Below are 45,802 nucleotides of genomic sequence, written 5' to 3'. Positions count from 1 at the left end.
CGCCTACGGCGCAGCACCCCCGTTCGTCGCCCGCCACCACCCTCAACGGACGCCTACGGCGCAGCACCCCCGTTCGTCGCCCGCCACCACCCTCAACGGACGCCTACGGCGCAGCACCCCCGCCCGTCGCCCGCCACCACCCTCAACGGACGCCTACGGCGCAGCACCTTCTCGACGGGCAGCATCCACTGAACCTAGTGGTGAGGCGGGATAATCGGGCGCATGGATGCCATCAGGGTCAGTGACCCCGCAGACCCGCGCCTCGCCGACTACACCCGGCTCCGCGACGTCAACCTGCGCCGCCACTTGGAAGCCGAGCACGGACTGTTCATGGCCGAAGGCGACAAGGTGATCCGCAGGGCCGCCACCGCCGGGTTCGTCCCGCGCAGCTTCCTGCTCACCGAACGGCGAGCAGAGGCCCTGGACGACGTGGTCGCCGCCACCGAAGCACCCCTGTACGTGGTCAGTGAAGAGACCGCGCAGCAGCTCGTCGGGTTCGACCTGCACCGGGGCGCGCTCGCCGCCTACCTCCGCAAGCCGCTGCCGGAACCCGACGAGGTCCTGGCCAAGGCCCGCAGCATCGTCGTGTTGGAGGACCTGGTCGACCACACCAACGTCGGCGCGATCTTCCGCAGCGCCGCCGGGCTGGGTGTGGACGCCGTCGTCCTGGCGCCGCGCTGCGCCGACCCTCTCTACCGCAGGTCGGTGAAGGTGTCGATGGGCGCGGTCTTCACCCTCCCCTACACCCGCCTGGACGACTGGTACGGCGGCCTGGACAGCCTGCGCGACGCGGGGTTCGACCTCATGGCACTCACCCCCGGCGAGGGTTCGCTGCCGCTGCGCGAGGCCATGGACCGCCTCGCCCCCGACACCAAGGTGGGGCTGCTGCTCGGCACAGAGGGCGACGGCCTGTCCGCCCGCTGGCTGGAACGGGCCACCTCCCGCGTGCACATCCCGATGGCCGACCGCGACGTCGATTCCCTCAACGTGACCGCCGCCGCAGCCGTCGCCTGCTACGAGCTCTCCCGGTTCGGTGCCGGTACGGGTGCCGAGCCCCGGAGAGGCACGGCCTGAACCCGCACGTCACCCCGTGTGCACGGGTGTGCCGATCGGCCTGAACCGGCACGCCGCCCCGGCCGACCCGCGGGTCACCCGGGCCGCGCCGAGACCGTAGTGTGGCGCATGACACGGACAGAGCAGAAGGAGGACGCACGACATGGGCGGCCGAGCACTGGTGCAGTGGGAGCAGAACAGGGACAACGCGCCCGATTCACTCCACGTCGACCTCTACGCCGGGGGACGGGCGCCGAGCGAGGGACTGGAGGACGTCACCTTCTACCAAGTGCCCTACGCGCCCTCCACCCAGAGCGTGGACGAGCGGTTGGACATCATCGGCCGGATGCCCGCACTCCAAGTGCTCCAGCTGGTCTCGGCCGGGTACGAACAGGTCCTCGGACTCCTCCCGGACCACGTCACCCTGTGCAACGGCCGCGGGCTGCACGACGCCAGCACCGCCGAACACGCACTCGCGCTCATGCTCGCCTCGCAGCGCGACCTGCCCCGGTGGGCAATCGACCAGCGCGACCACCGCTGGGGTTCGGTACCGCAGCGCTCACTGGCCGACTCCCGGGTGATGATCATCGGGTACGGGAGCATCGGCGCGGCCATCGAGCGGCGCCTGCTGCCCTTCGAGACCGAGGTGGTCCGGGTGGCCAGCCGCGCCCGCCCGGAGGAGGACGTACACGGCGTCAACGAACTGCACGTCCTGCTGCCCGACGTGGACATCGTCGTCCTGGTCACCCCGCTCACCGAGGACACCCGGGGCCTGTTCGGCGCGCACGAGCTCGCGCTGCTGCGTGACGACGCCCTCGTGGTGAACATCGGCCGCGGCGCGGTCCTGGACACCCGGGCCCTGCTCGCCCAGAACGGCCGCGTCCGCGCCGCCCTGGACGTCACCGACCCCGAACCGCTGCCCGTCGACCACCCGCTGTGGGAGGCGCCCGGCGTCTACCTCACCCCGCACGTGGCGGGCGGTTCGGCGGCCTTCTACCCGCGCGCCCGCGCCTTCATGGACACCCAGCTCTCCCGCTGGGCCGCCGGGGAGCCGCTGGCCAACGTGGTCCGGCCCGGGAACGCCGGAACCTGATCACGGCTGTTCAGGGGATGGCGGGACGCCCGTTTGTCCCCTCCGCAGGACACACTGGTGGCATGCGGATCGCGGTGGTCGCCGACGGAGACGGCGGGGGGTGGCTCAGGGAACTCGACGGAGATTCCCCCACCGCCCCTGCCCGCGGCGTGGACGACCTCGCCGCGTCGGTACGCGAGGTCGAGCGCTCCCGCGGGGAACCCGTCCGCTGGGTCTGGGCGGCCACCGAGGACATCTACCCCGACCTCGTCCGGGCCGGGGTCCGGGTGGCGCGGTGCCACGACACCGCACTGACCGAGGCGCTCCTGCTCGGGTACGGGGCCCGGCACTCCGAACCCCACTCCCTCGGCGCCGCCTGGGCCAGGCTCCACCACCTGCCGGTCCCCGCCGACCCCGTGCGGCCCCTCGGCGAGGGCACCGCGGCGCAGCCCGCCCTGTTCGAGGCCGACCGCTCCACCCTGCCGCCCGGAACGGACCGGCTCGCCGCCCTGGTGGAGGTCCACACCGACCAGCGCAAACGCATCGCCGAGCTGCCCGAACCGGGCCGGATGGCGCTCCTCGCGGCCGTGGAGTCGGCCGGGGCCCTGGCCGCGGTGGAGATGAGCCACGATGGGCTGCCCTGGCGACCGGACATCCACGACCGGGTCCTCACCGACATCCTCGGTGCGCGACCGCGCGCGGGGGAACGGCCCCCGGTCCTGGCCGACCTGGCGGCGAGGATCGGAGAGGTGGTCGGCCACGAGGTCAACCCGGATTCGCCCGCCCAGGTCCTCAAGGCGATGGCGTGGGTCGGCCACCCGGTGGAGTCCACGCGCTCCTGGGTGCTGGAGGCCGTCGACCATCCGCTGGTGCCGCTCCTGCTGCGCTACAAGGAACTCGCCCGGCTCCACTCCGCCAACGGCTGGGCCTGGCTGGAGACCTGGGTGCGGGAACTGCCCGGGGAGAGCGGCCAGGGGCCGAGGCTGGGCCGGTTCCAGCCCGACTACGTGGTGGGCGGCGTGGTCTCGGGCCGGTGGGCGACCCGTGGCGGCGGCGCCCTCCAAATCCCCAAGTCGGTCCGCAGCGCAGTACGGGCCGACCCCGGCTGGACCCTGGTGCGCGCCGACGCTGGCCAGCTCGAACCCCGCGTGCTCGCCGCCGTGTCGGGCGACAGCGCCCTCGCCGCGGCCGCCGCGGAAGAGGACCTGTACGCCCGGCTGGCCGTCCACGTGGGTGACGACCGCGAGCGCGCCAAGATCGGCCTGCTCGCCGCCATGTACGGCCAGACCTCCGGCGACGCCGCACCCCTGCTGGCCACCATGCGCCGCCTGTATCCCCGCGCGCTGGAACACGTGGACGCCGCGGCCCGAGCAGGGGAGGGCGGCGGCATCGTCCGCTCCTGGCTGGGGCGGACCTCGCCCGCCCCGGAAAGCTGGGCGGACACCGCCGACACTCCGGACGGTGACCGGAGGCGCCGCGCGCACGGCCGGTTCACCCGCAACTTCGTCGTGCAGGGCACCGCGGCGGAATGGGCGCTCGTCCTCCTCGCGGCCCTCCGCCAGGAACTGCCCGCGGTACCCGAGGGCGGCGGCATCGTCTTCTTCGTGCACGACGAAGTGGTCCTTCACGTCCCCGAAGAGCTCGCCGACGAGACCGTGCGCGCGATCGCGCGGGCCGAAAGACGGGCCCGGGAGATCCTTTTCGGTGACACCCCGGTGCGCTTCCCCCTTTCGGTTTCCGTCACCGACTGTTACGCCGAACTGTGAAACCGGGCGTAGCCGCCACAACACCGCGATAGACGGGATAGTGACCGAAAGGTGGACGTCCGGTATCGGACGGCGCGGGCTTCTTGCAAAGTCGTCCAGGTGCGCCCATTCTTGGACCGGAACATGTTCTAACGAAGGCCGTGCGCCGCAGTGGTTACCCCGACCGCCGCGGTCACAGAAAGGGTGATTGTCCCCCGTGCGGAACCGTCTCACCACTTGTGCGGGCACAACGGCCGCCTTCGCGGTCGCCTTCACGGCCTTCGGGGCAGCCCCCGCCCTGGCCGACCCGGTCGTCGAGGACCGCCCGCCCCTGTCCGAACAGCACTCCCCGGAGGGGGCCGCCCCGAGCGGGTCCGAGCCCAGGGCCCTGGCGAACGGCACCGCACCCGGTGCGGCGGCCGGGAACGGCGCCGACGGTGACGACGTCGCCACCCCCGCCGTCGCCGACGCGGACCAACTCAACGAGGACACCTACGTCGCCCCCTTCAAGGAGGCGAGGTCGGTCGAGTACTTCGCCGTGGCGGACGAGGAACTGCCGCGCGAGACCGTCGACGCGGTGCGCGAGATCGCCGGGGTCGAGAACGTCCTGACCGTGGACGCTGCCCGGGTCGAGGTCGACGGAGAGTCCACCTCCCTGCTCGGCGTCAACCCGTCGAGCTTCCGCAACCACGCCCCCGAGCCCTCCGCCGAGTCCGACGACATCTGGCAGGGTGTGGCCGAGGGCCAGATCGCCCTGTCCCAGGACGTGGGCACCGAACGCGAACTGGACGTCGGTGAGGAAGTCACCGTCGCGGGCGGTGACGGCGAAGTGCCCCTGGAGGTGTGGACCCACGCCACCTCCGGCATCGCCGGGATCGACGCCCTCGTGTCCCGCGACCTCTCCCGCGACCTCGGCATGCCCGAGGGCAACGGGCTCGTCGTCTCCGCGCCCGACGCCGACCTGTGGGACCTGCACGACGAGCTCGAGGAGATCCTGGGCGAGGACACCTCGCTCCAGCTCGTCACCGACGCCCCCGAACCGCAGACCAGCGGCGACGCCGTGGACTCCACGGTGATCGAGCAGGTCATCGCCAACGCCGAGACCCAGCTGGGCGTGCCCTATGTCTGGGGCGGTACCACCCCCAACGTCGGTTTCGACTGCTCGGGGCTGCTCCAGTGGGCCTTCAGCGAGGCCGGGGTGTCCATCCCGCGCGTCACACACGACCAGTGGAACGCGGGCGAGCGCATCGAATACGACGACCTCCAGCGCGGCGACCTACTGTTCTGGCGCTCGGACCCGACCGCCCCCGACTACATCTCGCACGTGGCCATCTACCTGGGCGGGGGAGAGATGCTGGAGGCGCCGCGGACCGGACTGGATGTGCGCGTCACCTCGGTGCGGACCGACAACTACGCGGGTGCGGTGCGCGTCAGCACCTGATCGAGCGTCAGTGCCTGAGCAAGCGGCAGCGCTTGGTCCCACAGCAATGAGGATGGGCCGTGGCGTCACCGGGGAGGTGACGACACGGCCCATCTTTCTCCTTGTCCGAAAAACCGCCGGGAGGGGAAGGCAGGCCTCGGTTAGGAGGGGGAACAGGGTCGCCGCTGAGGGAGGGGGAGACAGCGGTGGCCGACCCTGTATCAGTGGTATGGAGTTGTGACAGGGTGTATCCGCCCCCAAGCGGGCGTGTCCCCTCGCACAGGTCTACATAAGCAGCGACCGGACGATTTGGCAAGAGGCCCGGTCAAGTCATGCGGGACACCCCGATGCGCCCTGGCCTCGGTGCCCGAAGCTCCGGGGCCTGTGTGCGCTTCTCTCCCTGTCCGCGTCGCCTCGTTCGCGTTCGCCCCGTGCGGGTCAGCGTCCGGCGGCATACCCCTGGGCTCCGCGCGCGTCCGCGGCGGCACGCAGCTCGCCGCTCTCCGGATCGCGGGCCACCGCGGCCAGGCGGCCGAGCGACCACTCCGGGGAGATCCGGACGCGGTGGCCGCGCCGCTCCAGCTCCCGGATGACCTCCTCGCCCACACTCGCCTCGACGACCAGGTCGCCCGGGATGGTCTCCCGAGGGTGGAAGGAGCTGGGGAAGGCGTTGGTGTGGAACATCGGGGAGTCCAGGGCCGCCTGCAGGTCGTCTACCCCGTTGAGGATCCGCAGCAGCGCCGTCGTCGTCCACTGGTCCTGCTGGTCGCCGCCGGGTGTGCCGATCGCCAGGACCGCCTGGCCGTCCTCCCGGGTCACGAGGGTGGGGGAGAGGGTGGTCCGGGGGCGCCGGCGCGGGGCGAGGGCGTTCGGGGACGCGGGGTCGAGCCAGAACATCTGGGCGCGGGTGCCCAGCGGGAAGCCGAGTTCGGGTATGACGGGCGAGCTGCTGAGCCAGCCGCCGCTGGGGGTGGCCGACACCATGTTGCCTTCGGCGTCCACCACGTCCACGTGGCAGGTGTCGCCGCGCCGGTCCGCGGGATTGCCGCCGGAGGCGCCTGAGACACCTGAGGGGTTCTGGACGGTGGGTTCTCCGGTGGTGCGGTCGCCGGGGACGTCGCCGGGCACGTACAGCGGCGGCGTGAAGGGGGCGAGACCGCTGGGGGAGCCGGGGCGCTGGTCCATGGAGGCCCTGGCGTCGTCGACCAGGCGGGCACGGTCGGCGGCGTAGCCGGAGCTGAGGAGCTCCTTGAGCGGGACGTCGGTGAAGTCGGGGTCGCCGTACCAGGCCTCGCGGTCGGCGAAGGCGAGTTTGCCGGCTTCGGTGAGCCGGTGCACGAAGTCCGCGCTCACCCGGTCGTCGGCTCCGGAGCGCAGATCGCCGCCGAGGCCGAGCGCCTCGGCCATCCGCAGCTTCTGGAGCATGACGGGGCCCTGCCCCCAGGGGCCGGTCTTGTGGACGGTGTGGGCGCCGTAGGCGACGCTGGCGGGGGTCTCGTAGGCGGCGCTCCAGTCGGCCATGTCCTGGGCGGTGAGGAGGGCCTGCTGCGGTTCGCCCTGGCCGCTGGGGACGGGGGAGGCGAGGAAGGCCCCGACCGCCTCGGCGACGAAGCCCTGGGACCAGGATCGGCGGGCCGCCTCGATCTGGGCCTCGCGGTCGCTGCCCGCGGCCTCGGCCTCGGAGACGATGCGGCGGTAGGTGGCGGCGAGGGCGGGATTGCGCAGCCGCGATCCGGCGGCGGGCGCGGTGCCGTGCGGGAGGTAGAGGGCGGCCGAACCGGTCCAGTGCTGGGAGAAGACCGGGCTGAGGGAGTCGATGGCGGCGGCGATCCGGTCCAGGACCGGGTAGCCGCGCTCGGCGAGGCCGATGGCGTGGTCGAGGACCTCGCGGACGGTCATGGTGCCGTGGTCGCGCAGCAGCAGCATCCAGGCGTCGAAGGAGCCGGGCACGGTCGCGGCGAGGACCCCGCTGCCGGGGATGCGGTCCATGCCGTCGAAGGCGCCGATGGTCGCGGAGGCGGGGGAGACCCCTTGGCCGCAGAGGACCCGCGGGTCCTGGGCGCCGTCCCGCCCCTTGGCCTGGAAGACGATGGGGACCTCACCGCCGGGGCCGTTGAGGTGGGGTTCGACGACCTGGAGGGTGAAGCCCGCGGCGACGGCCGCGTCGAAGGCGTTGCCGCCGCGCTCCAGCAGGGACATGCCGGTCGCGCTGGCCAGCCAGTGGGTGGAGGCGACCATTCCGAAGTCGCCGCGGAGCTGGGGTCGTGTGGTGAAGCCGGGGAAGCCGGGGTAACCGGGCATGGGCTCTGGTCCTCCTGCGGGTGGGGGCTGGCGGGGTCGCCACCGGTCCGGGGGTGTATCGCCGAGGTGTGGGGGCCGTGTACCGAGTGTCCTGACGAGGCATGGGAGGGCGCCACGCCAGGGTCCGCACGGGTGACGTGCCAAGGCGCGGACAGGTGCCGGCGGCCGCTGCCGGTGGGCACCGGCCGGACGAGGGTGACGGTACAGCATGGGTTGGATCGGTGAGGTAGGCGATAGGGGTTTCAGGACCTTGGCCGCCGGTTCGGTACCCGAGGCGGTACGGGTCCGGGCGGGCCTGAGCACCCGAGGCGGTGCGCTGCGGCGGAGTTGTCCACAGAAGAGAACCCGGGGCTGGTGCGTGTGCACCAACCCCGGGTTGACTGGTTGTACCGGGGGCCCTCAGGACTCGCCCGCCCCGTGCTGCCCGGAACCCGCTTGCCCGGACCCGGCCCCAGTTCCGGCACCGGACCCAGTTTCACCAGCCCCGGCTCCGGCACCTCCGGCCCCAACACGGGTCTTGGCCCCGGTCCCGGCCGAATTTCCGTGCGGGGAGCGCGCTTCAGGGCCTGGCCCCGGCAACCAACCGCAAGGAGCAACCGGAAGATCGTCTACTGGGTCTCGGCCGGGAGGCTCCACGGCAGGGACTCCCACAGCTCTTCCCATTCTTCGGCGTCCACCGGGTCCTCGATCTCGACTGTGGCGTCCTCGGGCACGTCGGCCGCGCCGATCGCCTGCTGGGCCTCGTCCATCGAGTTGGCGACGGTCTCGTTGGCTTCCTGGACCAGCTCACCGATCAGGTGGGCGACCTCGGCGAGCACGTCCTCGACCTCGCTGCGCTCCAGCCCGAGACTCCGGGCGCAGTCGTTGGTGGCGGCGACCTTGTCGTTCTCGTTGCCGTAGTACCAAACGGTGGCCAGCAGGCGGTCGCGGTCGCTGTCGCCCAGGCCGTCCCGGTCCAGTGCCCTCTCGACGAACTTCGCGCTGGTCGGCGTCATCTGCTCGTGGTTCAGGTCGGTCTGCCCGGAACCGAAGTCGACGAAGTGCTCGGTCAGGCAGGTCTTGACCTCGCGGGAGGAGAGACCGTCGGGCAGGTCGGCCTCGACCGGCGGCTCGACCTCCTCGGGAGCGTCCTCAGCCGGTGTCTCCTCCTCGGGGGCGTCCTCCACGGGAGCCTCGTCGGTCGGTGTCTCCTCCTCCGGAGCGTCCTCGGCCGGAGCGCCGTCACCGGGGGCCTCTTCGTCGACGCCCTCGCTGTCGACGACGTCCTCGTCCACCACGTCCTCGTCCGGAGCCTCGTCGGTGGCCTCCTCATCGACGGGAGCCTCGTCCACGGGCGTTTCCTCGACCAGGTCGGCGGGGTCCTCCACGCTGCCCTCGTCAGCCCCCTCATCAACGCCTTCGTCCTCGGTACCGTCCTCGACCGCGTCGGCGCCGTCCTCTTCGGTAGCCGGGTCGTCCGTCTCCTCAGCGTCTTCGGAGCCTTCGGTTACTTCGGAGCCCTCAGCCTCGTCGCCCTCGGCTTCCTCCTCACCCTCCGGGCCGTCAGCCTCCGCGCCTTCGGAGTCCGCTTCGGCCTCGTCGGTGCCCTCGGCCTCCCCGGCCCCGTCTGTCTCCTCGGCTTCGGCTTCCTCGGCTTCAGGGTCCTCGTCAGCCGAGACCTCCGCGGAGACGGACTCGGCCATCTTCAGCAGCTCACTGTCCTCCCAACGATCCGGTTGGAGGTGGGTGGCTACCGCTACGCCCGGTCTCTCCAGCCAGAAGAGATCGCCGGTCTCCGCGGACAGGTAGGCCCCGTCCTCGAAGGCCTCGTTGTCTTCGAGCTCCTCCAGCGATCCGTCCGCCAGGTGGCTGTAGCGCCCCGCGCGCAGATCGTCGAGGTCTTGGAGGCTGTCCGAGCGCAGCACCGCGATGCGCCCGTAGAGCTGGTCGGGACCCTGCACCCACGAAATCTGGGACTGGCTGTTGCCCTGACGATCTGTCGTGGACGAGGCGTTGACTCCGTAGTTCTCCAGGCCGGGCGGCAGGTAGGTCAGCTCGTAGCCGTCGAGGCTGTAGGTGCTCACGCCCTGCCTGACCACCGGCCAGTCGAAAGCCTCTGTGTCCTTGTCGTCCGCGGCCGCGGGCCCGGCGAGACCGGTCAGTCCCGACGTGGAGATCGCGGCCGCGCCGAAGAGCGCGACCCACCTCGTGTGGTGCTTGCGCATGAGAGTTCCTTCCCATCGACTACTCATAGTGATGATTCCAGGGCACTCAGTAATTATCGAGGGGATCAGCGGTCAAATATCGGACATGAAGTAATCAAATACTTACATAGGGTGAGATTTAGCTAGGTTGACTCACGACTCCGCGGGCCGCGAGCGAGTGGATTCCCTACGAAGGGTCACGGGTCCATCACCAGCCGAACTCACCCTGAGGTGGCAGTCGACCAGGCCACGCGTACTCGGGAGGCACTGTGCATTACCGCATCGGATTCGTCGTCGGAGCCGCAACACTCTCGTTCACCGTCGTCCCGAGCCCCGCGCTCGCGTCGCCGGGCTCGTCGGCAGCGGCGCCCGGGCAGGTAGCAGCCCCGGCCCAGCAGCCGTTGTCCCAGCAGTCGTCGCAGCAGCAACCATCCGAGCGACCCCTGATCGCCGTCGCCCACCGAGGGGCCTCCGGCTACGCCCCGGAGAACACCCTCGCCGCCATCGATGAGGCCCACCGGCTCGGCGCGGAGACCGTGGAAGTTGATGTCCAGCTCACCGAGGACGAAGAGCTCGTCCTGATGCACGACACCACCCTCGACCGCACCACCGACGCCGCCGAGGTCTTCCCCGACCGGGAGTCCTACGACGTCGGCGACTTCACCCTGGCGGAGATCCGCCAGCTCGACGCCGGTTCCTTCTTCGGTGACGAGTACGCCGATGAGCCCGTCCCGCTCCTCGGGGAGGCCCTGGACCGCCTCGAGGCACACGACCAGAACCTGCTCCTCGAGGTCAAGGAGCCGGAACTCTACCCGGGCATCGAACACCAGATCGCCGTCGAGGTCGCCCGCCGCCCGCACTGGCTGGTTCCCAACCCGCCGGACGAACCCCGCAGACTCGTCGTCCAGAGCTTCGACTGGGAATCCACGGAGGTCTCCAAGGGTCTGCTGCCCTCAGTGCCGCACGCACTGCTCGGCCGTGTCCCCGAGGAGCAGATCGCCGATTTCGACTGGGTACACATGATCAACCCGAACCACACCACCATCGACGCCGACTACGTCAGCGAGGTCCACGACGCGGGGCTGGAGATCATGCCGTACACGATCAACGACCCCGCGGTGATGCAGGACGTCCTCGACACGGGGGTGGACGGCTTCATCACCGACTTCCCCGACGTCGGCCAGGAGGCCATCGAGGAGTTCCTCGGCGACGCGGATCCGGCGCTCGCCCGGGACCAGTCCACTCAGGAGTAAGCGGCCCAGAATTAAGCAGACCGGTCCCCGGTGGGGTGAATTCGCGAAGGCCCAATGGGATGATCAGTCCCGAATCGACCCGAACCCCGCCCGCTGGCGGACGGGCCACCCACACGGGGCCCACCCGCGACCGGGTCCGGCCAGGAAGCGGAGACACACGTGAGTGACCGGCTGCCCATTCCCCGGGAATACGTCGACTGGCGCACGAAGGGCCTGTGGTGGCCGGGGGAGCCCGTCACCCTCGACGAGTTCGCCGCCCGCAAGGACCACCTGTTCACCGGCCCGTTCACCTGGCCCCTGATGGTCCTGCGGGCCTCCGCCCTGGACCGCAACATCGCCGCCCTGGCCGACTTCACCGAACGGCACCGGCTGCTGTTCGCACCGCACGGCAAGACCGCCATGTCGCCGGTGCTCACACAGCGCCAGCTCGACGCGGGCGCCTGGGGGATCACGGCGGCCACCGCCAACCAGGTTCTGGACTTCCGCCGGTTCGGGGTGGGTCGGATCCTGCTCGCCAACGAGCTCCTCGACCCGAAGGTCCTGCGCTGGGTGGCGGCCGAGCAGAACGCCGACCCCGAATTCGAGTTCCTGTTCTACGTGGACTCCCCGGAGGGCGTGGCCGTCGCCGCCGGGGCCGCACAGGAAGCCCAAGCCCAGTCCGTGAGGGCGGCCGAAGCGGGGGAGAGCGGTCCGGGGCGCCCGCTGCGGGTGATGGTGGAACGCGGCACCCCCGGTGGTCGTACCGGCTGCCGGACGCGGGAGCGGCTCCTCGCGGTGGCGCGCGAAATCGTGCGGGCGCCCGGCCTGGAACTGGCGGGTGTCGCCGGGTACGAAGGCTCGCTGAGCGACGGGGAAGGGGTCCGGGGCTTCCTGGACGACCTCCTCGGCGACGCCGCCGCGCTCAAGGCCGAATTCACCGCTGAGCCGGGCTTGGCGCGCCCCGTGCTGTCCGTGGGCGGCAGCGCCTGGTTCGACCTCGTCGCGGAAGTGCTGGGCGGCCGTGAGGACGTACTGCCGATCCTGCGCAGCGGGGCCTACGTCGCCCACGACGACGGCCTGTACAAGCGGACGACGCCGTTCAACCGGATGCCGGCCGACCGGTCGGCGGCGGGCGGGGAGCGGCAGGGCAGCGGTGTGCCCGGGAACCAGGACGGGCTGGTCGGCGCACTGGAGCTGTGGGCGCAGGTGACCTCCACCCCGGAGGAGGGGCTGGCGATCGCCGGGATGGGCCGCCGCGAGGCCAACTACGACCAGGGGTTCCCGATCCCCCGGACGGTGCGCCGGGGCGACGGGGACACGGTCCCGGCGACGGGGGTCGAGGTCACCAACCTCAACGACCACCACGCCTACCTGCGTGTCCCAGAGGGGCTGGGTGTACGCCCCGGCGACCTGCTCTCCTTCGGGATCTCGCACCCGTGCACGGCCTTCGACCGCTGGCAGGTGATCCCGGTCGTGGACGACGGGGACCGCGTGGTCGAGGCGATCGCGACCTACTTCTAGCGGTCTCAGTACCCCCAACCCCCTACACCGGGGCGGGTGTGCCAGGGGCGGGGGCCGTCCAGGGGGCGGTACTCCACTCCCGCGGCGTCGAGGCGGTCCAGGTGCGTGCGCAGGCGGGGTTCGAACTCCCCGAAGTCGCGGTCCCCCGCCGTCCACGCCTTCTCGGCGAAGGCGGTCAGCCGGGGGAAGGCCATGTAGTCCAGCTTCCGCTGGGTGTCGATATGCTCGCTCCACAGGTTGACCTGGGCGCCCAGGACGTGTTGCCGCTCCTCCTCGGTGAGGCCGGCGGGGACCGGCTCGCCCTCGTAGACGTCCTCCACGCGGAGCAGGGAGCCCACCGGGACGGGTTCGTCCGGGCTCTCGGACTGCTTGTAGTCCAGGTACGAGGTGGCGGTGGGGCTCATGACCACGTCGTGGCCGGCCCGCGCGGCGGCGATACCGCCATCCTCGCCGCGCCAGGACATGACGGTGGCCCCAGCGGCCAGACCCCCCTCCAGGATTTCATCCCAGCCCACGAGGCGGCGGCCGCGCTTGGTGAGGTGGTCGTCCAGTTGGCGGATGAACCAGCTCTGGAGCTCGTCCTCGTCGGCCAGCCCCTCGTCCTTGATGCGCTGCTGGGCTGAGGCACTTTTCTTCCACTGGGTCTTGGGGCACTCGTCGCCGCCGACGTGGATGTAGGTGCTGGGGAACAGCTCCATGAGCTCGTCGAAGACGTTCTTGTAGAACTCGAGGACGTTGTCGGTGACCGAGAGGACCTCGTCGAAGATGCCCCACTGGGTGCCGACCGGGATCCGGCCGCACTCGCCGAGTTCGGGGTAGGCATGGATGGCCGCCTGGGAGTGGCCGGGCACGTCGATCTCGGGGACGACGGCGACGTGGCGCGCGTCGGCGTAGGCGACGATCTCGCGGATGTCGTCCTGCGTGAGGAACCCGCCGTGCGGGCGGTTGTCGAACACCGGCGGCTTGGTGACGCCGAGCTGGCTCTCGGTGCGCCAGGAGGCGTCCTCGGTGAGTTTGGGGTAGCGCCGGATCTCGACCCGCCAGCCCTGGTCGTCGGTCAGGTGCAGGTGCAGCACGTTGAGCTTGTGCAGCGCCAGCAGGTCGATGAACCGCAGGATCTCGCGCTTGGGCTGGAAGTGCCGGGCGATGTCGAGCATGGCCCCGCGCCAGCGGAACCGCGGGGCGTCGGTGACGCGGACGGTGGGAAGCCGCCACGCGGCGCCGCCGAGGGGTGCGTCGCGGTAGGCGTCGGGGGGTAGCAGCTGGCGCAGGGTCTGGGCGCCGTAGAACACGCCGGCCGGGTCGTTGCCGACGATGATGGCGCCCTCGCCGTCGACGATCAGGCGGTAGCCCTCGCGTCCCAGGCCGGCACTGGGGTCGACGCTCAGCCGGATCTGGGCGTTCTCCTCGTCGCCGGTGGCGAGCGGGAAACCGGTGGCCGTGCCGAGTTCGCGCTGAAGCCAGACGCGTGTGCCCTGAGCGGCGCGGTCGGAGGAGACACGGGTGGCGGGGGTGAGGGTGAGGCCGTCCGATCCGTCGGCTTCCACCTCTTGGGGGCGGGGGACCAACGAGGGCTGGGAGGTATCAGGCACGGGTCACTGCTCCTATCCGGTCTAGACCAATGTTGGACATACTGTCACGCCCGGACGAAGAGGGACAGACCGGTCGTCTATCGGTCTCTTCGGGCCTCCGGTTCAGGAATGCCCGATACCCGGTAGAGATCCGTGGGGTGCTTGGGACTCCATGGAGAGGGGGAGGCCCCGCGTGGGCGGGCGGGGCCGAAACGGGGCCGGGTTGCAGTCGCGGATGCCTAAAAAGTCCGTTTTAGCCACTTTCCGTATTCTTTGCGTGGCGATCAGTGATCTTGGGCGTCTTCGGGAAATACCAGGGGTTGTGTGGTTCGAAGGGATCAGCGGACAAGCCGGCCTCGGCCGGATCACCCGGGGCGGAAACGCCTCTGAGGGCCTCACGGATCGGTTGGTCAGCGCCGAACGTGAGGCGGGGTTCCATGAGCGTGACATGTCGTCGTTCGAACGCGAACGCATCGACTTGGAGCACCGGGTGAACCGGATGGAAGCCGAGCTCGAGTCCCTGCGCAGAAGAAGACTGGAAGCCTACTCACGCTGGTGGAACGCCCGTGACGACCGGGATCGGGCCCGCCACGTCTGTCGCAAGCTCCGCCGCAAGATCGACCGAGTACGCCGACGACGGAACGACATATGACCGGAGCTGCTCTCAAGCGCCGGCCCCGGAGGAACGTGGTCCGCCCCGTAGGGGTGGGCCACGTTCTTGTTCCGGGCCGGGGCCGCGCCCTCCATGGGGCCTGGACGGCCTCTCCGAGGGCTTTGGGCTGCTATCTGGGTCCCTGGATGCGGGAGGTGACGGATCTCAGCTCCTCCTCCACACTGCGGGCGGCGTCGCGCAACGCCGCCAGGGTCACCTGGACTGCGGGGCGCCGCAGGGTGGCTGGGCGCAGGACCGCGTAGACGTGCCGTTCCGGCGAGGCCGGCAGCTGCCGGTACACCAGGCCCGCGGGGGCGCCCACCATGGCCAGCGCGGGAACCGCCGCGATCCCGATCCCCCTGGACACCAGGCTCAGGATCGTCCCCAGCCCCTCGAACTCCCACGCTGCCGCGGGTAGCCCGCCCACCTCCGCGAAGAGTCTCTCGATGCCGTAGCGCGAACGCTCGCCCTCCGGTGCCACGATCCAGGACTCGCCCAGGAGCTGGTCCAGGGCCAGCGGCGCCTCCGGGTCTGCCAACCGGTGGTCCTCGGGAACCGCCAGGACCATCGGGTCCCGCAGAAGGTGCACGTGGCGAAGGGTGCTCTCCGGCCCCCGGCCCGGGTGCTGGCCGCTCCAGTCGTCGACCAGCGCGATGTCGACCTCGCGTGAACGCACTTTCTGCGTTCCGGTCGCCAGCAACGTCTGTCGCAGCACCAGTTGCATGCCCTCGTGGCGCCGCAGGGGAGGGGCCAGCAGCGGCGCGAACGCCACGGCGGCAGTCGGGAAGGCTGTGACGGTCACCACGCCGAGCGCGATGTCGGACTGCTCCGCGAGCACCGACTCCGTCGCCTCGACCAGGGCCAGGATCTCCTCTGCCTGATTTACCAGGAGTTGGCCGGCGTCGGTCAGTTCGGCGCCTCTCGGGGACCGGTCGAGGAGCGCGACCCCCGTCTCCTGTTCGAGTCTGGCGAGTTGCTGGGACACCGCGGAAGGCGTGTAACCCAGGGCGTTCGCGGTGGCGGCGATGGTGCCGCGGGTGCTGAACTCACGGAGGAGTTGGAGGCGGTGCAAGTCGAGCATAAGGACATCTTATGCTCACCATCGAAAAGACTCGCTTGTGCTGATGACGCATCGCGGGCAGGGTTGTAGATGAAAGGCCGCCATCTGGACAGAGGACCAGATCAGAAGGCGTCCAAGCGCCGTACGACAAGCCGGAGATGAGTCATCCATGGCCGTCACTGTGTCCGCCACTCTCGCCGTCAACGAAGCCCTCAACGACAAGCGCCGCCAGGGGGTGCGCGTGCTGCCGCTCGGCTTCGGTGAGGCAGGTCTGCCGGTGCACCCGGTCATGCGGGACCAGCTATCCGCCGGCAACGGCGCCAACGCCTACGGCCCGGTCGCCGGTTCGAAGTCCCTCCGCGAGGAGGTCGCCGGCTACTGGGGACGCCGCGGTCTACCCACCGACCCCGACATGGTCATCGCGGGTCCCGGCAGCAAGCCCCTCCTTTACAGCCTTCTCCTCGAGATCGGCGGCGACACCGCCATCGCGGCACCCAGCTGGGTCAGCTACGCCGCACAGAGCCGCCTGGTGGGCCAGCGGCCCATCATGGTGCCCACCGCCACCGGTCAGGGCGGCGTGCCCCAGCCGGACCTGCTGCACGCCGCAGTCAGCGATGCCCGCGAGCAGGGCCGCACCGTCAACGCCGTGGTCGTCACCGTCCCGGACAACCCGACCGGCACCGTCGCGGACGCCGAGACAGTCCGCCGCCTGGCCGAGGTCGCCCGCGAACTCGACCTGACCATCATCTCCGACGAGATCTACCGCGACCTCGTCCACGTCGACGCCGCGGGGCAGGACCGCGCCGTCGTCCACAGCCCCGCCGAGTACGCACCCGAGCGCACCGTCATCTCCACCGGCCTGAGCAAGAACCTGGCCCTGGGCGGCTGGCGGCTCGGGGTCCTGCGCCTCCCGGACTCCGAGATCGGCCACCGTCTGCGCGGCGGTCTGCTCGGCGTGGCCAGCGAGATCTGGTCCAGCCCGGCGGCCCCCGTCCAGGAGGCCGCGGCACACGCCTTCGCCGAGCCGCTCGAGCTGGTCGACCACATCGACCGCAGCCGTCGCCTGCACGGCACCGTGGCCCGCGCCGTAGCCGACGTCTTCACCCGGGCCGGAGCCACGGTCGCCGACCCGCGTGCGGCCTTCTACCTCTACCCGGACTTCGAGCCGGTGCGGGAGCGGTTGGCCGCGCGGCACGGAGTGACCACCGGACCCGAGTTGACCGGCCTCCTCCTGGAGCGCTTCGGTATGGGCGTCCTGCCCGCGGTCGAGTTCGGTGAGAGCTCCCACGCCCTGCGCATGCGCGTGGCCACCAGCCTCCTCTACGGGGAGGGCGAGGACCGCCGCTACGCGGCGCTGTCCGCCCGGGACCCCCTGGCCCTTCCTTGGATCCGCGCCCACCTGGACCGGCTCACCGAGGTACTCGGAGCCCTGTTGTCCGAGGCGCCCAGCAAGGTCGTCTCCGGCCCCAAGGCGGTCGTGCAGCCGGTGCACTGACACCGGTGGCCGGACCGGCCCCACAACCGTGCCCGCCGCGCAAAGGGGGCGAGGCGGGCACAGTCAACGGGACCCTCCCTATCTCTCCCAGGGAGGGTCCCGTTATGCGTGTGCCGTACCCGCTCCAGGGATCGCGTCGGCCCCAGCGCCCGTGTCCGCTCCGGAGTCCGTGCCCGCCCCAGAGTTCGCTCCAGCGCGCGTGCCCGCCCCGGAGCGCGCGTTCGAGGCCAGCTCACGGCTGGGCGTGATGACCGCCCGGTAGTGCTCCACCAGCTCCGCGTTGACCGACTCCCACGTCCGGTGCGCCACCGAAGGCCGGGCCCCGGCCGCCATCCGTGCCCGCACCCCGCGGTTGTGCGCCAACCGCCCCACGGCCACTCGCAGCTCCCGGACCGAGTCCGGCGCGTACAGGAGCCCGTTGCGCTCCGGAGCCACCAGGTCCACGGGCCCGCCCGCGGCGGGCGCCACCACCGGAACCCCTGAGGCCAGAGCCTCCTGGACCGTCTGGCAGAAGGTCTCGTCCGCCCCCGTGTGCACGAACACGTCCAGGGCCGCGTACAGCCGCGACAGGTCCGCGCCGGTGCGCTGTCCGGTGAAGACGGCGCCCGGCAGGAGCCGCCTCAGCCGGGCGCGTTCGGGTCCGTCCCCGACCACCACCAGCCGCAGACCCGGGATCCTGGCCAGGTGCGCCAGCAGATCCACCCGCTTCTCCCGGGACAACCGGCCCACGTATCCCACCAGCGCCTCCCCGTTAGGGGCCAGCCGACGGCGCAGCTCCTCGGAGCGGTGCTCGGGGGAGAAGCGTGCCGTGTCCACCCCGCGCCGCCAGAGGTCGATCCGGGGGAAGCCCCGGTCCGACAGGGCGGCCAAGGTGGCGGAGGAGGGCGCCAGGGTGCGGTCCACCGCGGCGTGGGTCCGGCGCAGCAGCGTCCAGAGGGCCTCGGATCCGGGCATGCGGTAGCGCTCGGCGAATCCGGGGAGGTCGGTCTGGAACACCGCCAGGGTCGGCAGGGCCCACCTGCGGGCGACGTCCACAGCCGCCGCGCCGAACAGTGCCGGGGAGGCCAGGTGGAGGACGTCGGGCGCGAAGGCGCGCAGGGCCGCCGTCATCGCCCGGCGGTAGGGCAGGCCGACCGGGAAGTCCCGGTAGACGGGCAGGGGGAGGGCGGGCATCCGCAGGACGGGGAAGCCCGCGTACGAGGTGGGACCGCGGCCGGGGGCCAGCAGCACGGCTTCGTGGCCTTCGGCCGCGAGGTGCTCGGCGACCCGGCACACGGAGTTGGTGACCCCGTTGACCTGTGGAAGGAAGGACTCGGTCACGATCGCCACGCGCAGGGGTGGTCGCCGGTCGCGGGACGGGGGTGCGGGGGACATACGGGGAGCTCCCAACGCCGTGGTCTTGCCGTCTACGACGCTAGGCGTGCCGGGTGAACACGGCCCGGGGCGCACGGGAACCGCGGCCGAAGTCGGAACGTGGGAGTGTCGAGTAGATGGTGACGGTGTCTGTACGGTCAACTGACCACCGTGTGACCCACTGGTGGCTACCATCGCCAAAAATAGTTCTATGATTACGATAAGGAGTCATGCGGTGACGCTCGTGGAATGGGCAGAACTGGTGCGAACCGAGCTCGACCTCGCTGAAACCGACCCCCTCCAGAAGGGGGACGTCGACCGCATACTCGACTTGGCCCGTGATGCCGCTCACTCTGTGGCGCGCCCGGCCGCGCCGCTCACGACCTACCTGCTCGGGGTGGCTGTGGGGCAGGGCGCGGACCCGGAAACAGCGGCTGCGGTGCTCAGCCGGCTCTCGTTGGCACAGGTCGAGGAAGAGGGGGACTGAGCCAGCCCCGGCCAGGCCGGGCAGGCCGCCAGCACGCCGCAACACGCATGTGGATTCCACGTGATTCGTTCGTTACGCGCTGGTGCCATTCTTTGCCGATATCGCGCGGCGCTCACCAGTGCCAACACGATTCCGAGGGTGCTGGTTCCCCCGTTTGTCCTCCGGCTCCCCCGACCCCACACACTCACCGAAAGGGAGATCCCCCGTGGACCAACTCCTTGAGATGGCGGCGATCGTCAGCGACATCCTGTGGGGGCCCTACGTCCTCATTCCGTTGTTGTTCATTGTCGGTCTCTACCTCACCATTCGTCTGCGTCTGCTCCAGCTGCTCAGGCTGCCGCACGCGCTCTGGTTGGCACTGATCCGCAGGAAGGAGGACCCGTCGGTCCAGGGCGACATCTCGCACTACCAAGCGCTGAGCACCGCTCTGGCGGCCACAGTCGGTGTCGGCAACATCGCCGGTGCCGCCCTCGCCATCGGGGTCGGCGGACCGGGTGCGCTCTTCTGGATGTGGGTCGTCGGATTCCTCGGCATGGCAACCAAGTACGGTGAAGCCCTCCTGGGGGTGAAGTTCCGTCGGACTGACGCCAAGGGCGAGCAGAGCGGCGGACCGATGTACTACCTCAAGAACGGTCTGCCCGGTGGCTTCGGCACCACACTCGGTATCGCCTTCGCGGTGTTCGGCGCCATCGCCGCCTTCGGTATCGGCAACGGAACCCAGGCCAACACCGTCACCCAACAGGTCACGAGCCTCGTCGAGATCGAGCCGTGGATGGTCGGTCTGATCCTGATGGCGCTCGCCGGCGCTGTCATCCTCGGCGGCATCAAGAGCATCGGCCGAGTCGCCTCGGCGCTCGTCCCGATCATGATCATCGCCTACGTCGGCATCTGCCTCATCGTGCTGGCCGCCAACTGGGCCTCGCTCCTGCCCGCCCTCCAGCTCGTCGTGACCAGCGCCTTCGACCTCACCGCGCCGGCGGGCGGCGTCGCCGGAGCGGGCTTCCTGCTCGCCATCCAGCAGGGCTTCGCCCGCGGTATCTTCTCCAACGAGTCCGGCCTGGGCACCGGGGGTATCGCCGCCGCTGCCGCAAAGACCAAGCAGCCGGTCCGTCAGGCCATGGTCTCGATGACCCAGACCTTCATCGACACCATCATCGTGGTCACCATGACCTGCCTGGTCATCATCACCACCGGAGTCTGGGACGTCGAGGACCCGGAGGACGGGTCGCTGCTGACCAGCCAGGCGCTGTCGGAGGGGCTCGGCACGATCAGTCCGGCGCTCGCGGTGGGCGGTGTCTACGTCGTCGCTGCCGCGGTCACGGTCTTCGCGTTCACCACCCTGCTCGGATGGGCCTACTACGGAGAACGGTGCGTGGAGTTCCTGGGCGGTCGCGTCATGGTGTTCCCCTACCGCCTGGTGTTCATCGCGGTCATCTTCGTCGGCTCCGTCGCCGCCCTCGACGACGTGTGGTTGTTCAGCGACATCGCCAACGCCCTCATGGCGCTGCCGAACCTCATCGGGCTGCTCCTCCTGTCCCCGTTGATCGTGTCGGAGACCAGGAAGTTCTTCGACCACCCGGACTGGCGGAACCCCGATGCCGTCATGGAGGACGTCCGCGGGTAACCCGGACCGAGGGACGCATGACGAGGGGGCCGACCGTGGTCGGCCCCCTTCCTATGCTCAGGTGCCGGCTACCACCAGAGGTGGCTGTGCCGGCTACCACCAGAGGTGGAAATGGTGCACGGGGCCCTGGCCGCCGCCGGCGTCGACTTCCTCGGCCCGGCGCAGGGCCTCGGTCAGGTAGGCCTTGGCGTCGGCGACCGCTGCCCGTGTGTCCGGGGACTGCGGGATCAGGGCGGCGATCGAGGAGGACAGGGTGCAGCCGGTGCCGTGGGTGTTGCGGGTGTCCACACGGGCGGCGCGGAACTCCACCGGCTCAGACACCCCGTCGACCAGCAGGTCCACGCTCTCCGCGCCCGGCAGGTGACCGCCCTTGAGCAGGACTCGGCGCGGGCCCAGTTCGAGCAGGCGCTCGGCCTGGTCGCGCATCTGCTTCAGGCTGGAGGCCTCGGCTTCGCCAAGCAGATCGGCGGCCTCGGGCAGGTTCGGGGTGATCAGGTCGGCGCGCGGCAGCAGCTCGGTGCGCAGCGCTTCGGTCGCGGAACTCTCCAGTAGCCGGTCACCGCTCTTGGCCACCATCACCGGGTCCACGACCACGTTGGGCAGCCGGTAGCGGTCCACCGCGGCCGCGACCGCCTCGGTGACTTCCGAGGTACCCAGCATGCCCACCTTGACCGCGTGCACGGTCGCGTCGGTGAACAGGGTGTCCATCTGGTCGGTGACGAAGGACGCGGGGACACCGTGCACCCCGGTGACCCCGCGCGTGGACTGGGCGGTCAAGGCCGTCACCACGCTCATCCCGAAGACCCCGTGGGCGGAGAAGGACTTCAGGTCCGCCTGGATGCCGGCACCCCCGCTGGGGTCGCTTCCGGCGATGGACACGGCATTGAAAGCGCTCATGATCTGGCGTTCCTTCGCTAGTGCGAACTAGGGCAGGTTCGACGGGTGTGCTCTCAGCCGGGAGAACTCTCTCCGGCACCCCGCGCCGCCGGGACCCCGAGGCCCCGGCATCCGTATGCGTCTGTGGCGGTACCGACTCTAGTGGACCGTCAAGTCGCCGCGCTCCTCGAGGGCCTCCTGCTGGGCGTGCTTGCGGCGCTCCCAGACGATCATGCCGACGACGACAACGAAGCCGCCCGCCGCGAAGGCGACCGTGACCGGGACGTCGGTCATCGGCTGGATGCTGCGCTGGTCGTCCTGCCACGGCCACAGGGCGCGCAGGGAACCCGCCATGAGCCCGGTCAGCACCACGAGGGTGATGTGGTGGTGGTTCTCCAGCAGGAACTGGAGGAGTTTCACGAACAGGGCCAGTCCCGTGATCATGCCGAGGACGAACACGGTGATGTACGGGATGTCGACGTTGCGCAGGGCGGCCATGGTGGGCTCGTACAGGCCCAGGGTCAGGAGGATGAACGAACCAGACATACCCGGGAGGACCAGGGCGCAGATGGCCACGGCGGCGGCGAAGAACACGACCACCGGGTGCGTGGGCAGGTTGGCGCCCGGCAGGCCGGTGAGGAAGAAGGCCAGCGCGGCGAACGCCAGGGCGACGAGGTAGTGCCAGGGCTGCCAGCGCTTGCCCGCAGTGGTGTAGGGGATGTACAGGCACGCCAGGACCAGTCCGAAGAAGAGTGCGTAGGCGTACTGGTCGTAGACCTCGACCAGTGGGGCGAGGAAGATCGCGGCCAGGATGAGGGCCACACCCATACCGATCAGGGCGGGCAGGAGAACGGACCAGTCGACCTGGCGGAACTGTTCCCTGGCACGTTCCTTGCCGCGGCCCCGCGGCACGTCGGTGACGTACCGCTTGATGCCGCTGACAGCGTTTCCGGCACCGCCGATCAGCTTGTCGTAGAGGCCGACCATCAGCGCGACCGTGCCGCCGCTGATGCCGGGCAGAGCCTCGGATGTGCCCACGGCCCCGCCGCGCACGAAATTGAAGATGTAGGAGCCTGCTGACTTGGCCATGTTGTCGGGCGCGGGCCCGGGGAGTCCCGGGAGGGGGCGCCGTCCTCCGTCCTGATGGTGCCACCGGTTCCGTACGGGAGACCGGAGAGTCAAAGGGGTGCTGGTCCGCGCAGGTCCGTGCGGGCGACCGCCACCGGCTACCGGGCCCGACGTCCGCGCGTGGGTTTGCCGCCCGGCCGCGCCACGGGGGAGAAGGGGTGATGAGGCCCAGGGCCGGGCAGCGCCAAGTCTATCGTCGCCGGGGAGGAGGAAAGGCGTGTGAGCGCATTCAGGCCGTTGGTTTCGGTTGGGTGCGTTGCGGAATCTCCTGAGTCCGAAAGGTCAGATCGGGGGTGAGCCGACCTCAGGTCGGGAGACGGGCCGGATTCAGCGCGGGAGCGAGTCGAACAGGGGCTGGGACGCGCTCCCGGAACCGTCCTTGGCCACCGACGAGGCCCACCGGTAGTCCTGCTTGCCCACCGCGGTGCGCCGCACCCGGTCCACAAAGTGCACGGTCCGGGGCACCTTGAAGCCGGCCAGCCGGACACGGCAGTGCGCCCGCAGCGCGTCCTCGTCCGGGTGCGCGTCCTGGGCCAGCGACACCAGGGCCGTCACCCGCTGCCCGAGCCTCTCGTCCGGCGCGGGGACCACGATCACGTCCTCCACCCCGGGGTAGGCCTTGAGTACGGCCTCCACCTCTTCGGGGTAGACCTTCTCCCCGGCAGTATTGATGACCACGCTGCCCCGGCCCAGCAGAACGATCGATCCGTCCTCCGCCCGGGTGCCGTAGTCCCCCGACAGCGCCCAGCGCCGACCCTCCCCGTCCGTGGGGAAGGTGCGCGCGGTCGTGATCGGGTCGTTGTAGTAGCCCAGCGGGATCCGCCCGGTCCGGGCGATGCGCCCGACCTCGACCGAGCCCGGGGGCAGCGGGCGCAGCGCGTCGTCGAGCACGGAGATGCTGCCGCCCATGGTGAAGCTCTGCCGGTCGGCGGAGACCGCGACGGTGACCTCTTCGTCGGGCACGGTCGCCGAACCGCACACACCGGTCTCCGAACCCCCGTAGGAGTCGGCGAGCGTGATGTCCTCGCGCCACGCACGCCACAGCCCGCGCACCGCGGGGGTCAGGGGGGTGCCTCCCGACCGCACCGAGGTGAGGTCGGGACACAGCGACGGCTCGGTGAGCAGGTGCCGGGCCAGCGGGCGGGCCATCGCGTCGCCCACCAGCTGGAGGGCGTGCACGCCTTCGCGGTGCGCCAGCTCCAGTACCCGGCCCGGTTGGAAGCTGCGGTCGGTGGACAGCACCACGCGCTTGCCGCACAGCAGCATGCTCAGCGCGTTCCACTGCCCGGCGGCGTGCATCAGCGGCCCGAGCACCAGCATCCGCTGCGGGAAGCAGGCGGTCGCGCGGTCCGCCACCTCGCGGAGGCTGCCGGCACGGGGGGCGCCCGGGGCGCGCCGCTCCACGGCGGCGCGGAAGATGTCGGCCTGGCGCCACAGCACACCCTTGGGATAGCCGGTGGTGCCGCCGGTGTAGAGGAGGTAGTGGTCCTCGCCGCTGGTCTCGGGCAGTGCGACATCGGAGCCGTCGGCGTCCTGTGCCGCCAGCGCTGCCTCGTAGTCCGTACCCGCCAGGGACGCGTCGCGCTCCGAACCGTCTTCGAGCAGCAGCACGTGCCGCAGCCGGGGCAGGTCCGTGCGGACCCCGGACACCGTCGCGGCCAGGGAGTCCTCGGCGATCAGGGCCACCGAGTGCGAGTCCGAGAGCACGTGTCCCAGCTCGCCCGCGACGTACCGGTAGTTGACGTTGACCGGAACCGCGCCGGCCCGCAGCACACCGACGAAGGACTCGACCCACTCGACGCGGTTGAAGGACAGGACCGCCACGTTCTCACCGGGGCGGATACCGACCTCGACCAGGTGCCGGGCCAGACGCGTCGACCGCTCGTCCAAGGCGCGGTAGGTGAGCCGACGGGGCCCGGCGACCAAGGCGGTCCGGTCGGGCACGGCTTCGGCCACCGCCGCCATGAGGCCGGCGAGGGAGAAGGGGGTGTCCGGTGACGCGTGACGGGGCACGTCTGACCTCCCTGACGATCGAAAGACTGCCGTCCTCGGCGGAAACGCTCGCGGCGGCTGTGGCTGGTAGGAGCGACCGTACCCGTCGGGAAGCACTGCGATCGCGACTGGGGCTGTGGACCGCGTCACCTGCGTAATCACCCCGCGTAACGCTCGTGCTGGCGGGCATGAACCGTGCCCGCTCAGGGCATGTGCGGGCTCTGGTGCCGCGCGGATTTCGGGCCCCGACTAGTGGTGGTGACATCCGCCACCCCTTGTGTGCTCACCGGATCATCTGCTCAACTCCTGGGGGATCTCCGCCGTCGGGGCGCTACCGCGCCTCACGGTGGGTATCTACTGTCTGACATCGGTCAATGGTGATCGGAGCTGCTAGATGACCACCCAGAACCTGGGACAGCAGGACTCCGCCGGAAACCCCGGCGGCCAGGCACTCACCAGCGCGGACCACATCGCACTCGCGGAGTCGAGATCCGCACACAACTACTCACCCCTGCCCGTGGTGATCGCCGAAGGCCGTGGCGCCTGGGTGACCGACGTGGAGGGAAAGCGGTACCTCGACTGCCTCGCCGGGTACTCGGCGATGAACTTCGGCCACCACAACCCCGACCTCCTGGCGACCGCGCACGCCCAGCTCGACCGGGTGACGCTGACCAGCCGGGCCTTCTACAACGACCAGTTCGGCCCGTGGGTGAGCGCCCTCGCCGACATGGTCGGCAAACAGAAGGTCCTGCCGATGAACACCGGCGCGGAAGCGGTGGAGACCGGCATCAAGGTGGCCCGCAAGTGGGGCTACGAAGTCAAGGGAGTCGCGGAGAACCAGGCGACCATCGTCGTGGCCGGCGCCAACTTCCACGGTCGGACCACGACCATCATCTCCTTCTCCTCCGACATGGAGGCGAAGACCGGTTTCGGCCCCTACACCCCGGGCTTCCGCTCGGTGGCCTACGGGGACGCGAAGGCCATCGAGGAGGCCATCGACCACACGACCGTGGCTGTGCTCATCGAACCCGTGCAGGGCGAGGCCGGCGTGATCGTGCCGCCCGCGGACTACCTGCCCCGCGTCCGCGAGATCTGTGACGAGAACCAGGTGCTGTTCATCGCCGACGAGGTGCAGTCGGGTCTGGGACGCACGGGCACCGTCAAGGCCTGCGAGCACACCGGTGTCGTGCCGGACGCCTACCTGTTCGGCAAGGCGCTGGGCGGCGGGATCCTGCCCGTTTCGGCGATGGTCGCCGACGAGGACGTCCTCGGCGTCATCCAACCCGGCCAGCACGGCAGCACCTTCGGTGGCAACCCGCTCGCCGGGGCGGTGGGGCACACGGTCGTCCGGATGCTGACCGAGGGCCCCTACTTGGAGAACGCCCGGAAGCTGGGGGAGGTCCTGCGCCGCAGGCTCGACGAGTTCGTCGGCGCAGGAGTGGTGTCGGCGCGCAGCATCGGCCTGTGGGCGGGGGTGGACGTCGACCCCGGGCTCGCTTCCGGCAAGGAGCTGTGCAAGCGCCTCGCCGAACGCGGGGTCCTGGTAAAGGACACACACGGGTCGACCGTGCGGATGTCGCCGCCGCTCATCATCAGCGAGGAGGACCTCAACTGGGGGCTGGACCGCTTCGGCGAGGTCCTCGCGGAGCTACGGTCCGAACAGCGGTGACGCGCATGGTCCGAGCAGCGGTGACGCGCAGGGGATGAGGCGCATCGTCACCGTGTGGGACGGCGAGTGCCCCGCTTCGGAGGGATCCGGGGCGGGGCACAGCCATGCCGCTTTCGGGACAGGGGCGGGATCCGGGGCTGGCTACCCCCGTGTTGGGCTCCGGGGACGGACGGTCGTGTGCCTGGGCAGTGGGGGAGGGGCCTCACCGGGGTGGGGCCTCATCCGGGGACAGGCTCCTAGCTTGGGGCGGCGGCCGGGTGCTGGCGTGTAGCACTGGGCCGCGGTGGGTGGGGGGTGCTGTTGGTGCGGGTTTCCCCGTTTCCTGCCGCTTGATGGTGGCCGTCTCCGCTGCGCGCCTCAAGGTCGTCGCCATCGAGCGCTTCGCGCGTCAGTGGCGCTCCACCTTGACCCGCTTCGCTGCGACGGCGGGTCGGCGGCAGTCAGGAAACGGGGGACGTGTGGTCGGGGAGGCGATGGTCCGGCCTTCGGCCGGGCACCGGCCGAGTAACCGCGTCGGCCTGGCGGCCGATTCCTGCCCCTGCGCCGGAGCTGTGACGGCTGGGGGTGTCGCGGCCGGTCCATGCGCGCGGCGAAAAAGGAACTTAGAAACCTGGAATTCCAGGTGGGTATAAATGCCGAACCAGGCGGCCTGAAATAGGCGAACGAAAAGGGCAACTTCGGATCCTTCGACGGAATCACTTCCGAGGTTACCGCCGGCAACACTCCCTTTCTTGGGTTGTTTCGTTTATAATGGAAGAATGGCGATCTCTCCTGAAGCACCCACCACCACCGGGCACACCCCGGTGGATACCGCGGTGGCCGCTGCCCGGGACGAGACCACCTCCTTCTTCGACCGCGACGTGCCCCTGGGAGCGGCGGGTGAGGTGCTGGACCAGGCCACCCGGGTGTGGGAACACCTCGACCAGATCAAAATCAGCATGGCTGCGCGGCTGGCGCAGCTGGAGGCCACCGGGCAGTTGTTGGAGCAGGGCGGGCAGAAGAGCCTGGAGGCGTGGCTGCGCCACGCCTTCGGCATTCCCGCCGCCCAGGCCAACGACCTGGCCCTGATCGGGCGCGCGCAATTCCGCCAGGACATGGCCCCCACCATGGAGGCGTTGCACTCCGGGGTGCTGTCGGTGGGTGAGGCCGCCGCCGTCATCAAGGGCGCCGACGCTGGGGTGGAGAAAAGGCAGAAGGGCGACCACCCCGATGCGGAGCTGTTCCGCGCGAAAATGGAATGCGGGATCCTGGACTTCAAAGAGTCGCGCCCGAACATGTCGGTGGGTCAGATCACCCGCTTGGCCCACCAGCTGTGCCTGCGCCTGAACCCGGGCAAGGTGGAGGCCGACCACGAGGCCGCCCACGCCGCCCGGGGTGCCCAGCTGGTCACCACCTTCGACCGCACGTTCCTGCTGCAGATGTGGGGCTCGCCCGCCGATGCGTTGAAGGTCCAGGTGGCTTTGGACAACTTCCAGGTGCCCTTCCACCCCCAGGACGGGCTGTCCAAGTACGAGCGCACCTACGACGCGCTGATGTCCGCGTTGGGCTTCGCCCAGTCCCACCAGGGGTGCCACACCCCGAGCACGGCGACGGCGTTGATCAACATCACCGTGCCCGGTAGCAGCCTGGCCGGGGACGAGACCGCCGAAGACTCCGGGCCCGCGACGACGGAGACCGGGCAGGTGGTGCCGATCTCGGTGGTGCGCGAGTTGATCGGTCAGAGTTGGGTGCGCCGCCTGGTGGTGGAGCAGAAGAGCGGGCAGGTGTTAGATGTGGGCCGCTCCTGCCGGTTGGCTCCGCCCAAGATCCGGGCGGCCGCCTTCCACGGCCACACGTCCTGCGCCTGGCAGCACGGGTGCGACGTACCCCTGCCCTGGACCCAGGCCGATCACATCGTGGAGTTCTGGCAGGGCGGCACCACCAGCGCCACCAACATCCAACCCCTGTGCGCGACCCATAACCAGATCAAGCACCGGTGGGCGGTGCGCACCGACCGCCGGATGTGGTCGGGCCGCAACCGAAGCCGCACCGGAAACCGGGATGGCGATGGGGTCTCGGATACGGACGGGGACCCACCCCCAGCACCGCACCCGTAACCGTCCACCCCCAACAAAGCCCCCACCCGCTTGCGCCGGGTCTCTATCCCCGCATGGCCAGAAACCGACCCGGGCCCCTGGCCCGAGCCCCCGCCACCCCCGAGGCCGTGGGTGAGCCCTGGTCCTAGAGTCACGCTCGCCCCTGTTTTTGCCTCCAACAGGGGGGTCACCCACGCCCAGGTACCGACCGGCCCCCAGACACCAGCCCCCACCCACCGACCGGGGGCCGCCACACACCATGACCAGCCGTGACACCCGACCCGTCACAGCTCCGGCGCAGGGGCAGGAATCGGCCCCCAGGCCGAAGGCCGGGGCAGTTCGCCGCACACCAGGACCAGCCGCGACACCCCCAGCCGTCACCGCTCCGGCGGAGTGGCGGTTGACGGCCGCTAGGCCGTGCTTGTGCCGTTGGGCCCTCCGGGCCAACGGGCCCGTCGCCTCCCCGACCACACGTCCCCCGTTTCCTGATAGCCGCCGACCCGCCGTCGCAGCGAAGCGGGTCAAGGTGGAGCGCCACTGACGCGCGAAGCGCTCGATGGCGACGACCTTGAGGCGCGCAGCGGAGACGGCCACCATCAAGCGGCAGGAAACGGGGAAACCACCCGCACCAGCAGGGAAATCCGCACCATTCCGCCGCTAACGCTAAGCGCCGCCGACCCGGCTAGGAGTCGGCGTCGTCCTCGTCGCCGTTCACGTCCCCGACGTCCCCGTTGTCCTCGTCGTCGTTGTCTTCGTCGTCGCTGTGGACCGGGTCCAGCGGGCCGCCGAGTTCGGTGGTGAGGACATCGTCGTTCGCGTTCTCCAGGATCTCCCTGGACGCGTACAGGGCCCGCTCCGGCCCCTCCTCGACCTGGAGGCGCACGCGCTCGGCGATCGAGTTCTGGCCCTCGGCGGTGGGGTGGAAGCTCGCGCGGTCCACCTGCATGCCCTCGCCCAGCTCACCCAGGACGATCCCGTTCAACCAGGCGTCGTCCTCGGTGACCTCGTAGCCGCTCAGCGCGCTGAAGACGTTGACGTACTCCACGCTGCCGACCTGGCGGGAACCGTACACGTCGCCGTCCACGGTGTAGGCGGTGTCCCGGATCTGGTCGTTGAAGCGTTCGCCGACCGTGTTCAGCCACTCCTGGTCGCTCGGGGACAGGGTGTAGTACATGCCGGACGGTTCCTCGGGGAACAGTCTCGGGTACCCCAGGACCAGGATGCGGGCGTTCGGACCGCGTTCGCGGATCTCGGCGAGCACCTCGGTGAGGGTCTCGTCGAACTCCTCCATCTTCTCGGTGACCTCGTCCTCCTGGTCCGTGCAGCCGGTCCGCTCCAGGAGCGGCATCCGCATGATGCAGGTGCGCAGGACGGGGATGAACCCGAGGTCATTGCCGCCGATACCGACCGTCACCAGGGACGTGTGCTCGGTGACGCGCTCGATCTGGGACTCGGGGCTGCCGATCTGCTCGAGCATCTGCGCGCCCCGGTGGGCGCTGCACGCGTAGAAGGCCAGCGCGCCCTCGAAGGGGAACTCCTCCTCGATGAGGTGCGGGTAGGCGTTGTCCGAGCGCCAGCACTCGCCGGGCTCCGCGGTGCCCTCCTCGTACTCGCCCGCGCCGTCCCCGGAGGAGTAGGAGTCGCCTAGGGCCACGTAGTTGCCCCACAGGGCGGCTTCCTCCGGCTCCATGCGGACCCGCCAGTCCACCTCTTCTTCCTCGGTGACCGGCGGCAGGGGTTCAGTGGGGCACACGCCGTCGGTGACGTCGCACCACAGGCGCAGCAGCCCGTCGCGGGTGGTGGGCACGGACAGGGCGACCACCAGGACCAGGACAAGGGCGGACGCGGTGACCAGTGTGATCCGCGCACGGCGGCGCCGCTTGGGCGCCTTGCCCTTGGCAGCGGGCTCGGAACCGGATTCGGGACCGTCGGACTCGGGGGTGCCTGCTCCGCCGTCGGAGTCGGACTGGTCGGATGCTGATCCGGGTCCGGATTCCGGGTCGTCGGACTCGGGAGTGCCGGGGTCCGGGTTGGCGGGGTCGTGCTTGAGTCCGAACCAGCCGCGGCGGACCTTTCCGCCGTGCTTCCTCGAGGGAGCAGGGCCTTCGGGGGTCTCCTCGGGCTCCGGGGGCTCACCGTCACGCGCTGACACGGCCGCTTACCGCCTCCCAGGTCCACAGGGCGAGTAGTCCACCCGCCAGACTACCCGGGGCGGTTCGCGGCGAGGACGTCCAGAACGCGGCGGACATCGGCGCCGTCCAGGGTGGCGCGGGCGGTCAGGCGCAGCCTCGACCGGCCGTCCGGGACCGACGGGGGCCGGAAGCACCCCACCCGAACCCCCAGCCCCAGGCAGGCCGCGCGCCAGTCCTGGGCCTCTTCTGGCGAGGGAGCCAGCACTGACACCACCGCGGCGTCCGGGCGGCTAGCCGACAGCCCGCGTGAGCGCATACCTTCGGACAGTTCGAGGGCACGTGAGCGCACCGCCTCGGCCCGACCCGGTTCGGCGCGCAGCACGCGCAGGGCCGCCAGCGCCGCTCCCGCGGCGGCCGGGGCCAGCCCGGTGTCGAAGACGAAGGTGCGCGCGGTCTCCACCAGGTGCCGGATCACCCGGCGCGAACCCAGTACCGCGCCGCCCTGCGACCCCAACGACTTGGAGAGGGTCACCGACACCACCACGTCGTCTGCGCCGCCCAGCTCCGAACCACCCACCGCGCCGCGCCCGCCCGGGCCCACCACGCCGAGCCCGTGCGCGTCGTCCAGCAGCAGCGCGGCCCCCCGGTCACGCGCCACCCTCGCCAAGGCGTCGACGTCGGTGAGGTCCCCGTCGACCGAGAAGACCGTGTCGCTGAGCAGGAGCCGCCGTCCCCGGCCCTCCGAGAGCAGCTCGGCGGCGCGCTCGGTGTCACCGTGCGGGAACACCGCCACCCGGGCGCCGGAGGCCTTGGCCAACCGGGTGGCGTCGATGAGCGAGGCATGGTTGTACTGGTCGCAGATGACCAAGGGCGCCTCCACTTCGTCCGCGGTCGGGGCGACCAGGGCCGTCACCATCGCCAAGTTGGCCGCGTACCCGGAGGAGAACACCAGGGCGGCCTCCGCGCCGTGGAAGTCGGCCAGCTCGCGCTCCAACTCACCGTGCAGTTCCGTGTCACCGGTGACCAGGCGTGAACCGCCCGCGCCCGCGCCCCAGGTGTGGGCCGCGTCGGCTGCGGCCGCCACCACGTCCGGGTGGCGCATCAGCCCCAGGTAGTCGTTTCCGGCCAGGTCCAGCACATCGTCCGAGGGGGACCGGGGCACGGTACGGCGGCTCAGCCCGGCTTTGTTCCGGCTCTCAGCGGCCCCGTCCAACCAGGCGAGGGGGTGCCCGGCGGGCAGCGGCCCCGGAGCGGGTTCGGGACCGGGCCTGGTGGCACGCAGGGTCCACGGGCGGTGGGCGCTGCGGGCACCGGCGTCGAGGCGTTCCATGCGGGTGCGGGCTCCTCGTGTCGTGGACGGAAAAAGCGGGCGCAAAACGGGGAGCCGGCCCAGCTCGTGGCCGGAAAGCGGCTCGACCCGGCTCGCGGCCGGAAAACGGGTCGACCCAGCGGCGGCCAATCCCGCTGGGGCGACCCGGCCCAACCCATGCCAGGGAGGCGGTTACGACTCTGCCGGTCCGGGGACTGAGAGTCACCAGTGGAAGCCCACAAAGATTCCGCAGCTATTCCTGGCTTACTCGTATGGAGCGCCGGAGCCCGCGCGCGGGGAACAATGGGGCACCATGTCCCGAACGAGCACCGAGACGGCCCACCCCGCCCGGATCCGCGCCGTCGACAGCGCGCACCTGTGGCACCCGTACACGACCGTCCCCGCCGCCGAGACCCCCTACGTGGTCACCGACGCCCAAGGCGTCAACCTGACCCTCTGGGCGGACGGCGAGCACCACCGCGTGGTCGACGGCATGTCCTCCTGGTGGTCGGCCATCCACGGGTACCGCCACCCGGAACTCGACGCCGCCGTGCACGCCCAGGTGGACCGGTTCAGCCACGTGATGTTCGGAGGGCTGACCCATGCCCCCGCCGCCGAGCTCGGCGAAGCCCTGGTCGGGATCGCCCCCGACGGCCTGGAACACGTCTTCCTCGCCGACTCCGGATCCGTGTCGGTGGAGGTCGCCATGAAGATGTGCCTCCAGTACCACCGCTCTACCGGCAGCCCCGGCCGCCGACGCTTCCTCACCTGGCGGGGCGGCTACCACGGCGACACCTTCCACGCCATGAGCGTGTGCGACCCGGACGGCGGCATGCACTCCCTGTGGGGCGACGTCCTGCCCGGCCAGGTGTACGCGGACCCGCCGCCCGCCGGTTTCGACACCGAGCCGGACCCCGGGTACCTGGCGGCCTTCGAGGCGCTGGCCCGCGAGCACGCCGACGAGCTGGCCGCGATCATCGTCGAACCCGTGGTCCAGGGCGCGGGCGGGATGCGCTTCCACCACCCCGGTTACCTGCGCGAGCTGCGCCGGATTGCCGACGCCTACGGAGTCCTGCTGGTCTTCGACGAGATCGCCACCGGCTTCGGCCGGACCGGGGAGCTTTTCGCCGCCGACCACGCCGGGGTCGTCCCCGACGTCATGTGCCTGGGCAAGGCGCTCACCGGCGGTTACATGACGCTGGCCGCTACCCTGTGCACGGCTCGGGTGGCGCAGGGGATCGCCGGGGGAGAGGTCCCGGTGCTCGCCCACGGGCCCACGTTCATGGGCAACCCGCTGGCCTGCGCGACCGCGCTGGCCTCAGTGGAGCTGCTCACCAAGGGCGACTGGCGGAGCGACGTGGCCCGGATCGAGGCCGGGCTCCGGAAGGGACTGGCCGCGGCCGAGGGGTTGCCGGGCGTACGCGAGGTGCGGGTGCTCGGCGCGATCGGCGTGATCGAGACGGACCGACCGGTGCGCATGGGCGAGGCCACCCGGGCAGCCATCGCCGAAGGGGTCTGGCTGCGTCCCTTCCGCGAACACGTGTACGCGATGCCGCCCTATGTCTGCTCCGACGCGGACGTCGCCGCGATCGCCCGGGGGATGGTCGCAGCGGTCAAGGCGTCGCTGGCGGCCGACGAGGACACTGGAGACCGGCGAGCCCGGGGAACCCGAGGAGTCCGGGGAGACGAAGGGGTGCGGGGATGAGCGTGCTGGTGGTGACCGGTACCGGCACCGAGGTCGGCAAGACCGTGGCCACGGCCGCCGTTGCGGCCCTGGCCCTGGCTGAGGGCCGGAGCGTGGCGGTCCTCAAGGCGGCCCAGACCGGGGTCGGCCCGGGTGAGGAGGGCGACGCCGAGACCGTGGCCCGACTGGTCCCCGGCGTCACCGTCGCCGAGACCGCCCGCTACCCGGAACCGCTCGCCCCCGCGCGCGCCGCCGCCCGGGCCGGTCGGGAGGGCCCCGAGGCACGGGAGGTCGCCGACCTCGCCCGCCAGCTGGTCTTGGAACACGACCTGGTGCTGGTGGAGGGCGCCGGAGGGCTCTTGGTGCGGCTGAACGCGGTGGGGGAGACCCTCGCGGACGTGGCGGTGCTGCTGGCCGCGCCCGTCCTGGTGGTCGCCGACCCGAGGCTGGGCACGCTCAACGCGACCGCGCTGACCGCCGAGGCGGTGCGGACCCGGGGTCTCGCGCCGGCCGGGGTCCTGGTGGGCTCCTGGCCGGAGCCGGGATCGGAGTCGGAGCCGCGACCATCGAGCGCCCAGGTACCGGTGGACCTGGCCATGCGCTGCAACCTCGAAGACCTGCCCGACATGGGTGCGGGACCGCTCGTCGGCGTGCTGTCGGAGGGCATGGGAGCACTGGCCCCCGGCGCGTTCACCGCCGCGGCCCGCCTGGGCCTGGCCGCGGAGTTCGGCGGGAGCTGGTCGGCCCGCGAGGGGCCGGGTGCCTGACCTGGCCGCACCGCCCTCTGGCGACCCCCTTCAAAACCCGGGCCCGATTCTTTGTGCCCTTCCACGGCAGACGTGCCCGCCACCCACCGATACGTTGCCACTGCCAGCCAGTACACCGCCTTCCAGGGGACCCCTTGAACCTGCTCATCACCGGCATCACCACGCAGTCCTCCATCGCCTACGCGATCGCGGAGGAAGCCATGAACCAGGGACACGAGGTGATCCTGACCAACCCGCCCGGCCGCGCCTTCTCCATCTGCGAGCGCATCGCCAAGCGGCTGCCCAAGGAGCCCGTGGCCGTCCTGCCCATGGACGTCACCGACCCCGAGCAGATCGCCGCCACCGCCGAAGCGGTCGGTGAGCACTGGGACCACGTCGACGGCCTGCTGCACGCCATCGCCTACGCACCCGAGTCCGCCCTTGGCGGCAACTTCCTCAACACGGCATGGGAGGACGTGGCCAAGGCGATCCACGTCTCCGGATACTCGCTGTCCGCCCTGACGGTGGGCCTGCGCGACCTGCTCGCCAAGGCTCCCGACGGCGCCGGGGTGGTCTCCCTGACCTTCGACGCCAGCGTGGCCTGGCCGGTCTACGACTGGATGGGCTCGGCCAAGGCGGTCCTGGAGAACTCCGCGCGCTACCTCGCCCGCGACCTGGGCCCGCAGGGCATCCGCGTCAACACGATCTCCGCCGGTCCGATCAAGTCCCTCGCCGGCGGGTCCATCCCCGGCTTCTCGCAGATCGCCGACTCCTGGGGCGACAACGCCCCGCTGGGCTGGGACACCAAGGACACCACCGTCGTGGCTGGCCCCGCCCTCTTCCTGCTGTCGCCCGCGGCCCGCGGGATCACCGGCTCGGTGATGCACGTCGACGGCGGCTACCACGCCATGGGCGCCCCGCTCGCCCCCGCCGACCCCGGGGACACCGAACAGTCCTGATCCGGTACGAGGCCGTCGGCGGGCGCCGCAGCGCAGGTCCACCAACGGTCCGGTGGCCGCTCGGCGGAGTGGCCACCGGACGCTCCGCCGCGACCGCGCCACCGAGCCCGCCCATACCTCGGACAAGGTAACCCGCCGCAGGTTCCGGGTACACCGTCCCCTAACCGTGCGCCCGGTCCTGTAACGGGGCAGCGGAACCGGGCGCCGAAGGGCGGTGAACGGCGTGAGGGTGTTCCTTCCGGACGGGCACTCCGTCCAGCTCTCCGAGCCCATGGGGTGGGTGCTCTGGGGCGCGGTACCCATGGAGCCGCGGAGCGGGTCACGCCAGCTGGCGGAGGGGACACCCAGGGACACGGCGCGTGCCCTCGAAAGCCGCGGCCTGGTCCGGTGGCGGGAACAGGACGGGCCGTGGGTGGTCACAGAGCACGGCGTGCGGGTCCGCGCGGTGCTCCTGCGGATGGCGGAACGGGCGGCCGACGGAGATCTGGGAGGGGTCCCGTTCGCCGGAGAGCTGCCGAGGCGGGAGACCGTGGACCCGGAACTGTCCCGGGACGAGGCCGCCCGCCTGCGCGGGGCCCTGGACCTGTCGCGGTCCGCCCCGGGACCTGAGCTGACCAGGGAGGACATCGCGGCCCGGAGCGCGCTCCTCATGGGCCTCATGACCGTGACGAGCCTGCCCCTGTCACTGTGGGTCTGGTTCCCCGAATCCGTGGGGCTGGCCCTGCTGACGCTCGTCGTCTTCGCTGGTCACCTGCTGTTCGGCGCTGCCTGGGTGAGCCTCTTCCACGAGGTGTGGTGGTCCGTCAGGCTCGCCCGCGCCCACCGCACGCTCGAGGCGTTCCGCGGCCGCTACGTCAGTGCCGACATGCTGGACCGGCGGGCCAGCGACATGCTCGCCCGGGCCCAGCGGGCGGTGGACACCGTGCTGGACTCCCCGATCCACCGGCGGGGACTGCTGCTGGACAGGCCCCGCAACCGGGTGGTCCTTACGGAGTCCGAATGGGCGGTCGCGGACAGCCTGTGCGAACAGACCCAGACCCGTGCCCGGCTGAACTCGACCACGCCCCTGGGCGAACGGAGCAGGAGGGCCGCCCAGCGCGTCGGCGCGGCTCTCCTCTACGACGTGGAACGGGTGGAGGCGCGCATCCGCGTCCTGGAGTCCTACGCGGCCAAGGTGCGCAGGGCCGAGGACCAGGAACGGGATCGCGAGCTCGCCGCGCGGTTGGACGGCCTCGCGGACCGGATCATCGTGGCTGGCGCCGCCCACGACCAGCAGGACGAAAGCGTGTGCGCCCTCGTCGACGCCCAGCGGATGGCTTTGGAGGTGGCCGGGCAGGGCCCCGACGACGAACCCGGGCCGACCGGGGGCACCGGCCCCCTCAGGCCGGAGGGGGGACCGGGGAGCCCAGGGTGAAGGCCTTCGGGCCCGGGCCGCGCATACGCAGGTGCTCGGCGCGCTCCTCGGCCTCCTTCGGAGTGATCCCGGTACCCGCAGTGGACCACCACAGGGTCCGCTCGACCGTAGGGAAGCCGCCGGACCCCGTGCGGAAGGCGAGGAGCTCCCGGTGCGTCTCCTCCACGAAGGACCGAAGGTCCGTGGGGCAGCGCCACAGGTTCACCACGTGTACGCGGTCCCCCTCGTCTGAGAAGTGGACCTCCGCTAAGTGGCCCAAGTGGTGCGCAGCCTGTTCCCGGAGCGCGGCGACGAGGGACCGGAGGTACCGGCGGTCACCGGTCACCGTGCGGGCCTCCACCAGGACCGGCCACTGTGCGGGGCGGTTCGGTTCCGGTGCGGAGCTACGGATCCTGGCGGCCCTCGTGCGTGCGCCGACGTGGTGGGGGGTGTGGCGGGAAAGCAGGGAACGCATGGGAACTCCTCATCCAAGTGGTCCTTGATAAAGGGTCCACTTTGGCTCTGGTGGTATCTGTGGATCTAGTGCCAGTATCGAAGCCTGGGTCGAGAGCGAATAGAGCCAATGGAGCGAGAAATGGACCCTGTTCGGCGTACCGACGAACTCGTGGACCTCGTGGGCAACTGGTCCAGCGGTACCGGGGCGCTCTACCGGCGCCTGGCCGCATCCCTGCGGGGGCTGGTCGACCAGGGATCCCTCGTCCCCGGGGAACGCCTGCCCTCCGAACGCAACCTCGCCACCGCGCTGCGGATCAGCCGCACCACAGTGGTCTCCGCCTACGACCACTTGCGCGACGAGGGAATCCTCGAGAGCCGCCAGGGCAGCGGCACCCGGGTGTGCAGCACCAGGGCGCCCGTGCGCGCGGACGGGTGGACCGCCAACGGCAACGGCAACCCCATGTACCGCAACCTCCTCCAGAGCGACGACTCCGTCATCTCCGCGTCGTGCCTGAACACGCCCGCGCTGGGCGAAGTCGAGACCGCCATCCGCGAGATGGTCGCCGAGGACCTGCCCGCACTCATGGCCGAGAGCACCTATTACCCGCGCGGTCTGCCCGCCCTGCGCGAGGCGATCGCCGAGTACTACGAGCGCCAGGGCCTACCCACGAACCCCGACCAGATCGTGGTCACCACCGGCGCCCACCAGGCCGTCGCCATGGTTGCGCAGCTCTATCTGCGCAACGGTTCGCCGGTGGTGGCCGAGGACCCGAGCTTCGCCGGATGCCTGGACCTCATCCGCGACCGGGGCGCCACCGTCCACCCGGTTCCCTTGGACGACCAGGGGATCGACGCCAACGGGGTGCGCCGCGCCTTCGCCGAGAAGGCGCCCCACCTGCTGTACGTCATGCCCTCTTACCACAACCCGACCGGCACGATGATGTCCGCGGCCCGCCGACGCGAGCTGGGGGAGATGTCGGCCCGCCACGGGGTGCCCGTCCTGGAGGACAGCGCCTACACCGGGATCCGCGCCGACGACGAACCCGCTCCGCTGGCCGCGTACGCTCCGCGCGGCGCCGAGATCATCACCGTCGACTCGCTGTCCAAGGTGGGGTGGGCCGGGCTGCGCATCGGCTGGCTGCGCGCCCCCGCCGAGATGGCGCTCCGGCTGAGCCGCCGCAAGGTCCTCGCCGACCTGGCCAGCCCCCTGCTGGACCAAGCAGTCGCCGTGCGCCTGCTCGACCGCTACGCCGAACTCGCGCACGAGCGCTCCGAGCAGCTACGCGTCGCGCTGGAGCACATGGAGTCGATGCTGCTCCGGGACCTGCCGGAGTGGGAATGGCGGGCCCCTGACGGCGGTGCGGCCCTGTGGGTCCACCTGCCCGGGGTCAACGCCCGCGCCTTCGCCCAGGTCGCGCTCTGCCACGACGTCGGACTGGTGCCCGGACCCGCGATGTCGTCCTCGACGGGTGGCCAGCACGACGAGTACTTCCGTCTGCCGGTGGCCTTCGACCGCGACACCCGGGAGGAGCTGGTGTGGCGGCTGGTCCGCGCCTGGCGCGAACTGCACCGCCACGGACCGGTCGAGAGCCATCCCGACGTCCTGGTCGTCTGATCCGGCGAAACAGCGACCACCGGGCCGGCCGGGAACCACCCCCGGCACACAGCGAGGGCGGCACCACAAGCGTGGTGCCGCCCTCGGCAGTTCCCGCCGCAGCGGTCAGAACCCGGAGGTTCTAGCCGAGCGTGGTCTTGCCCGCACGGGCAGCGGCGAAGCGCTCCTGGACGTCGGCCCAGTTGACCACGTTCCAGAACGCCTTGACGTACTCGCCCTTGACGTTCTTGTACTGGAGGTAGAAGGCGTGCTCCCACATGTCCAGCATGAGCAGCGGCTGCGTGCCGATGGCGATGTTGGCCTGCTGGTCGTACAGCTGCTCGATGATCAGGCGCTGGCCCAGGGCGTCCCAGGCGAGGATCGCCCAGCCGGAACCCTGGATGCCGGTGGCCGCGGCGTTGAAGTGCGCGCGGAAGGCATCGAAGGAGCCGAACTGGTCGTCGATGGCGGCGCCCAGCTCACCCTCGGGCTTGTCGCCACCCTCCGGGGAGAGGTTCTTCCAGAAGACGGAGTGGTTGACGTGGCCGCCCAGGTGGAACGCGAGGTTCTTCTGGAGCTGGTTCACGGTGCCGAAGTTTCCGGCTTCGCGGGCCTCCGCCATCTGCTCCAGCGTGGTGTTCGCACCGGCGACGTAGGTGGCGTGGTGCTTGTCGTGGTGCAGCTCCATGATCTGGCCGGAGATCCACGGCTCGAGGGCCGCGTAGTCGTAGGGCAGTTCAGGAAGCGAGTATGGCGCAGACATCTCTGACGCACCTTTCCAATGACGCGATTCGTCGGGCTTACCAGCGATGGGATCGCTAGGCAGCAAGCTATCAGCCAGGGGGCCGCACACCCGATGTCAGGCCGTTCGCGCCCGCTTCGGGAATAAACGGGACGGTGTCCGCCAGCGGGTTCTGCCTCTAGGCCACCAACCGAACACCCTCCGGTGTGCTCGGCGCCGCTTCCACTACGGCACCCGTGCCACCCGGTTCCTTCCTTCCTCTTCCCCACCGGCCGCCGTCCGAATCACCACCTTTCACTTGGAAACTCCTGGGTTTTCTCGATCCCGGCGGTGTGCGCGCGGCGGTCTTAGCCTGGCCGGGCCGCCCGTCGTCGCAACCGTCGCCGACCTTCCAGGAAGCGTTGTCCAGGAGTTCGCCCGCCATTTACCGGTGGGGCATCGGGGAAGGCGAGAATTCATCGCCGAATTCGAGTGGGAAAACACCCCATAAGTATCGTTCGGCGAATCATCCCCTGGAACTCCGTAGATCTCCCGAGGCCGCCACCGCTCATGCACACCTCTTCGCCCGGGGCGCCCGCCGTGAAGGCGCCCGACATCCCGTCCGTAGCCGACACCGCCCGCACGAACCGGGGCGGGGGAGGCTTCCGACCGGAGATCGAAGGGCTGCGCGCCGTCGCCGTCCTCCTCGTAGCCGTCTACCACATCTGGTTCGGCCGGGTCTCCGGCGGCGTGGACGTCTTCCTGATGCTCACCGGCTTCCTCATCACCGGGTCGCTGATCCGGGGCATGGAACGCGACGGGCGGATCCGCTTCGCCGCGTTCTGGACCCGGCTCGCCCGCCGCCTGATCCCCTCGGTGGTGGTGGTCCTCGTCGCGACCATGGCGGCGATGTACCTCTGGCTGCCCCGGTCGCGCTGGGCCGACATCCTCGCGGAGGTGCGCGCCGCGGCCCTGTACTACGAGAACTGGGCCCTCGCCCGGAACGCCGTCGACTACCTGGCGCGGGAGGCCGCCGCCAGTCCGGTGCAGCACTTCTGGTCGCTGTCCATCCAAGGGCAGTTCTACCTGCTGTGGCCGGTCCTGCTCGCCCTGACCGCGATCGTCGCCTCCCGGGTCCGGCTGCCCCTGCGCGCGGCGGTCCTCGGCACGGTCACGCTCGTGTTCGCCCTCTCCCTGGCCTACTCGGTGCACATCACCGCTCAGGACCAGGCCTGGGCCTACTTCGACACCGGCGCCCGGCTGTGGGAGCTGGCCCTGGGCGCGATCCTCGCCCTGGTCATCCACCGGATCAACCTGCCCGTGCGGCTGCGGGTGCTCCTCGGCTGGTTCGGCCTGGCCGCCCTGGTCTCCTGCGGCATGCTCGTCTCGGTCTCGACCCTCTTCCCCGGGTACATCGCCCTGTGGCCGACCGGCGCCGCCGTCCTGGTGATCCTCGCGGGCACGACCGGCAGCCGCTTCGGTGCCGACCGGTTCCTCACCTGGGCGCCCCTGACCGCCCTGGGTAAACTCTCCTACCCCCTGTACCTGTGGCACTGGCCGATCCTCGTCGTCTACCTGGAGATCACCGGCCGCCACCTGGCCTCGCCGCTCGGCGGGCTGGGCGTCCTGCTGCTGTCGATAGGCATGGCCTGGCTCACCCACCGGCTGGTCGAGAACGGGCTGGACCGGTTCACCCGGCCCGCCCGCCGCCGTACCCCCGGATGGTCGATCGGCATCGCCGCGACCCTGGTCGTCCCGGTCCTGATCGCGTCCGTGATGTGGAACGACCGGCTGGACCGGGAACGGGTCGACCGCGCGCAGGAAGCCGGGGCACCGGAGAGCTACCCGGGGGCGCAGGTGGTCTCCGCGCCCGAGCTGTCCGAGGTGTTGCCGGAGGCTCCGGTGCGCCCCGACCCGGCCGACGCCAAACAGGACCTCTCCTGGCACCACGAGCAGGGGTGCCACGTCAACCTGGCCGAGGACGATCTGGTGGTGTGCGATGTCGGTCCCACCGACGCCGAGCACACGCTCGCGCTGGTAGGCGCCTCGCGCACCGCGCACTGGTACCCGGCGGTCGCGGAGGCCGCCGAGGCCCAGGGCTGGCGCCTGGTCTCCTTCACCAAGAGCGGCTGCCCGTTCGGCATGGACCAGTCCTACCGCGACGGCGAGCCCTTCGAGGAGTGCGAGACCTGGAAGGCCAAGGCCATGGCCGAGCTGGAGGAGCTCCAGCCCGACGCCGCCCTGCTGTCCTCGACCAGGTCCACCCGGGCGTCAGACGAGGTCCACCCCGGCTACACCGACGTGTGGTGGTGGCTGAACGACCTCGGTATCGACGTGGTCGGTATCCGCGACCTGCCCCGCCTGCCCTACCAGGGCGCAGAGTGCGTGGAGAGCTCTCCGCTGGAGAGCTGCACCGTCCCGGTGTCCGAGAGCCACGAGGACGTCGACCCGGCCACCCGGGTCGAGCTGCCGCCCAACGTGACCCTCGCCGACCTCACCGAACACGTGTGCCCCGACCACTCCTGTGACGCGGTGGTCGGCAACGTGATGGTGTTCTGGGACCACTCCCACGTCACCGCCACGTACGCCGAGACCCTGGCGCCGGTGATGGAGGAAACGCTGGTCCAGGCCACCGGATGGTAGGCCGACGGACGCTCGAAGGCATTGTGCGCGGCCCGTAAACGACATTCTGGTGTTGCGTCGGTGAACGCCGGGGGAATTGATGGCCACACGGGTTTCGAATTCCCCGGTGAAAGGCCCCGGGTGTGTTTTGAGGAGCTACTGTCGAACGGGCCCCGGGATTTAAACGGTCACGGGGTTCCCCCAGATCCCACTGCCACGACACCCGTGGAGGTCCCCCGTGCGCTCCCTTCGCCGCAGACTCCGGCCCCTCTTGGCGGTCGCCGCCGTTCTCGGCCTCGCCGTGCTCGCCGCACCGACGGCACTGGGCGCGCTCTCGGTACTGACCTGGGCGGAGGCAGCGATCGTCACCGCGATACTCCTCCTGGGCGGGCTGGTCTGCGCGCTCGGCGCGGGCCTGTGGCGCCTCAACCGGTCCGTGCGCGCCCTGTCGACCACCGTCAGCGGCCACACGCGGCGCGTCACCGAGGTCCTCGGCCAGGACCGGCTCGAGACCACCCGCTCCCTCGATGCCGTCCGAGACCGCCTCACCCGCCTCCAGGAGCACTCCCTGCCCAAGGCCACCCGCGAGATCCAGCACGCCGTCACCGTGCAGGGCCGCGACGACTACGAGCAGCAGGTCGCCTGGGCCGAACTGAGGGAGCACCTGGACGTGGCCCCGTTCATGCCGCCCCTGCGCGGTTGGGCCGCCTCCCCGGACGTCCTGCGCCTACTCGTCCGGCTCATCGACCGCGACCGCCCCGAACTGGTCGTCGAGTGCGGCAGCGGGGCCTCCAGCGTGTGGATCGGATACGCGCTGCGCCGGGCGGGCACCGGAAGGCTCGTCGCCATCGAGCACGAGGCCCGGTACGCCGACCTCAGCCGCGACCTGGTCGCCGCGCACGGCCTCGACGGCATCGTCGAGATCCGGCACGCCCCGCTCACGGAGGTCAAGGCCGAACTCTCCGGCCTCGACCCCGAAGACCCCGTCGAGTCCGCCCCCCAGTGGTACGACGCCTCCCGCCTCACCGACCTGGACGGCATCGGCCTCCTGTTCATCGACGGCCCTCCCAAAGCGACCGGTGCACAGGCCAGGTACCCGGCGGTCCCCGCCCTCCTGCCGCACTGCACCGCCGACGCGGTGGTCGTCCTTGACGACGCCGCCCGCCCCGACGAGCGCGCGCTCGGTGAACGCTGGCTCTCCGAGCACCCCGACCTGTGCCGCACCGAGGAGCCGGCGGAGAAGGGCGCCCACGTGTTCACCCGCCACTGCCCCTGACCCGTACCCGGCCCCTCAGCTCCCGTCCCGGCCGTCCCGTACCGCGCACCCCACGTCCCGACCTTCCCGCCGCACCGCCCAGTGCCACCGAACCCCGAGCGAAGGCCACCCGATGATCACCACCGTCCTTCGGCACGCCCTGCGCGCCCGCGGCCGCGAGCCGGCAGTGCTCTGCCACACCGGCGCCGACACCCGCGCCGAACTGGCCGGGCTTCCCACCGCTCCTGGCGACGTGCTCCTGGACCTGGACGCCCAGCTGCTGGGCACCCCCGTACTCGACGGCGATGCGGTGGCCGGGCTGGTGGCAGTGGTCGCGGCCACCACCACCGACCTCAACCGCACCCTCACCGCCGCCGCCCACCTGCCCAGGGCCGTGCACGTCGTGGCGGCTCTGGTGGCCACGCCAGGGCACCAGGAGCCGCCGATCCCGGTCGGCCCCGGCATGGGGCAGTGGCGCGACCTCCAGGAGCTGCGGGTCCGCCGGGTGGACCGCCGCGGCTGGGTGTGCGAGCTCTTCTTCCCCAACGCCACCGAGACCGCCCCGGTCCTGGACGCGGTGCTGCACGGCACCCGCGGGCGCCGCCGCGGCCCGGCTGTCACACCCCTGGCCGCCGTGAACGGCCGGGAGGCGGCCCTGTGGCGCCCCGGCGACACCGGCGTCCACGGCGTGGCGGCCGAAGGGCCGGTCCCGCTGCGCAGGGTCACCCCGGTCGCCGACCTCGCCCTGCGGATCCACGACGGCCAGGCCCCGCCCGCCTGGTCCGACGCGTCGGTGCCCGCCTTGGAACGGACGACCACCGACACCGACTCCTGGGCCGGGATCACCGGGGCGGACGGCCGCGCCCGGGCCGCCCAGCTGGCCGCCGTCCCGCGGACCGACCCCGTCCAGCGCATCGCGCCCGTCGACGAGACGACCGTCAACCCCACCGGCTTCGGCAAGGCCGAGAACGGCCCCCTCGGCGACCTCACGCTGGAGGGCGATCGCGCCGTCGTCCGCGAGGGCAAGAAGGTCCTGGTCCGCGTGGCCCAGGACGGCACCGTCACCGACGTCGACCTCTCCCACCTGCGGCACCTGCGCGGCGTCCGGGTGGACTGGTCCGGGCACAGCGGCCCCCACGCCGCCGTGCGCACGGTCGCCTCCCTGGCCGCCGGCGGCGTCCCCCTGGTCTGCTCTTCCGTCCCCGCTTGGGCCTCGGGGCTGGGCGGCACCCTCTCCGGGCTACTCACCGGGGCCACCGACACCGACCTCACCGACCGCCTCGCCCGCGAGGAGCACAGCGTCCGCCTGCGCCGCGCCGCCCTGCGCACGCACGGCCTGCGCACCCGGTGGCGGTCCCTCGCGGCGGAGGCCGGGATCCCCGTGCCGCCCCAGCCGCGGGTATCAGTCATCCTGTGCACCCGCCGCCCCGAGATGGTCGGCTTCGCCCTGGCCCAGATCGCCAGACAGCGCGGTGTCGACCTGGAGGCCGTCCTCACCCTGCACGGGTTCACCGCCACCCTGCCCGAAGTGCGCTCGGCCATCGACGCCTACCGGGCCACCGGACTGCCGATCACCGTGCACGAGGCGCCCACCGAGCGGATCTTCGGCGCGGTCCTCAACGACACCGTCGCCCGTGCCTCCGGAGACCTGATCGCCAAGTGGGACGACGACGACTGGTACGGCCCCGAACACCTGGCCGACCTCGTCCTCGCCCGCACCTACTCCGGTGCCGAGCTGGTCGGCACCGGACAGGACTTCGTCTACCTCCAAGAGGTCGACCTCACGGTGTGGCGCAGCCGGGAGGCGGAGACCACCACCCGCTTCATCGCCGGGGGCACCATCCTCACCGACCGCGTGGTGCTGGAGGAGACCGGCGGTTTCCGCCCCCTGCCGCGCGCCATCGACACCCAACTGCTCCTCGCCGTCACCCGTGGCGGCGGACGCGTCCACCGCACCCACGGACTGGGCTACGTGCTGCGCCGCACTGGAGGCGGACACACCTGGTCCGAGGACATGGCCTACTTCCTGCACAACTACGCCCGACAGTGGTCCGGTTGGCGGCCCAGCTCCCTTTTGGAAGGTGAACCCGCCCCGCTGGGACGCGGCGCGCCCTCCGCGGAGCAGCCGATCGGCGCCGCACAGCACCCAGGGGGACACCCTTGACCAGTACCGACGAGCACACGTTCCCGGCCTCCGGCACTTGCCCGGAGAAGGGCACCGGAGCCGGAGGAGCCGCCGTCCCCGGAGAGCGCTTGCCCCGGGGCGAGGCGGACTTCACCGACCAGCCCCGGGTGTGGCGGAATGATTATTCGTTGTTGGAGCCTGCGGTGTTGGGGGAGTGGGTTCCGGAGCTGTCGGTGAGTGTGGTGGTTCCGGCGCATGGGCATCCGGAGAAGCTGGCGCTGGTGTTGGCGTCGTTGG

Annotated in this window: 33 protein-coding genes, 1 pseudogene and 1 riboswitch; of the genes and pseudogenes, 22 read left to right on the top strand and 12 right to left on the bottom strand. The window is 71.0% G+C overall.

Annotated elements, in window-relative coordinates; translation table 11 throughout:
• The 5 genes from ACYVD1_RS24325 to ACYVD1_RS24305 form a co-directional block, all read left to right on the top strand.
• Positions 1-192, top strand: a 192-nt coding sequence (locus tag ACYVD1_RS24325; RefSeq protein ID WP_460776812.1) for a hypothetical protein, incomplete at its 5' end; no start/stop codon positions are given.
• Between the two features lie 30 nt (positions 193-222).
• The gene (locus ACYVD1_RS24320) at positions 223-1,074 is read left to right on the top strand and encodes a TrmH family RNA methyltransferase (RefSeq protein WP_460776811.1); all 852 of its coding nucleotides are present in this window, start codon (positions 223-225) and stop codon (positions 1,072-1,074) included.
• A 142-nt stretch (positions 1,075-1,216) separates the two neighbouring features.
• Entirely contained in the window at positions 1,217-2,146 is a 930-nt protein-coding gene (locus ACYVD1_RS24315; RefSeq protein ID WP_460776810.1) for a 2-hydroxyacid dehydrogenase, read from the top strand.
• Positions 2,147-2,208: 62 nt separating this feature from the next.
• Positions 2,209-3,891: a bifunctional 3'-5' exonuclease/DNA polymerase gene (locus ACYVD1_RS24310; RefSeq protein WP_460776809.1), complete on the top strand. Its 1,683-nt coding sequence runs from the start codon at positions 2,209-2,211 to the stop codon at positions 3,889-3,891.
• Positions 3,892-4,087: 196 nt separating this feature from the next.
• Positions 4,088-5,311 carry a C40 family peptidase gene (locus tag ACYVD1_RS24305; protein WP_460776807.1) on the top strand — a complete coding sequence of 408 codons (1,224 nt, stop codon included), beginning with the start codon at positions 4,088-4,090 and terminating at the stop codon, positions 5,309-5,311.
• 417 nt (positions 5,312-5,728) lie between these two features.
• On the opposite strand, the gene ACYVD1_RS24300 is transcribed toward ACYVD1_RS24305, so the two are convergent.
• Together ACYVD1_RS24300 and ACYVD1_RS24295 are read right to left on the bottom strand one after the other, a co-directional pair.
• Positions 5,729-7,591, bottom strand: a complete 1,863-nt coding sequence (locus ACYVD1_RS24300) for a gamma-glutamyltransferase family protein (RefSeq protein WP_460776806.1) — start codon at positions 7,589-7,591, stop codon at positions 5,729-5,731.
• Positions 7,592-8,199: 608 nt separating this feature from the next.
• Positions 8,200-9,795 carry a hypothetical protein gene (locus ACYVD1_RS24295; RefSeq protein WP_460776805.1) on the bottom strand — a complete coding sequence of 532 codons (1,596 nt, stop codon included), beginning with the start codon at positions 9,793-9,795 and terminating at the stop codon, positions 8,200-8,202.
• A 248-nt stretch (positions 9,796-10,043) separates the two neighbouring features.
• Between ACYVD1_RS24295 and ACYVD1_RS24290 the strand changes: the two genes are divergently transcribed.
• The gene (locus ACYVD1_RS24290; RefSeq protein WP_460776804.1) at positions 10,044-11,027 is read left to right on the top strand and encodes a glycerophosphodiester phosphodiesterase; all 984 of its coding nucleotides are present in this window, start codon (positions 10,044-10,046) and stop codon (positions 11,025-11,027) included.
• A gap of 159 nt (positions 11,028-11,186) precedes the next feature.
• Positions 11,187-12,527: an alanine racemase gene (locus ACYVD1_RS24285; protein ID WP_460776803.1), complete on the top strand. Its 1,341-nt coding sequence runs from the start codon at positions 11,187-11,189 to the stop codon at positions 12,525-12,527.
• A 5-nt stretch (positions 12,528-12,532) separates the two neighbouring features.
• Here the strand turns inward: ACYVD1_RS24285 and ACYVD1_RS24280 are convergent, their stop codons facing one another.
• Entirely contained in the window at positions 12,533-14,119 is a 1,587-nt protein-coding gene (locus ACYVD1_RS24280) for a beta-N-acetylhexosaminidase (RefSeq protein WP_460776801.1), read from the bottom strand.
• A gap of 301 nt (positions 14,120-14,420) precedes the next feature.
• Here ACYVD1_RS24280 and ACYVD1_RS24275 point away from each other — a divergent pair, with 301 nt between their 5' ends.
• Complete coding sequence (locus ACYVD1_RS24275; protein WP_460776800.1) at positions 14,421-14,750, top strand: hypothetical protein; 330 nt, start codon at positions 14,421-14,423, stop codon at positions 14,748-14,750.
• 130 nt (positions 14,751-14,880) lie between these two features.
• Here the strand turns inward: ACYVD1_RS24275 and ACYVD1_RS24270 are convergent, their stop codons facing one another.
• The gene (locus ACYVD1_RS24270) at positions 14,881-15,831 is read right to left on the bottom strand and encodes a LysR family transcriptional regulator (RefSeq protein ID WP_460776797.1); all 951 of its coding nucleotides are present in this window, start codon (positions 15,829-15,831) and stop codon (positions 14,881-14,883) included.
• Between the two features lie 148 nt (positions 15,832-15,979).
• Here ACYVD1_RS24270 and ACYVD1_RS24265 point away from each other — a divergent pair, with 148 nt between their 5' ends.
• Positions 15,980-17,305: a pyridoxal phosphate-dependent aminotransferase gene (locus ACYVD1_RS24265; protein WP_460776796.1), complete on the top strand. Its 1,326-nt coding sequence runs from the start codon at positions 15,980-15,982 to the stop codon at positions 17,303-17,305.
• 102 nt (positions 17,306-17,407) lie between these two features.
• Here ACYVD1_RS24265 and ACYVD1_RS24260 read toward each other — a convergent pair whose 3' ends face one another.
• Positions 17,408-18,679 carry a glycosyltransferase family 4 protein gene (locus ACYVD1_RS24260; protein ID WP_460776795.1) on the bottom strand — a complete coding sequence of 424 codons (1,272 nt, stop codon included), beginning with the start codon at positions 18,677-18,679 and terminating at the stop codon, positions 17,408-17,410.
• A 214-nt stretch (positions 18,680-18,893) separates the two neighbouring features.
• Here ACYVD1_RS24260 and ACYVD1_RS24255 point away from each other — a divergent pair, with 214 nt between their 5' ends.
• Both ACYVD1_RS24255 and ACYVD1_RS24250 read left to right on the top strand, forming a co-directional pair.
• The gene (locus ACYVD1_RS24255; RefSeq protein ID WP_460776794.1) at positions 18,894-19,145 is read left to right on the top strand and encodes a DUF6457 domain-containing protein; all 252 of its coding nucleotides are present in this window, start codon (positions 18,894-18,896) and stop codon (positions 19,143-19,145) included.
• Positions 19,146-19,350: 205 nt separating this feature from the next.
• Positions 19,351-20,769, top strand: coding sequence for an alanine/glycine:cation symporter family protein (locus ACYVD1_RS24250; RefSeq protein WP_460776793.1), 1,419 nt, complete (start codon positions 19,351-19,353; stop codon positions 20,767-20,769).
• 93 nt (positions 20,770-20,862) lie between these two features.
• Here the strand turns inward: ACYVD1_RS24250 and thiD are convergent, their stop codons facing one another.
• The 3 genes from thiD to ACYVD1_RS24235 all read right to left on the bottom strand — a co-directional run bounded on the left by thiD (position 20,863) and on the right by ACYVD1_RS24235 (position 24,786).
• Entirely contained in the window at positions 20,863-21,666 is an 804-nt protein-coding gene (thiD, locus tag ACYVD1_RS24245; RefSeq protein ID WP_460776792.1) for a bifunctional hydroxymethylpyrimidine kinase/phosphomethylpyrimidine kinase, read from the bottom strand.
• Positions 21,659-21,759: riboswitch (TPP riboswitch) on the bottom strand. It overlaps the preceding gene by 8 nt.
• A 45-nt stretch (positions 21,760-21,804) precedes the next feature.
• A complete protein-coding gene (locus tag ACYVD1_RS24240; RefSeq protein WP_460776791.1) occupies positions 21,805-22,734 on the bottom strand; it encodes a DUF368 domain-containing protein in 930 nt (309 codons plus the stop codon).
• Between the two features lie 366 nt (positions 22,735-23,100).
• Positions 23,101-24,786: an acyl-CoA synthetase gene (locus ACYVD1_RS24235; protein WP_460776790.1), complete on the bottom strand. Its 1,686-nt coding sequence runs from the start codon at positions 24,784-24,786 to the stop codon at positions 23,101-23,103.
• A gap of 373 nt (positions 24,787-25,159) precedes the next feature.
• Between ACYVD1_RS24235 and rocD the strand changes: the two genes are divergently transcribed.
• Both rocD and ACYVD1_RS24225 read left to right on the top strand, forming a co-directional pair.
• Positions 25,160-26,434: an ornithine--oxo-acid transaminase gene (rocD, locus tag ACYVD1_RS24230; RefSeq protein WP_460776789.1), complete on the top strand. Its 1,275-nt coding sequence runs from the start codon at positions 25,160-25,162 to the stop codon at positions 26,432-26,434.
• A gap of 758 nt (positions 26,435-27,192) precedes the next feature.
• Positions 27,193-28,530, top strand: a complete 1,338-nt coding sequence (locus ACYVD1_RS24225; RefSeq protein ID WP_460776788.1) for an HNH endonuclease signature motif containing protein — start codon at positions 27,193-27,195, stop codon at positions 28,528-28,530.
• A 661-nt stretch (positions 28,531-29,191) separates the two neighbouring features.
• Here ACYVD1_RS24225 and ACYVD1_RS24220 read toward each other — a convergent pair.
• Both ACYVD1_RS24220 and ACYVD1_RS24215 read right to left on the bottom strand, forming a co-directional pair.
• Complete coding sequence (locus ACYVD1_RS24220) at positions 29,192-30,661, bottom strand: SGNH/GDSL hydrolase family protein (RefSeq protein WP_460776787.1); 1,470 nt, start codon at positions 30,659-30,661, stop codon at positions 29,192-29,194.
• A gap of 50 nt (positions 30,662-30,711) precedes the next feature.
• The gene (locus ACYVD1_RS24215) at positions 30,712-31,971 is read right to left on the bottom strand and encodes an aminotransferase class I/II-fold pyridoxal phosphate-dependent enzyme (protein ID WP_460776786.1); all 1,260 of its coding nucleotides are present in this window, start codon (positions 31,969-31,971) and stop codon (positions 30,712-30,714) included.
• A gap of 292 nt (positions 31,972-32,263) precedes the next feature.
• Here ACYVD1_RS24215 and ACYVD1_RS24210 point away from each other — a divergent pair, with 292 nt between their 5' ends.
• From ACYVD1_RS24210 to ACYVD1_RS24195, 4 genes are all read left to right on the top strand, one after another.
• Positions 32,264-33,655, top strand: a complete 1,392-nt coding sequence (locus tag ACYVD1_RS24210; RefSeq protein ID WP_460776785.1) for an adenosylmethionine--8-amino-7-oxononanoate transaminase — start codon at positions 32,264-32,266, stop codon at positions 33,653-33,655.
• Complete coding sequence (bioD, locus tag ACYVD1_RS24205; protein WP_460776784.1) at positions 33,652-34,401, top strand: dethiobiotin synthase; 750 nt, start codon at positions 33,652-33,654, stop codon at positions 34,399-34,401. Before ACYVD1_RS24210 ends, bioD begins: the two co-directional genes overlap by 4 nt.
• Before the next feature lie 134 nt (positions 34,402-34,535).
• The gene (fabI, locus tag ACYVD1_RS24200; protein ID WP_460776783.1) at positions 34,536-35,339 is read left to right on the top strand and encodes an enoyl-ACP reductase FabI; all 804 of its coding nucleotides are present in this window, start codon (positions 34,536-34,538) and stop codon (positions 35,337-35,339) included.
• Positions 35,340-35,562: 223 nt separating this feature from the next.
• Positions 35,563-36,753, top strand: coding sequence for a hypothetical protein (locus tag ACYVD1_RS24195; protein ID WP_460776782.1), 1,191 nt, complete (start codon positions 35,563-35,565; stop codon positions 36,751-36,753).
• Here the strand turns inward: ACYVD1_RS24195 and ACYVD1_RS24190 are convergent.
• Positions 36,719-37,207 (bottom strand): DUF3291 domain-containing protein, encoded by a 489-nt coding sequence (locus tag ACYVD1_RS24190; protein ID WP_460776781.1) that lies wholly within the window; start codon positions 37,205-37,207, stop codon positions 36,719-36,721. The genes ACYVD1_RS24195 and ACYVD1_RS24190 overlap by 35 nt on opposite strands.
• Before the next feature lie 120 nt (positions 37,208-37,327).
• Here ACYVD1_RS24190 and ACYVD1_RS24185 point away from each other — a divergent pair, with 120 nt between their 5' ends.
• Positions 37,328-38,803, top strand: coding sequence for an aminotransferase-like domain-containing protein (locus tag ACYVD1_RS24185; protein WP_460776780.1), 1,476 nt, complete (start codon positions 37,328-37,330; stop codon positions 38,801-38,803).
• A gap of 121 nt (positions 38,804-38,924) precedes the next feature.
• Here ACYVD1_RS24185 and ACYVD1_RS24180 read toward each other — a convergent pair whose 3' ends face one another.
• Positions 38,925-39,545 carry a superoxide dismutase gene (locus ACYVD1_RS24180; protein ID WP_460755130.1) on the bottom strand — a complete coding sequence of 207 codons (621 nt, stop codon included), beginning with the start codon at positions 39,543-39,545 and terminating at the stop codon, positions 38,925-38,927.
• A gap of 528 nt (positions 39,546-40,073) precedes the next feature.
• Here ACYVD1_RS24180 and ACYVD1_RS24175 point away from each other — a divergent pair.
• The 4 genes and pseudogenes from ACYVD1_RS24175 to ACYVD1_RS24160 form a co-directional block, all read left to right on the top strand.
• Entirely contained in the window at positions 40,074-42,146 is a 2,073-nt protein-coding gene (locus ACYVD1_RS24175) for an acyltransferase family protein (RefSeq protein WP_460776779.1), read from the top strand.
• A gap of 217 nt (positions 42,147-42,363) precedes the next feature.
• On the top strand, positions 42,364-43,401 hold the full coding sequence (locus ACYVD1_RS24170) for a class I SAM-dependent methyltransferase (RefSeq protein ID WP_460776778.1): 1,038 nt from the start codon (positions 42,364-42,366) through the stop codon (positions 43,399-43,401).
• A 112-nt stretch (positions 43,402-43,513) separates the two neighbouring features.
• The gene (locus tag ACYVD1_RS24165) at positions 43,514-45,544 is read left to right on the top strand and encodes a glycosyl transferase family 2 (protein WP_460776777.1); all 2,031 of its coding nucleotides are present in this window, start codon (positions 43,514-43,516) and stop codon (positions 45,542-45,544) included.
• Positions 45,541-45,802: pseudogene (locus ACYVD1_RS24160) on the top strand (glycosyltransferase family 2 protein); the annotation flags it as partial. The gene ACYVD1_RS24165 and the pseudogene ACYVD1_RS24160, both read left to right, overlap by 4 nt.

This window comes from Nocardiopsis nanhaiensis (assembly GCF_054778635.1).
The sequence above is the reverse complement of the archived record's forward strand: the minus strand, read 5'-3'. Positions and strand labels throughout refer to the sequence as shown.

Excerpts from the sequence above, each read along its gene's own strand:
- ACYVD1_RS24190 (WP_460776781.1), bottom strand. The coding sequence starts at position 37,207 with ATGCGTTCCCTGCTTTCCCGCCACACCCCCCACCACGTCGGCGCACGC.
- ACYVD1_RS24215 (WP_460776786.1), bottom strand. The coding sequence starts at position 31,971 with ATGGAACGCCTCGACGCCGGTGCCCGCAGCGCCCACCGCCCGTGGACC.
- ACYVD1_RS24210 (WP_460776785.1), top strand. The coding sequence starts at position 32,264 with ATGTCCCGAACGAGCACCGAGACGGCCCACCCCGCCCGGATCCGCGCC.
- thiD (WP_460776792.1), bottom strand. The coding sequence starts at position 21,666 with ATGAGCGCTTTCAATGCCGTGTCCATCGCCGGAAGCGACCCCAGCGGG.
- ACYVD1_RS24295 (WP_460776805.1), bottom strand. The coding sequence starts at position 9,795 with ATGCGCAAGCACCACACGAGGTGGGTCGCGCTCTTCGGCGCGGCCGCG.
- ACYVD1_RS24260 (WP_460776795.1), bottom strand. The coding sequence starts at position 18,679 with ATGTCCCCCGCACCCCCGTCCCGCGACCGGCGACCACCCCTGCGCGTG.
- ACYVD1_RS24240 (WP_460776791.1), bottom strand. The coding sequence starts at position 22,734 with ATGGCCAAGTCAGCAGGCTCCTACATCTTCAATTTCGTGCGCGGCGGG.
- ACYVD1_RS24265 (WP_460776796.1), top strand. The coding sequence starts at position 15,980 with ATGGCCGTCACTGTGTCCGCCACTCTCGCCGTCAACGAAGCCCTCAAC.
- ACYVD1_RS24300 (WP_460776806.1), bottom strand. The coding sequence starts at position 7,591 with ATGCCCGGTTACCCCGGCTTCCCCGGCTTCACCACACGACCCCAGCTC.
- ACYVD1_RS24320 (WP_460776811.1), top strand. The coding sequence starts at position 223 with ATGGATGCCATCAGGGTCAGTGACCCCGCAGACCCGCGCCTCGCCGAC.
- ACYVD1_RS24165 (WP_460776777.1), top strand. The coding sequence starts at position 43,514 with ATGATCACCACCGTCCTTCGGCACGCCCTGCGCGCCCGCGGCCGCGAG.
- rocD (WP_460776789.1), top strand. The coding sequence starts at position 25,160 with ATGACCACCCAGAACCTGGGACAGCAGGACTCCGCCGGAAACCCCGGC.
- ACYVD1_RS24310 (WP_460776809.1), top strand. The coding sequence starts at position 2,209 with ATGCGGATCGCGGTGGTCGCCGACGGAGACGGCGGGGGGTGGCTCAGG.
- bioD (WP_460776784.1), top strand. The coding sequence starts at position 33,652 with ATGAGCGTGCTGGTGGTGACCGGTACCGGCACCGAGGTCGGCAAGACC.
- ACYVD1_RS24175 (WP_460776779.1), top strand. The coding sequence starts at position 40,074 with ATGCACACCTCTTCGCCCGGGGCGCCCGCCGTGAAGGCGCCCGACATC.
- ACYVD1_RS24315 (WP_460776810.1), top strand. The coding sequence starts at position 1,217 with ATGGGCGGCCGAGCACTGGTGCAGTGGGAGCAGAACAGGGACAACGCG.
- ACYVD1_RS24185 (WP_460776780.1), top strand. The coding sequence starts at position 37,328 with ATGGACCCTGTTCGGCGTACCGACGAACTCGTGGACCTCGTGGGCAAC.
- ACYVD1_RS24180 (WP_460755130.1), bottom strand. The coding sequence starts at position 39,545 with ATGTCTGCGCCATACTCGCTTCCTGAACTGCCCTACGACTACGCGGCC.
- ACYVD1_RS24270 (WP_460776797.1), bottom strand. The coding sequence starts at position 15,831 with ATGCTCGACTTGCACCGCCTCCAACTCCTCCGTGAGTTCAGCACCCGC.
- ACYVD1_RS24225 (WP_460776788.1), top strand. The coding sequence starts at position 27,193 with ATGGCGATCTCTCCTGAAGCACCCACCACCACCGGGCACACCCCGGTG.